Source organism: Shinella lacus (assembly GCF_010994755.1).
In the GTDB taxonomy this organism is placed as follows: Bacteria; Pseudomonadota; Alphaproteobacteria; order Rhizobiales; family Rhizobiaceae; genus Shinella; species Shinella lacus.
The window spans coordinates 1-57,671 of record NZ_WHSB02000003.1; the positions used below are offsets into that span (position 1 = coordinate 1).

Sequence of the window (57,671 nt, forward strand, 5' to 3'; positions counted from 1 at the left end):
TGAACATCAGCTTGAACTGTTCGAGTTCCTTCGCCAGCACCTTGGCCATCGGCCGGTGCACGCGGCCGTGGAAATCGACGCCGATGCCGATATAGGGGCCGACCGCCTCGCGGATCGTCGCGATGGTCTCGACCGCCTTTTCGACCTTGTCCCAGGTATCGACGATCTGCATCTCCTCGCAGCCATTAAGCTTGATGGCCTTGAAGCCGCGGGCGACCACCTCGCGGGCATTGTTGGCGACGTCGGCAGGACGATCGCCGCCGATCCACGAATAGACCTTGATCTTGTCGCGCACCTGGCCGCCGAGCAGGGCATGGATCGGCTGGCCATAGGCCTTGCCCTTGATGTCCCAGAGCGCCTGGTCGATGCCGGCGAGGGCCGACATGTGGACCGCACCGCCGCGATAGAAGCCGCCGCGGTACATGACCTGCCAATGGTCCTCGATCAGCAGCGGGTCCTTGCCGATAAGATAGTCCGACAGTTCTTCCACGGCCGCCTGCACGGTCAGCGCGCGGCCTTCCACCACCGGCTCACCCCAGCCGACGATGCCCTCGTCCGTCTCCACCTTCAGGAACAGCCACCGCGGCGGCACGATATAGGTCGTCAGCTTCGTGATCTTCATCATGATACTCGTCTTGGAAGGGTAAAGGGCGCGGTCATTCGCCGGCGGGCGGATGTTTCCGGATGGCGAGCGCCAGGTCGCGTGCGGCAAGGTCGAGCATGCGGTGGGAGCAGTCGCGCGCCGCCGCCTTGTCGCGCATGCGCAGCGCCTCGACGAGCTGCTTATGGATCTCGACGGCTTCGCCGCGTGCATCCACCGCCTCGTTGGAGGCGTAAAGCGAGAATTCCAGCGCCGCGCGGATGATGCTCGCAAGCTGCATGAAGACCTGGTTGTGGCTGGCCTTCAGCAGGCCGGCGTGGAAGGCGACGTCGGCCTCCGTGAAGCGCGCAACATCGCCCTCGGCGTCGCGCATCTGTTCCCAAGCCCGCTCGATCTCGGCCACTTCCTGAACCGTCGCGCGCTCGGCGGCGAATTCGGCAGCGAAGGGTTCGATGGCACGGCGTGCGTCGAGCACGCATTTCAACAGGTCGAGTTCGAAGATGCGCGGCCCGATCCATTCCAGCACCTGCTGGTCGAGGATGTTCCACTCTTCCTTGGCGCAAACCACGGTGCCCACCCGCGAACGCCCGCGCACCAAGCCCTTGGATTCGAGGATCTTCAGCGATTCGCGGATGACCGTGCGGCTGACGCCGTAGCGCAGGCACAGTTCGTTTTCCGTCGGCAGGAAGCCGCCGACCGGAAAGACGTCGGCGCAGATATCCGAGGCGATCGCCCGCGTAATGTTTTTCTGCACGCGCGGGCGGCGCACGATCGCCTCGCCTTCGGGCGCGCTCACGCGTTCATCCTGTTCCTGCACAGCCATTCTCCACCCCATTCCGTCCGCGATGCATATCCCGTTTCCCGCCCGAAGGCGACGACCGGATTCGCGTCATCCCGATACTACTATCATACACTGATATTTAATTCATCATACAAACGCAATTGACGAATATGATGAAAGACATTACACCAAAGCCCACTGCAAGCGCAGTTAATTTGGGAGAGAGACAATGGGCTTTATCAAAGCAGCCATCCTGGCTGGCACCGTCGCCGTGTTCACCGCGACCTCCGCCTTCGCCGCCGACGTAAAGATCGGCTTCATCGTGAAGCAGCCGGAAGAGCCGTGGTTCCAGGACGAATGGAAGTTCGCCGACGAGGCCGCCAAGGAGAAGGGTTTCACCCTCGTCAAGATCGGCGCGGAAGACGGCGAGAAGGTTCAGTCGGCCATCGACAATCTCGGCGCACAGGGCGCACAGGGCTTCATCGTCTGCACGCCGGATGTGAAGCTCGGCCCCGGCATCATCGCCAAGGCCGCCGCCAACGACCTCAAGCTGATGACTGTCGACGACCGCCTGGTCAATGCCGATGGCAGCCCGATCGAGGACGTGCCGCATATGGGCATCTCGGCCACCAAGATCGGCGAGGCCGTCGGCCAGACGATCGTCGAGGAAATCAAGAAGCGCGGCTGGGACATGAAGGACGTCGGCGCGATCCGCGTTTCCTACGACCAGCTGCCGACCGCCGTCGACCGCGTCGATGGTGCGCTCTCCGTGCTGAAGGCCGCCGGCTTCCCGGAAGCCAATATCTTCGACGCCCCGCAGGCGAAGACCGATACGGAAGCGGCGCTCAACGCCTCGACCGTCGTTCTCAACAAGAATGCCGGCATCAAGCATTGGGTCGCCGTCGGCCTCAATGACGAAGCCGTGCTCGGCGCGGTGCGCGCGACCGAAAGCGTCGGCATTGCCGCCGACAGCATGATCGGCGTGGGCATCGGCGGTGCGGATTCGGCGATCAACGAGTTCAAGAAGCCTTCTGCCACCGGCTTCTTCGGCACCGTGATCATCTCGCCGAAGCGTCACGGCTATGAGACCGCGCTCAACATGTATGAGTGGATCGCCAACGGCAAGGAGCCGGAAACGCTGATCCTGACCGCCGGCCAGGTCGCGCTGCGCGACAATTACGAGACGGTTCGCAAGGACCTCGGCATCGAATAATCATCCTCCCAAGGTGATGTCATCCCGGCGGCGTGCTGCCGCCGGGCCTCTTTGTGGGGTGGAGAGATGCAGGACTTTCTCGAATTCAAGGCGATATCCAAGGGATATCCCGGCGTGCAGGCGCTCGCCGACGTTTCCTTCTCGGTGAAGAAGGGCGCGGTGCACGGCCTGATGGGCGAAAACGGCGCGGGCAAATCGACCCTCATCCGCGTGCTCTCGGGCGATCAATCCGCCGATACCGGCGAGATCCGGATCGACGGCCAGTTGCAGCACTATCGTTCGGTGCGCGATGCCTTCGATGCGGGCGTCATCGTGATCCACCAGGAACTCCAGCTCGTGCCCGAGCTGACGGTCGCCGAAAACCTCTGGCTCGGCCGTTTCCCCGGCAAGGCCGGCGTGATCGACCGTTCGCGCCTCGTCGGCGTGGTGAAGGAGAAGCTTGCGGAGATCGGCATCGACATCGATCCGACCGCCAAGGTAGCATCGCTTTCGATCGGCGAGCGCCAGATGGTCGAGATCGCCAAGGCCGTGATGGCCGATGCGCGCGTCATCGCGCTCGACGAGCCGACCTCCTCGCTCTCGTCCCGCGAAAGCGAAATCCTCTTCACGCTGATCGATCGCCTGCGCGCGCAGGGCAAGGTCATCCTCTACGTCTCCCACCGTCTCGACGAGATCTTTCGCCTCTGCGACAGCCTCACCGTGCTGCGTGACGGCAAGCTTGCAGCGCATCACCCGGAGATCGCGCAGATCACGCGCGAGCAGATCATCGCCGAAATGGTCGGTCGCGAGATTTCCAACATCTGGGGTTTTCGCCCGCGCGAACGCGGTGCCGTGCGGCTGGAGGTCAAGGATCTCGCCGGCCGCAAGCTGCGCACGCCGATCAGCTTTTCCGTGCGCCAGGGTGAAATCCTCGGCTTCTTCGGTCTGATCGGCGCCGGGCGCAGCGAGATGGCGCGCCTGGTCTATGGCGCCGACAGCCGCTCGCAGGGCACCGTCAGCGTCGATGGCGCAACCGTCACGCCCGACAGCCCGCCGCACTCCATCCGTTCCGGCATCGTGCTCTGCCCGGAAGACAGAAAATTCGACGGCATCGTGCAGGGCCGCAATATCGAGGAGAACATGGCAATCTCCTCGCGCCGCCATTTTTCGCCCTTCGGCATTCTCCAGCCGAAGAAGGAGGCGGAGCTGGCAGACCGTTTCATCGCGAAACTGCGCGTCCGCACGCCCTCGCGCAAACAGGAGATCGTCAACCTCTCTGGCGGCAACCAGCAGAAGGTCATCCTCGGGCGCTGGCTTTCCGAGCAGGGCGTGAAAGTCCTCATCATCGACGAGCCGACGCGCGGCATCGACGTCGGCGCCAAGTCGGAAATCTATGAGATCCTTTACGAGCTCGCCGGCCAGGGCATGGCGATCGTCGTCATCTCCAGCGAACTGCCGGAGGTGATGGGCATCACCGACCGCATCATGGTCATGTGCCAGGGCCGGGTCGCCGCCGATATCGAGCGCGCCGATTTCGACGAGCGCCGCATCCTCGCCGCCGCCCTTCCCGACGTGGCGAATGCCAGCGAACTTCCCAACCAGCAGGTCCAGTCACGATGACGTCTCTGAAAAAACTTCTCCTCGGCGAACAGGGTCTGGTCGTCATCTTCGCCATTGCCTTCGCCATCGTGGCGCTGACGGTTCCGAACTTCCTGACCGAGCGCAACATGCTCGGCCTCTTACAATCGGTCGTCACCATCGGCATCGTTGCCTGCACGATGATGTTCTGCCTCGCCTCGCGCGATTTCGACCTCTCGGTCGGCTCCACCGTCGCCTTTTCCGGCATGGTCGCCGTCATGGCCTCGAACGCCTCGGGTTCGATCATCATCGGCCTCCTCGCGGCGCTGCTGTGCGGCGGCGCCGTCGGCCTCGTCAATGGCGTGGTGATCGCCCGCTTCCGCATCAATGCGCTGATCACGACGCTCGCCACCATGCAGATTGTGCGCGGCCTAGCGCTGATCGCGTCTGACGGCCGGGCCGTCGGCATCAACGATCCGGGTTTCTACCAGCTCGCCTTGTCGAAATTCCTTGGCATCCCGACGCCGATCTGCGTGATGGCCGTGTTCTTCATCATCTTCGGCTTCGTGCTGAACCGCACCGTCTTCGGCAAGAACACGCTGGCGATCGGTGGCAATCCGGAAGCGTCGCGCCTCGCCGGCGTCAATGTCTCCAACATGCGCATCTGGATCTTCGCGCTTCAGGGCCTCGTCTGCGCCGTGGCCGGCGTGCTGCTCGCCTCGCGCATCACCTCGGGCCAGCCGAATGCCGCGACGGGCCTCGAACTCTCGGTCATCTCGGCCTGTGTGCTCGGCGGCGTGTCGCTGGCCGGCGGGCGGGCGGCGATGACGGGCGTCATCGTCGGCGTGCTGATCATGGGCATCGCCGAAAACGTCATGAACCTGCTCAACATTCAGGCCTTCTACCAATATGTCGTGCGCGGCCTGATCCTGCTACTCGCCGTGCTGCTCGACAACCTGCGCTCGGCCGCTGCCGGCCGGCGGACCTAGCCTAGGAGCGGAAAACTGCCGGGAAAGGCCTCGCGCAGCAGCGTCATGGCCGTCTTTTGCAGGGCGTCGGAGCGGACCTGGTCGGGATTGAACGTGTCCCAGTACCAGGCGCCCTGCACGAGATAGTTGAGGCCTTCGGCAAGCGTCTCCGTATCGACGCCCGCATGGCCGCCCTCGCGGGCGACCTCGGCAAGCAGCGCGCGGGTTTCGGCGAGATAGGCGCGGTCGTTGGGCAGGCTGATCTGGCGGTCGAGCTGTAGGGTCTGCCGGTCGCTGCCGAACAGCACCCAGACGGACACCCAATCCGGATGCCGGCTGCGAAAATGCCGCGCGCAATCGAGCGCCGCGACGATGCGCCCCGCCGCCGAAAGATCCGGCTGGCGCACGGTCTCCTGCCAGAGGCGGGCGAACTGGTCGTTGAGATATTCCAGAACGGCCCGAAAAAGCTTCTCCTTCGTGCCGAAATGGAAGACGACCAGCGCATTGGACGAGCCGATCTCGCCGGCGATGCGCTGCATGGTGACCGCTGCCATCCCGTCCTCCGCGATCAGGCGGATGGTCGTGTCGATGATGCGCTGGGCGCTCGCCTGCCCGCGCAGGTGACGGCGATCGGCCTTGCCGGCCTTGGTGATCGGCGCATCGTCGCTGGGGGCGGCTTTCGGTGTCTTCACTGCAAGGGTCTCGGATTGCCGGACGGTCCGTCGCCTTATCGGACGACGGACCGCCTGGGTCAACGTTACAAGGCCGGGCGGCCCGCCGCATCGCGATACCAGCCGCCCTGCGCTTCTTCGAAAGCGATCCCGGCGCGAAAAACGTCGGCGTCGCAATAGGTGCGGCCGACGATCTGGATGCCGGTCGGCACGCCGTTGCCGGCATGGCCGGTGGGCACGGACAGAACGGGGCAGCGGCTCATCATGTTGAAGGGCGTCGTCATCGCCCAGCCGAGCATGGGATGCACCACCTTGCCATTGATCTCGACCGTATCCTTGGACTGGTCGAAATCGGCCGGTACGGCGGGCAGCGCATTGGTCGGGCAGACGAGCACGTCGTAGCGCTCCAGCAGCGGCCCCAGCGTCTGGTACATCTCGCCGATCACCTCCAGGGTCGCGACGAAATCCGTCGATCTGGAAACCCGGCCCCGTTCGGCGAACTGCCGCGCATAGGTCGTCATCTCGTCGCCATGCGCGTCGAGCAGTTTCGAGACGTAGCCTCCAAAGAGATGTTGCAGGTAGCCGATGCCGGCATCGAGCACGTTCTGCTTCCAGCCGAGGTCGACCTCTTCGACCGTCGCGCCGAGCGAACGGAAGACGTCGAGGGCGGCCAGCGTGTTCTTCTGCACATCGGGATCGACCTCGAAGAAACCGAGATCCATGGAGAAGGCGATCTTCCAGCCCTTGATCGGCTTGTATTCCAGCGGCAGGCGCAGTTTCGGACGAAGCGTCGTGATATCGTGCGGGCTCGGGCCGGTCATGACGTTCTGCAGCAGGATTGCGTCCTTGACCGTGCGGGCCATCGGGCCGGTGTGGCAGAAGAAATCCAGGTTGAACGGCGGGTCGTCCGGGTTGCGGCCATAGGGAGGCTTGTAGCCGACGACGCCGCAGGCGGCGGCCGGAATGCGGATCGAGCCGCCGATATCGGAGCCGGTCGCCAGCGAAGACGTGCCCGCCGCAAGCGACGCGCCGGCGCCGCCGGAAGAGCCGCCGCAGGTGAAATCCGGGTTCCAGGGATTGCGCGTGACGCCCCACAGCCGCGACCAGGTGGCGCCGGAGCAGCAGAATTCCGGCGTCGCCGTGCGCGCATGCACGATGCCGCCCGCCGCCAGGATGCGCGCATTCATCGTCGAGGTGCGCGTGCTGACATGGTCCTTGTGGATCAGCGAGCCCATGGAGCTCGGCTTGCCCTCGATCTCGCTCTCGTCCTTGATGCCGACCGGCAGCCCCTCCAGTGCGCCGGTGCGCGCGCCGCGGGCATATTTTGCCTCCGCCTTGCGGGCGAGATCCATCGCCTCGTCGAAATGGGTGTAGGTCAGCGCATTGATCGGCGCCTTCACGGCTTCCGCTCGGCGGATCGTCGCCGCCATCAGGTCGACGGGGGAAAGCTCGCGGCTCTTGAAACGGCGGAGCGCTTCGTGGGCGGGCAGGTAGCATAGATCGAGATCGCTCATGGGTCCTCCGGTGTGAAATCCTGTCGGCCGCGCGGCTCCTCTCCGGCGACCGATGGGGCAAAATAGAAAACAAACTGAATACTCAGTCAAATAGTTTTTGCGCGACGACCGGCCTTTCTCCAACCTCAAAATCCCGCGCAGGCGCCCTGGCCATGTCGGCCATATGAAACTTCAGAGAAAACAAGGACCCCACCCCGTTTTGGGCAATCCGGATATTGACTTTACTTGGCAGGTCGCATTCCATGAAGATCAGCTAAACCTGAGTGGGGCAGGGTCATGACCAAATTTGTTGCCGCAAAATGGACTTCACTCGCGGCCATGTTGTCAGCGTCTCTCTTCTTGAGCGGCTGCGAAACAACCGCTGGCAAGCCGACGGTCACGACCGTCAAGTGCAAACAAGGCCCCTGTAAAGTCGTGAAGAAAAAGCCCAATCGCGAATTGGCAACGACGACCCGCGGCCGTAGCAATTATTGATCCTTTCTCTCGATCCGGCGCGAATCCGGCTATCGGCGCGGTCTTCCAGTACCGGTAGACGATACGCTGCGGCTGTTCTACAGGCTGCCAGCGATATCCAGACTGCTCCTTTACTTGAGCTTGAACGGGAAGACGGGCGGGACGTCATCCTTCCGACCAGCCGCAAGCTGATCGACCGTGTCGCGACGCTGGCCATCGCCGATTGCCTCACCGGCGGCAGCACGCATCGCAGACGGGCGATCCGCGAAGTTCTGAATGCCGCGGCGTTTCAGAGCTGGAATCCCGCCCATTTCCTCGACACTGCCGAAATGACGACGGGCGTGGCGCTCGGTCTTCTCTGGACCCGCCCCCTCCTCTCGCGCACCGAGCGCGACACGATGGCGACGGCAATCGTCGAAAAAGGGCTTTCCCCCGGCCTTGCGGCTGCCGCTGCCGGCGCGCCCTGGATGACGGCGGAAAACAACTGGAACATCGTGTGCTGCGCGGGAATGATCGCCGGTGCAGCTGCGCTGGAGGGCGCCGACAAGGAGGTCCGAGACGCCGCGCTCGGCTGCTTCGTGCCGGCCATCGACCACGGTTTGCGCGCTTTCGGGGCAGACGGCGGTTATACGGAAGGCCCGGACTATTGGGAATATGCCGTGCGCTACGCGGTGCTGGCCCAGGCATTCATGAAGGACCTGGGCATCGGCCCCGATGCACCGGCCGCACTCCTCAACACCTGGCGCTACGGACGCGGTCTCACCGGTCCGAGCGGACGGATGTTCAATTTCGGCGATGCGACGGAAGAGCCGCGCCGGTCGCCGGTGCTCGGCTGGCTCGCCAACCGCACGGGCGATCCGGACGCCATGGCCTGGCAACATGCCGCTCCCGGTGATCCGCATCCCTTCGATCTTCTCTGGTGCGCACCGGACCTTGAAACGGCGAGCGCGAGCGAAGGACCCGTTGCCTATGAACCGGCGGGCATCGCGGTGCTGCGCAACGGCACCACCTGGCTGGCGCTCAAGGGTGGGCGCAACGATGTCAACCACGCCCATCTGGACCTCGGCACTTTCGTGCTGGAAATGGCAGGCCAGCGTTTTGCCGGCGAACTCGGCCGCGAGAATTATGCCCTGCCCGGCTACTTCGATCGGGCGCGGCGGTTCGGCTATTTTCGCACACAGACCGCCGCCCATAATATACTGCTGATCGATGGGGCAGAGCAATCGTTCGACGCCTACGCAACTCTCCTCGGCACCGGACAGGAGGGCGAGAACCGCTTTGTGGCCTACCAGATTTTTGACGGGGAGCGGCGATCGGTCTGGCGTCGGGGCGCCGCGCTGGCGGATGGCGGCGCAGTTTTCATCGTCGACGAACTGGAGGCGGGCAACGGTCCCCTGCCGCGTGCGACATGGCAGGTCTATACGCAAGCGACGGTGACCCTCGATGGTGCACGCGCCAAACTCGCCTTGGGGGATGTGATGGCGGAGGCGGAAATCCTGGAACCGGCAGGGCTCGTCTGGTCGTTTGAAAGGGCTCCTTCCCCCGCGGGCGAGAGCAGCAACGCGGCCTTCGGACGCTTGTTCTTTGACGTGCCGGCGTCAAGGGAGGCGCAATCCATTACCGTCAGGTTCTCCCTCGCCGGTGACACCGGGACGTGGAAACCAGCCGCGATCGACGGCTGGCCGCTTGGCACCTGAGCGCCGTCTCACCCCGCTATTTCCACCCGCATCGTGCAGACTTCGTTTGACTCCGCCAAATCCCGGCAATAGCCTTGATTCATCGGCGCTTTCCGGCCTGTCCGGGGGATCGAGGAGGAGGCGGAATGGGGATTTTCGGCTGGTTGCCGCGGCGCGGCCCAAAGCCTGCAACACCGGAGGCCGAGCCGGAGCCGACCCTCGCAATCTATGCCTCCCAGCCCGCGCTCACCGCAATTATCGTCACCCTCATCGGCGTCGATGCCGCGCAGGTCGATGAGATCATCGATGTGACGAACCAGCGCTTCGGCAGCCGGCACAAGATCGTCTATCTCACCGACAGCCTCGACTTCATGCATTTCCGCAACCGGGGCGCAATCTTCGAATATCTCCCCTCGGCGCTCGAACAGAAACTGCATGCCGCCGAGATTTCGTGGAATGCCTATCTCGCCAAGCGCTGGCAACTGCTCGTTTCGAAATGGCAGCCGGTGCATGTCGTCAGCTACGGGCAGAACATCGATGCCTTCCTCGCCGCCGCTCCGCGCATGACGGCTCGGAACGAGCGATGAGTGCAACGCTCGACATCCTCTTCGTCGCCGACGCGCGCTTCGAGGGAGGGACATCGACCGCGCTCGCCGTCGAGATCCGGGCGGCGGCGCGGGCGGGTCTCCGGACGGGGCTTCTCGCCATCAAAGGCCCCCTGCTCGGCCTGCCCTTTCCCATGCATCCCGACTTGCGAAAACTGATCGACGACGGGCTGACGGAGCGCATCGATCCCGACATGCGGCTCACGGCCCGCCTGACGCTGATCCACCACCCGACGATCGTCGAAAATCGCCCCACGCGACGGCTGTCGATCACCACCGACAAGCTGCTGATCGTGCTGCACCACCCGATGTATGACGGCAACGGCCGCCGGCAATACGACCTGGATCGCGTCATCGCGCATGCCAGCGATGCCTTCGGCGCCGATGTGCATCTCGCCCCCGTCAGCGCCGTCGTGCGCGACAGCCTGCCACGCCTGCTGCCGCCCTATGCGCATATGCTGGAGGAGGACTGGGGCAACCTCGTAGAGCTTGATGACTGGCCGGCAAAACCGGTCCGCCCGCCCGCCTACCCCGTCGTGATCGGCCGCCATTCACGTCCCGACCCCCTGAAATGGCCGACCGCGGAAGATGCACACCTCGCCTATCCGGCCGACGGCAGCCGATTTCGCGTGCGAGCGCTCGGCGCAGATGCGTATCTTGCGGAAAAATATGGCACGCTCCCCACCAATTGGGAGCTGATCCCCTTCGCCTGGGATGGCGTTCCGGATTTCCTCGGCACGCTCGATTTCTACGTCTATTTTCATGATCCCGCGTGGTCGGAGGCTTTTGGACGCACGATCCTAGAGGCGCTGGCGACCGGCCTCGTCGTGATCCTCCCCCCGCATTTCGCGGTACTCTTCGCAAAAGCCGCCGTCTATGCGGAACCAGCAGAGGTCGAAAGCGTCATCGCGCGTTTCGTGGCCGATCCGGTGCTTTACCGGTCCCAATGCGAGCAGGCCCGCCGTTTTGTCGAAAACAATTACGATGCGGCGATCTATAGTGATCGCGTCGCCCGCATCATCGGCGATGAAACAACATCGCCGGCCGGCGACGGGCTTTTCCCGCCGCTTCCGCAGCGCAACGTGCTCTTCGCCTCCAGCAACGGCATCGGCGTCGGCCATCTCACGCAGCAGCTGGCGATCGCCCAGCGCCTGCCGCCGGATTTGACGCCGGTCTTCGCGACCATGTCCTATTCGATGAAGGCCGCCGTGCAGCATGGCTACCAAGCGCATTTCCTGCCGCATCACCGCATTCTTGAAGCGGATCCGGAGGACTGGAACACCTGCCTCGCCGAAGAACTGTTCGAACTCGTCGCCCATCTGCGCCCGACGGTCTTCGCCTATGATGCCACGGCAGTCTTCGAGGGTGTGACGCGGGCGCTCGACATGTTTCCGGATATTTTCAAGATCTGGGTGCGTCGCCCGCTCTGGCAGGAATCGCACCGCGTCTTCCTCGAATTCTCCGACAGTTTCGACGCCGTCATCGAGCCGGGCGAACTGGCGGAGACCTTCGACCACGGCCCGACGGCCGCCTGCCGCAAGGAGGTTTTCCTCGTGCCGCCGGTTCTGCATCTCGATCCTTCGGAGCGCATGTCGCGCGAAAGTGCCCGCGCCGCGCTCGGCATCCCGGACGGCATGACGGTCGTGGCGTTCCAGCTCGGGGCGGGGGCCAATTTCGACGTCAAGGACCTGCGCGCAGCGCTTCTCGCCGAGGTGCTCAGGCGTCCCGATACGATCGCGCTGGAAATCCAGTCGCCCATCACGCCGAATGCCGCGGGCCTCGAAATTCTCGGCGAGCGGCACCGCACGGTCGAACTCTTCCCGAGCTTCCGCTTCAGCCGGGCCTTCGACGCGGCGATCTCGGCGGCGGGCTACAACACGTTCCACGAACAGGTACTGGGCTCAATTCCAACGCTCTTCGTGCCCAACGAGGGCGACGAGATGGACCTTCAGGCAAGTCGCGCCCGCTGGGCAGAGCTCACCGGCCGCGGCTGGATGATGCGCCGCGACTACGATCTCGGCTTCGCCGCCCAGCATGTCGAGCGCCTGCTGGACCCGCTGGAACGCGCGGCCGTCATTCGCCGTTGCCAGTCGATCGTGTGGAAGAACGGCGCGGTGGACATCGCCCGCTATGTGGAGGATCACGCGCGCATGCTGCGCACCGATTGGGACATAACGAAGCTCGGCAGCACGTGAGGATGTGGTGACCCCACCAGCCTGCAACATCTGTGGCAGTTCGGCCTTCGGGGATACCTATGGCAAGGCGGGCAGTGCCTTCATCCGCAAGAACGTGCGGTGCGAGGGCTGCGGCTCGCTGGAGCGCCACCGGCTGATCTTCGAAGTGCTGCGCATGCGCGGCCTGCTGTCCGGAAACCGTCGTGTCCTGCATCTGGCACCCGAAGAATGCCTCGCCACCATCCTGCGCAACCGCTTCGGCGGCAACTATCTCTGTGGTGATCTCGATCCGGGCCAGTTCTCCTTCCCCGTCACGCGTATCGACCTGTGCAGCGATCTCGACCGCTTCGCCCCCGCCTCCTTCGACATCGTGCTGCACAATCATGTGCTGGAGCATGTGGCCTGCGATTATAAGGCAGTGGCCGCGCGCCTGGACGGCCTGCTGAAGCCCGGCGGCCTGCACATCTTCAGTGTCCCCTTCCTCGAAGGCGGCTTTCGCGAGGCGCTGGACGAGCGGACCGACGATTATCGCACCGACCATTTCGGCCAGTGGGATCATATGCGGATCTTCTCGCCGGAGGATTTTTTGCAAACTCTGGGATCGGCGCTGCCGGTGCCGGAGGAGTATGACGCGACCCGCCTCGTTCCGGCCGAACGGCTCTTCGCCATCAACGTGCCGGAAGACGCCTGGCGCGGCTTCAACAACAATTCCGTGTTCCTGCTTGAAAAGCGGCAGCCCGAGGATGCCTTTGCGGTCTCCCCGGCTACGCACCTCGCCTCCGCGCGCCCTCCCCATCGGCCGGATGCAGTGCTGTTCGTCTCGGCCAACGGCATCGGCCAGGGCCATCTCACGCGCCAGCTCGCGGTCGCCCGACGCCTGAAACACCGCCCGGCCGCCTTCCTGACGATGAGCTACAGCGCGGGGATCGTGCGGGACATGGGGTTTCCGGTGCATTTCGTTCCGCACCACGCGCTTTCGGGCGAAGAGCCCGGTGCCTGGAACGCCCGGCTCGCCACGGAAATCGAGCTGCTGCTCGACGCCTACCATGTCACGACCCTGATCTACGACGTCAACTTCGTCTTCGACGGCATCATAGAGGTGCTGCGCAACCATGCGAAGCTCCAGGCTGTCTGGATCCGCCGCGCCATGTGGCCGAGCCACCATGCCAGCTATATCGGCGCGGGCGTGCATTTCCCCATCATCATCGAGCCGGACGACTATGCCGCCGCCCTCGATGCGGGGCCGACCACGACCGACCGGGCGAAGACCACGCTCGTGCCGCCGATGTTGCTGATCGATCCCTCGGAGCGGCTGGAACGTGGCGCCGCCCGCCAGTCGCTCGGCCTGCCGCAGGAGGGTTTCGTCGTCCTCGTCGATCTCTCTCGCTCCTCCAATCCGGATCTCACGCATCTGCATGGACGGCTGCTCGACGATCTGCTGGCGAGGCCGGACATTCACATCGTGGAGCTGAAATCGCCGCTCACCGGAAACGTCGCCCCGCGCCACCCGACGCGTCACCGCCTGGTCACCCTCCACCCCGCCTATGCCCATAGCCGCGCCTTCGACGCCGCGATCGTGCGGGCGGGATACAACACCTTCCACGAGCACATCGCCGGCGGCATTCCCACGCTTTTCGTGCCGGACGAAAGCCCTGACATGGACCGCCAGGTCGATCGCGCCCGCTGGGCGCAAGAGCGTGGCGCCGCCTTGATGCACCGTTTGGGCGATGGCGAAGCCGGGCTTTCCGCCGCTATCGACAGACTGCTGTCGGCCGACGCGCGGGCCGCGCTGACGGCCGCCTGTGCCGCCATCACCGGCGCGCGCTGGCAAAACGGCGCGGACGTGCTGGCCGGCATGCTGGAAGGCCGCTTCGATGGCGAGGACACAGAATAATGCGCCGAGGCATCCCGTCTTGCTCAATATCAGGCTGCGGGACTATGCTGTGATGGCTGGTCGGATTTTCATGGGATGCCGATGCACATGCAACGTTTCTTTCTGCTTCTCGCGTTCCTTCTCTGCACGGCGACGGCGACGCTCGCCGCCAAGGAAAACCGTGTCGCGCTGGTGATCGGCAACGGCAAATACAGTGCGCTCCCGCATCTGCCCAATGCGGAGAGTGATGCGCGACTGATGGAAAAGGCGCTTTCGGCGGCGGGTTTCAAGACTTTCCCGGTCATCGACGGCAACCGCCAGCAGATGGTGCGCGCGATGCGCAGCTTTGCCGATGCGCTGACGCCTGAAACCAATGCCGTCATCTATTATGCCGGCCACGGCATCCAGTTTGCCGACGAGAACTACCTGATCCCGACGGACAGCCAGCTCACGAGCTCGTCCGACCTGCCGCTCGAGGCTTTCAGCCTGAAGATGGTGACGGAGCAGATCGAACGGGTGCGGCCCCGCATCGCCGTGTTCATCGTGGACGCCTGCCGCAACAATCCGCTGGAGACCAACCGCTCGGCGGGCGCCGCGGCCAATGACGGTGCGACGCGCGGGCTTGCGCGCGCCACCGGGCCGCTCGGCACCTTCATCGCCTTTGCCACGGCACCGGGCAAGGTCGCGACCGATGGCACGAAGGGCAACAGCCCCTTCACGAAGGCGCTGGCCGAGCTCATCACCGCGCCGGGCCTGCCGATCGAGCAGGTCTTCAAGCGCGTGCGCGAACGGGTGGTCGACGAGACTGGCGGCGAGCAGGTGCCGTGGGACAATTCCTCGCTGACCAAGGATTTCTTCTTCACCGAAGCGCTGCCGGAAGAGCCGAAATTCTCGGCCGAAGCGACGCAGGATGCGGAGGCCTGGCAGGCCGCGGCGGACGAGGACAATGCCGCAAGCTACAAGTCCTATCTCGCCACCTTCCCGCAGGGACTTTTCGCCGACATAGCCGAGATGCGGGTGGAGGTGCTGGAAGAGGCGAAGAAGCCCAAGGAAGAGGAAGTCGCGACCCTTGCCGTCGACCGCAGCATCAATGCCGCCGAAGACCTGTTGATGTGGAACGACATCCAGGCCGCTGGCACTGCCGAGCAATACCGCATCTACCTGGAAAAGTTCCCCGAGGGCGTCTTCGCCAAGCTCGCACGCCTGCGGCTGGAGGACGCCACAAAGGGCTCCGACGAGACGGTGCCGGCGATTTCCGGGCGCGTCACGGCGAATTACGAGGAGTTCTCGGAAAACCCGCTCTATCCGGAAATCACCGACTGCGACCGCGAGGCCGGCCATGTGCAGGAGATCGCAGACCCCGCCGTCGGCGTCTATTTCAAGCAGATCAAGCCGGAGACTGCCGTTCCCGCCTGCATGGCGGCACTCAAACAATATCCGGACAGCTTTCGCATTCTCATGAATTACGGCCGGGCGATCGACGCCGCGGGCCGCAACGCCGAGGCGCGCGAGATCTATCGCACGGGCGCCGCCGCCGGCTTCCCGATTGCCTATCGCTCGCTCGGCGACGTCTATCGCGACGGCCGCGGCATCGAGAAGAACCTGAACGAAGCCCGTTACTGGTATGTGCTGGGGGCTGCGAAGAAGAACGTCTTCGCCGAGTTCAACCTCGCGCTCATCTACGAAAACGGCCTTGGCGTGAGCGCCGACCCCCAGAAGGCGGCCTATTGGCTCTGGCGGGCCGCAAAACAGGGTTTTGCCCCGGCCATGGAGAAGCTTTCGGCCTATTACCTCGACGGCAAGGCGGTGCCGAAGGATGTCGCGCAGGCCGAGATCCTGCTGACGGGGGCCGCCGAGATGGGGCATATCTACGCCGAACTGCGGCTCGGCGACCTCTATATCGACGGCAGCGCCCTGAAGCAGAACCCGGCGGCCGGCGCGGAATGGATCCGCAGGGCTGCGCGTCAAGGCTATAACGAGGCGCAGTTCCGGCTCGCCACGCTTTATCTTGACGGCATCGGCCTGAAGAAGGACCCCGCCGAGGCGCTCGCCTGGTTCACGCTCGCCAAGGCCAACGGCGTCGAGCGGGCGCAGGAGAATGTGGCGACGCTCAGCGAAAAACTCGGCAACAAGGCCGTCAAGAAAGCCGAAAAATTCGCCTCAAGCTTCCAGCCAATAGCCGTGAAATAAACCGCTTTAACGAATGATTACGCGGTCGCGGCCGGATTTCTTGGCGTCGTAGAGGGCGTTGTCCGCGCGGGAAATGACCGAGCCGACGCTTTCGCCGGTCTCGCATATCGCGCCGCCGGCACTGACCGAGACTTTGAAGGGTTCGAGGCCGACGGCGAAAAGGTCTGCGCCGATTGCGCTGCGAATTTTCTCGGCCACCGTGTAGACGGTTTCCCGCGTGCCCGCGCCCAGAACCACGGCGAATTCCTCGCCACCCATCCGGCCGAAGCAATCGCCGGGATGCAGCACCTCGCGGCAGCGCCGGGTGAACTCGATGAGCACCAGATCGCCGACGCCGTGGCCGTATCTGTCGTTGATGGATTTGAAGTGATCGATGTCCAGCATCAGGAAGGCGATCGGCGTGCCGCGCCGCTGGCTGTCGGCATGGATGCGATCGGCCTCCTCGAAGAAGCGCCGCCGGTTCATCGCGCCGGTCAGCGGATCGGTATCCGCCAGAACCTTGAGCTCTTCGGCATAGGCCCGCTCGCGCGTCACGTCGATATAGAGGTTGACGTTGAAATTGCCGATGGTGCGGTGGCGGAACTGGATGGTGCGCCTGGCGCCGCTGGCCGTCATCACATCCAGGTCGAAGGGCGTCATCTCGCGGTCCTCGGCGCGCGCCGCGGCGATCGACGAATGCCACTGCGTGCGGGCGAATTCGCGATATTCGGGGTCCGGATAGGCAAGCCGCCACCAGTCCTCGATATTGGCGATGTCGTCCATCGTGTAGCCGAACAGCTCTTTGAAGGTCGAATTGGCGAACTGGATCTGGTCCTCGGAGCTGGCGATCTCGAAGCCGAATGGCAGCCAGTTCAGCAGCGAGATGACGTTTTCCTGCCAGCCGGCAAGCGTCACCGAGCCCTGCGGCGGCGCGTCGACGAAGCTGAAAAGGCGCAGGATCTCGTCTTCGACCGCAAGCTTGGTGACCTGCACCATGAGCGTGCGCTCCTGGCCCTGGACGAGCGCACGGACGAGAAAGGGTTCCCCTGGAACGCCGACCGGCGCCACGCTCCAGATCTGGCCCAGCATGAGTGCTGCTTCCGGGCCGACCAGCTCGTCGACCGGGCAGGCGCCGAACGGCTCCAGGCCGAGGCCGAAGAGGATAGCGGCATTGCGGTTGGCATAACGCACCGTCAGCGCCTGTTTCTCCATGAGAACCAGCGGCGCGCCGACGCAATCCATCCAGAAATCCACCTCCTGGCGCGATCGTGCGCGAGCCGGATCGCCTGCCACCCCATCATGGGGTGAAAGGGCGCTCGTCTTTGCAGCTTCATGCATGCTCATGCGCTCGATACTCGCTACGGATAAGGCGTGACCATCCAGGGTCCGAGGAGATTAGTGCGTCGGTGTAAGGATTTGGTTTACGTGGGGCACAAACGTTATTCGGCTGCGGATAAGCTCGCCGCCGGCACGCCGTCCCGTACAACGATGCGGCCACGGCGGATGACGGTGCGCTTTTGCGGCGTCAGTGCGACGGCCTCGGCGAGCGTGCGGGCCGGCACCAGCACGAGGTCGCCGAAATCGCCGTCCGCGAAACCGTAGCCGGCAAGACCGATGCTCTCGGCGCCGCCGAAGGTGCAGATGCGGGCGGTCTCGGCAAGGTCGGCATCGTTGGTCATGCCGTTGCGCTGTGCGAGATATTTTGCCCGCTCCAGCATGTCGCCATTGCCCCAGGGCTCCCAGGTGCCCTGGATGCCGTCCGAACCGGAGGCGACGATGAGACCGCTTTGCCGCATCAGGCGCAGCGGCAGGGCGGGGGCGGCGGGACTGCCGACCGTCATCACGGCGATCCGCTCGGCCGCAAGCGCCTCTATGAGTGCGCGCTGGCGGGTCGGCTCCAGCATGCCGAGGCAATAGGCATGGCTCACCATCACGCGGCCCTGCAAGGCGAGCGCGCGGGTGCGCTCGATGATGAGTTCCAGGCAGAAGGCGCCGAGCTCGCCGAGTTCGTGCAGGTGGATGTCGACGGGTTTTGTGTAGCGGTCGGCGAGCGCGAAGATCGCGTCGAGATGGCGCACCGGATCGCGCTCGATCGTGGCGGGATCGATGCCGCCGATGATATCGGCGCCCGCCCGCATCGCCGCATCCATCAGTTCCAGCGTGCCCGCGCGCGGCAGCATGCCGCTTTGCGGAAAGGCGACGACCTGCACGTCGACAAGATCCCGCAGCGCTTCGCGGGTTTCGAGCACGCCCTCGATATTGGCGATTCCGATTTCGGTGTCGACATCGACATGGCTGCGGATGTGGAGAACGCCGTGTTGCAGCGTCTGGAGAATCTGGCGGGCGGATTGCCGGCGCGCATCGATGGCGAGCTCCCGCTTGGCCTTGCGGTCTGCAAGGATGCGCTCGTTTCGGGTCGGGCCGATGCGGTTTTCGAACCAGTCCGTGCCGATCAGCGTCTTGTCGAGATGGGTATGCGCCTCGACGAGCCCGGGCAGCGCGATATGGCCGGAGGCGTCGATCTCCTGTGCGGGAGGGTCGCCGGCCGTGCTGAAATGGCCGTCGCGGATGACGAGGTCCACCGGCTCGCCGCCCATGGGGCGGGCGTTGCGGATGAGAATGTCTGCAGTCATGTCCGGTCCTCCTCCCTCAGTCCAGCCCGGCGCGTTTCATCGCCACCCGGAATGCCGCTTCCGCGTGGTCGAGGATCGCGCCTTCGTCCTGGTTCAGCAGCTTGCGCCCGCGCATCAGCACGCGGCCGTCGACGATGGTCGTGTCGACATCCGCACCGTTGGCGAAGCGGGCGAGGCGCTGCACCGGATCGACCGGCGGCCAGAGATGCGGCTGGCGCATGTTGATCAGCAGGATATCGGCGCGCTTGCCGACCTCCAGCGAGCCGATCTCGTCCTCCATCGAAAGCGCGCGCGCGCCCTTGATCGTCGCCATTTCGAGAAGCTGGAGCGGCGGCAGCACGGTGTCGTCGCAGAAATAGCGGGCGTGATAGCGGTGCGCTTGGAACATGTTGCGGAACATGTCGAAGGAGCGGTCGGGCGCCGCCGCATCGGTGCCGAGCGAGACGGTCACACCGTCCGCCATCAGCTCCGGCGCCGGGCAGCGGGCGTAAACGGACATCAGCGCGCTCGGGTTGTGCGCCACCTTGGCGCCGGTGCGCTTCAGCACTTCCCGATCAGCATCGGTGAGGTCGACGCAATGGGCGAGCAGCGAGTTGGCGTCGAAGAGGTCGAGGCGGGCGTCGTTTGCGGCAATCGAGCCGTCGCGGTGGCCGTCCTGCACCAGCAGCACGCCCTTTTCCCGTGCCAGCGCCCGGGCTTTGCGGCAAAGCGCGAAAACGGCCTCGTCTTCCAGCTCCTGCGCGGTGAACACCGGCAGCGAGACCGCAAGCTGCAACCGGTCATTGCGGCCAGCCCAGGCATCGATCAGGGCCACTGTGACCGCGAGTTGTGTATCTGTGGATACGACAATCTCATTATACAATTCACCGTGGTAATTTCTGTATACACTGGCTGCGGATGGCCGGTTCGGGCCAATAGCGAGCACCTCGCGCACGCCCATTTCGGCGATGGCGGCAAGGTGAGCCTCGGCGGCTTCCGGGGCTTCGCTGCGCATGATATCCGGCCCGCCGCCGAACAGCAGCGCGGCGGTGGTGGTGCCGCATTTGATGCGCTCGGCTGCGGAAAGCGCGGCTTCGGCCGCCCAGAAGTCCGGGTCGGTCGCCTCCGCGTAGATCCGGCCGGTCACCGTCATCCATTCCTCGGAATCGCTGCCCAATCCCTTGGTCAGCATGTGCCCGGCATGGGCGTGCGTGTCGATCAGCCCCGGCATCACCACCATACCCGCCGCATCGATGCGCTCCGTTTCCGGCGCGACGGCGGGTGCGTCAACGCAGATCGCGGTGATACGGCCGTCTTCCACCAGCACATAACCGCGCTCCAGGACGCGCCGGTCGGCATCCATGGTGACGATCACGCTATTCTCGATCAACAGGGATTTGGTCATCGAATCTTTCTCCCAACAAGGATCGCATACATCTTTTACAGATTATGTACGCAAAATCTAATTCTGCCATCTTGATATTGTGCGCGTATTATGTACAGTCATATTGAGAATTATCGTATGCAAATTTTTTGGGAACCTGCATACAAATTGGGAGAACCCTCGTGAAATCCACTGTAAAAGCCCTTCTGGCGGGGCTGGCCATCCTGGTGCCGCTTTCCGCCCCCGCCTTTGCCGAGACGCTGCGCTGGTCGGCCTCCGGCGACGTCATTTCCTATGATCCGAACGCCCAGGTCGACAGCTTTACCCAGAGCGTGCAGCACATGGTGTTCGACCCGCTCGTTCGCCGCAACAAGGAACTGGTGCTGGAACCGGCGCTTGCCACCTCCTGGGAAATCATCGAGCCGACCCGCTGGCGCTTCAAGCTGCGCCAGGGCGTGAAATTCCATGAGGGCCAGGCCTTCAATGCCGACGACGTGGTCGCGACGATAGAGCGCCAGATCGATCCCGGCGCCCGCAACCGCGAAAACCTCTCCGCCGTTACCGGCGTCGAGAAGGTGGACGACTATACGGTCGACCTCATCCTGCGCGGTCCCTATCCGCTGCTCCTCAACGACCTTGCCGCCATCTACATCATGAGCAAGCCGTGGATGGCCAAGCACGATGCGCTGAAGCCGGGCAACACGGCGACCGGCGTCGTCACCTATGCCAGCAACCACGCCAACGGCACCGGCCCCTTCAAGCTGAAGAGCTACGAGCCGGATTCGCGTTCGATCTTCGAGGTGAACAAGGAGTGGTGGGACAAGCCGCAGCATAACCTGACCGAGGTGGAGTTCCGCCCGATCGCCTCCGACGCCACCCGCGTCGCCGCCCTCCTGTCCGGCGAAGTCGACATGGTCGTGCCGGTTCCGTTGCAGGATGTCGATCGCATCGCTTCCACCGAGGGCCTGAAGGTCGTCGAGAACCCGTCGCTGCGCACCATCATGCTGGCGCTGAACTTCAAGAAGGAGCTGCACGCCGCGCCGGGCGTCGCCAACCCGATGCTGAACGTCAAGGTGCGCCAGGCGCTCTGGCACGCCATCGACCTCAACACGATCCAGAAGCGCCTGATGCGCGGCAAGTCGCGCGTCGCCGCCATGCTCGTCGCCCCCGCCGTCACCGGCCACGACGATGCGATCGACGTGCCGCTGGACTACGATATCGACAAGGCGAAGGCCCTGCTCACGGAGGCCGGCTACCCGGATGGCTTCAAGACGGGCCTTTCCTGCTCGAACGACCGTTACATCGCCGACGAGCAGATCTGCCTGGCGATCTCCTCCATGTGGGCAAAGATCGGCGTGCAGGTGGATCTCAGCGTCGAGAGCAAGACGACCTATTTCCCGCGCATGGATAATGGCGAACTCGACGTCTACATGCTCGGCTGGGCATCGCTTCCGCCGATGGACGGCTTCAGCGTGCTCCAGGCGCTGCTCGCCACCAATGACGGCACCTATGGCGGCTCGAACCCGAACGGCCTGTCCGATCCGCGCATCGATGCGCTCGCCCGCTCGGCTGCGGTCGAACTCGACGAGACAAAGCGCGTCGACATGCTGAAGGAAGCCTTCCGCATCACCCATGACGAGGCGCTGTTCATTCCGCTGCACCAGCAGCCGGTCGCCTGGGCCATGAGCAACAAGGTCGATATTCCGCAGTTCCCGGATGAATATGTTCGTCCGTGGTTCGCGCAGGTCAAGCAGTAACGGGTTTCTCCCGAGACGCGATCCCGGCAGGCGAAAGCTTGCCGGGATCGCTTGGCAACCGGCCCGACCCCTCCTGAAGCCGCTGGCGTGGAGGGAATAGAGCGAAACGGCCCGGTTTTTCGCTCACTTTGTTTCGACGCAGTTCCGGACGCAAAACCGCGTTCCGCACTTTTGCTGGAACTGCTTCTGGGGCCTGATCGCTCGCAAGGACTATTCCGATGTTCAGACTTTTCTCGATGAGGCTGCTTCAGGCCATCCTTGTGATGATCGCCGTGACGGCCATCGCCTTCGTCATGTTCCGCTTCGTCGGCGATCCGATCTCCTCCATGGTGCGCGAAGGCGCCACCCAGGCGGAAAAGGATGCGCTGCGCATGGCGCTCGGCCTCGACAAGCCGATCCTCACGCAGTTCTTCGATTTCGTCGGCCAGGTGCTGACCGGCGATCTCGGCACGAGTTTCCGCTACCAGCAACCCGTGGTGAGCCTGTTGATGAGTCGTCTGCCCGCCACGCTGGAACTCGTGATCGTCGCCACGTTCCTGGCGCTCGCGGTCGGCATTCCGCTCGGCGTGCTCTGCGCGCTGAAGCCGCATTCCTTCCTGTCGCGGCTCACCCAGGCGACGACGCTGGTCGGCATTTCCATGCCCACCTTCGTCACCGGGCTGCTCTTGATCCTGGTCTTCGCCGTGACCCTGCGCTGGCTGCCATCCTCCGGGCGCGGCGATCTCGTCGATCTCGGTCTTTGGAAGACCGGCTTCCTGACGCTTTCGGGGCTGAAATCGCTGATCCTGCCGTCGATCACGCTGGCGCTGTTCCAGCTCACGCTGATCATGCGGCTGGTGCGCTCGGAGATGATCGACGTGCTGTCGTCCGACTATATCCGCTTCGCCTTCGCCCGCGGCCTGCCGCGCGCCTATATCTACGGACGTCTCGCGCTGCGCAACGCGCTGATGCCGGTGGTCACCGTCACCGGCCTGCAGATCGGCCAGCTCATCGCCTTCGCCATCGTCACCGAGACGGTGTTCCAGTGGCCGGGCATGGGCCTGCTCTTCACCAATGCCGTCGGTTATCCCGATGTGCCGGTGCTTGCCGCCTACCTGCTCTTCGTCGGCTTCCTGTTCGTCATGATCAACATGATCGTCGACATTCTCTACACCTTCATCGATCCGCGCCTGAGGACACGATAATGGCCACGCAAACCCTGATGCGCCGGCTGCCGCCGGTTTCCGTGATGATCGCCGGCCTGGTGCTCGCCATCATGCTCGTGCTCGTCGTCTTCGCGCCGCTGATCGCGCCGATGGACCCGCGCGACGTCTCCTCCTACTCGCTGATCGACATGGAAATCCCACCGTCCTTCATGGATGGCGGCGATCCGCGCTTCCTGCTCGGTACGGACAACCAGGGGCGAGACCTCGTCTCGGTCATCCTGTTCGGCCTGCGCATCTCCGTCGTCATCGGCCTCGGTGCGGTGCTGTTTGCCGCCGCGCTCGGCGTCGTGCTCGGCCTCGTCGCCGGCTTCTTCGGCGGCTTCGTCGACAGCATCGTCATGCGCATTGCCGACGTGCTCGTCAGCTTCCCGACCATCCTCGTCGCGCTGCTGATCAGCGGCATCGCCCGCGCCCAGCTCAGCGCGGACACGATGCTCACCTGGGCGCCGCTCGTGCTGATCTTCTCGATCGCCGTCAACGAGTGGGTGCAATATGCCCGCACCGTGCGCGCCTCCACCATGGTGGAAGTCGCCCGCGACTATGTGCGCGCCGCCAAGGTCATCGGCCTGCCGGCGGGCCGCATCATGGGTCGCCACATCCTGCCGAACGTCATGAGCTCGGTCATGGTCATCGCCACGATCAACCTTGCCGGCGCGATCCTGACGGAGGCGACGCTGTCCTTCCTCGGCGCCGGCATGCCGCCGACCTATCCCTCGCTCGGCACGCTGATCCGCATCGGCAACCAGTTCCTGTTTTCCGGCCTCTGGTGGATCGCCGTGATGCCGGCGGCGGTGCTGGTCATCCTCGTGCTCGCCGTCAATGTGATCGGCGACTATCTGCGCGATCGCTTCAACCCGAAACTGATGGCCCGCTGATATGACCGACACGAAAACCCCTGTCCTCGACATCCAAAAACTCCGCGTCGAATATCCGCTGGCGAGCGGCGACACGCTCGTCGCCGTCAAGGATATCGACCTTCTCATCCGCCCCGGCGAAATCCACGCCCTCGTCGGCGAATCCGGCGCGGGCAAGACCACCGTCGGCAATGCGCTGATGGGCCTGTTGCAGGCCCCCGGCAAAATCGTCTCCGGCTCCATCGAGATCGCCGGCAAGCCGATCGATCTTTGCACCGGCCGCACCGAGGGCATCGTGCCCGGCCGCGATGTCGGCGCGATCTTCCAGGACCCGATGACGAGCCTCAACCCGCTATTCACCGTGGAAAGCCAGCTTTGCGAAGGCATGCTCGCCCACCTGAAACTCTCCAGGGCCGAGGCAAAGGCCCGGGCGCTGGAGCTGATGAAGGCCGTCGGCATTCCCGAACCGGAACGCCGGCTCGGTTCCTATCCGCACCAGCTTTCCGGCGGCCAGCGCCAGCGTGTTGTCATCGCGACGGCGCTTGCCTGTAGCCCGCAGCTCATCGTCGCGGACGAGCCGACCACGGCGCTCGACGTTTCGGTGCAGGCGCAGATCCTCAAGCTCATCCGCGATCTGGCGGACCAGCGCGGCGTCGGCGTGCTGCTCGTCACGCACAATATGGGCGTCGTCGCCGAGATCGCCGACCGCGTCACCATCATGCAGAACGGCGCGGTGGTGGAAAGCGGCCTGGCGCGCGAGGTGCTGACCGCCCCGAAGGCTACCTATGCCCGCACGCTGATCGCCGCCGTGCCGCCGATCGAAATTCGGCTCGACCGACTGCCGGTGCCGAGCGAAGAAACCCAGGTGACGCTCGACGCCCGCGCTTCCGTGCGCAGCAAGAGCACGAAAAGCGAGACGGGCAGCCGCGACGACGTGGTGCTCTCCGTGCGCGCGCTTGCGGTGGAATATGGCGGGCGCTCGCTGATCCCCGGCCGCAAGGCTTCGGTGTTCAAGGCGGTCAAGGGCGTGTCCTTCGATGTCCGCCGCGGCGAGATCTTTGGCCTCGTCGGCGAATCCGGCTGCGGCAAGACCACCGTCGCCAACACCATTGCCGGCCTCGTCATCCAGAGTTCCGGCACCATCGATTTCCAGGGCACGGCGCTCGGCGCAAAACGCGAAAAGTCCGTGCGCAAGTCGCTGCAAATGGTGTTCCAGGACCCGTATTCGGCCCTCAACCCGCGCCTGCGTATCAACTCGGCCATCGCCGAGCCGATCCTGTTCTACAAGCTCGCCTCCAATGCGGAGGAAGCCCGGCAGGACGCGAGGACGCTGCTGGAAGCGGTCGGATTGCCGGCGGATGCGGGCAGCCGTTTCTCGCACGCCTTTTCCGGCGGCCAGCGCCAGCGCATCGCCATCGCCCGCGCGCTCGGTCCGCGCCCGTCGCTGCTGATTTGCGACGAGCCGACCTCGGCGCTCGACGTGTCGGTGCAGGCGCAGCTCCTCAATCTCCTCAAGGATCTGCGGGACCTCGCCGGCCTCTCCATGCTGTTCATCAGCCACGATCTCGCTGTGATCCGCCAGATGTGCGACCGCATCGCGGTGATGAAGTCGGGCGAGATCGTCGAGCTGGCGGAGACCGAGACGCTGTTCATCGCGCCGAAGCATGACTACACCAAGGAACTGCTGCGCCTCGCGCCCTCGCTCGACCGTATCCTGTCGCGGCAGGCCGCGGAGTAAATCGGAGACCTCGCCATGGCCGACATCCTCATCAAGAACGGCACCGTCATCGCCATCGACCCGGACCGCCGCATCATCGCCGATGGGGCGGTCGCGATCACCGGCGACCGCATCGTCGCCGTGGGGCCGACCGCTGAGGTGGAGGCCGCGCATCCGGCCCGCGAGGTCATCGATGCGCGCGGCATGGCAATCATGCCGGGCTTCGTCGATGCGCACGCCCATGCCGGCCACGGCCTGATCAAGACGCTCGGCGGCGGCAAGAGCGATCCGTGGTATCAGGCCTGCCGGGGCGCCTACACGGTCGGTTCGACGCCGGAATTCTGGTTTGCCGAAGCACAGCTTGCCGCTCTGGAACGCCTGCGCTTCGGCGTCACGACCGGCGTCTCGCTGCTCGGCGGCGGCGATTCCGTCATGCGGACGGACGAGCCGGTCTATGGCGATGCCCATATGGAAGGCGTGCTCGGCATCGGCACGCGTTCCGTGGTGGCTGTCGGCACGACGCGCCCGCCGCATCCGCTGACCTATGCGCGCTGGGAGGGCGAGACGCGCATCGACTATCCCGTTTCCTTCGACCAGCAGTTCGCCACCTGCAAGACGCTCATCGACCGCTGGCACGGCAGCCATGACGGCCGCCTGCACCTCGCTCTGCTGACACCGACGCTCCATCGCGGGTATCAGGAGACTGCCGGTGCCGAAGAGGCCGTCGCCCAGTCGCGTATGGTCAAGCAATTCGCCGAGGACTACGGCCTCGTCTTCACGCAGGACGGCCACACCAAGGACAGCGTGCGCATCGCCAAAGACGTCGGCATTCTCGGCCCGCGCACTCTCTTGTCGCATGCGACGGGCCTCGACGAGGAAGAGATCGCGATCTGCGCCGAGACGGGCACGACCATCGTGCACAATCCGAGCGCCGTCGCCGCCATTCTAGCGCGCTGCCCGGTGACGGAGCTGCTGGATGCGGGCGTCACCGTCGTCATCGGCTCGGACGCGACGGCCCCCGACCGCTCGGCCGACATGTTCCGCCACATGCAGCAATGCATGCACTACCACCGCACCCATTTCCACGATCCGAGCTGGCTGCCGCCGGGCAAGGCCTTGGAAATGTGCACGATCGACGCCGCCCGCGTGCTCGGCCTTGACGCCGAGATCGGCTCGCTGGAGCCGGGCAAGAAGGCGGACGTCATCCTCGTCGACCTGCGCCGCCCGCACCTCTACCCGGCCCACATGCCGGAATTCCGCGTCACCTATTTCGCCAATGGCAATGACGTGCACACCGTGCTTGTCGGCGGCAAGGTGCTGCTGCGCGATCGCGTCGCCATCCATGTCGATGAGGATGCCGTGCTTGACGCCGCCCAGCGCGAAGCCGAGCTGATGATCGACCGGCTCGGTCTGCGCTATGCGCTCGAAACGCCGCGCATGTTCTGGGGCCACAGCCGCGACACGGACGTGCTTGACTAGGCGGTCACGGTGATGCGGGTTTCCACGGCCAGCGTCTCGCTCGGCACCAGGATTTTCAGGCCGTGATCTTCGGCGCTGCCGGGAAGGTTGAAGGCGTCGACGGGGTGCGTGACGGGCTCGAAGCAGAAGAAATCCGCATCCGCCGCGGGAGAGAAGACGACATATTGGCGTAGCGCCTGGCTCGCGGTGACCTCCGCGGCAAGGCCGCGCGCGGGCCATTCGATGCGGGCCTTGCCATCCCAGCCGTCGAACCAATTGTTGATCCAGCGCGCGGGTAAGGGCCGCGGCTGGTTGAAATCCATGTCCGGATGCGAGGCCACCGGTTCGTAGGCCTTCGGAAGATGGTCGGGCTGCTCCAGCCAGACGCCGCCGGCCGGCGCTGATAAAGTCGTATCCGCATCGCGCACGAACCAGGGGTGGAAGCCCGCGCCATATGGCAGGCGGATTTTCGCGCGGTTGACCACGCTCAACGCCATGACGAGGCTTGCACCTTCGAGCCGGTAGTACATCGTCGCCTCGTAGCGGAAAGGCCCCGGCCCGTCGGAGGAGAGGCTGAGCGTGATGGCATCCGCGCTCTGCGAGATCACATCCCAGTTCGCCGAAAAACCGTTGCCGTGCAGCGGATATTTTTCCGCCTCCACGTTGCGCGGTAGAGCGTGAAAAGTCCCGTCGAACGAAAAACCACCACCAGACACCCGCCCGGAAAAGGGCACGAGCAGGATGTTGGAGAGGGCGAACGGATTCGCGGTCGCCGGATCGACCCTGCGCAAGATCGCTTGCCAGCCGCCGCCCTGCCGCACATCGAAGGCCGTCAGGCCGGCGCCGAGATCGGGGCGCACGACGATACGGGCCGCGCTATTATTGAGTTCGATCGCAGTCATCACCAGCCGCCGTCAATTGCAAAGTTCTGGCCGGATCATATCGGAGGTCGGCGAGACAAGGAAATGTTCGCGTTCGGCCACGTCGACCCGCCGGAGGCGGGCCTTAGCGACTGGTTTTCGAGGATTGCTCGGCGATGACGTGCGCTTCCGTCTCTGAGACTACTGCGCTTTTCGCCCACTCATCCCCTGCTAATGCGAACCTGACGGCACCGAAATCCGCAGGTAATTTTACAAATGACAGACATAGATCATCTTTTGTCATTTCGATGTATTGACATATGTCGACGTAAGGGTGTTATTTGTCAGTACGCGATGGGAGTGTCGCGGGAATGCCGGGAGGGAAGCATGCAGCCGCTCTTGAAGGTGGAAGGGCTAAAGAAGTCGTTTGGCGGCGTTGCGGCCCTGCGCGACGGCCGTTTCGAGCTAGCAGCCGGCTCGGTGCATGCGCTTTGCGGCGGCAACGGCGCCGGCAAGTCGACGTTTCTTTCGATCCTCATGGGCATCCACAAGCGCGATGGCGGCACGATCCTGCATCGCGGCAAGCCGGTGGAATTCGGCAGTCCGGCCGAGGCTCTGCGCTCCGGCATCGCCATTATCGAGCAGGAACTAAGCCCGGTTCCGCACATGACGGTGGCGGAAAACATCTATCTCGGCCGTGAACCCTCGGCCCGCTTTGGCGGCATCGATTTCAAGACGATGAACCGCAATGCGCAGGCGCTGCTGGACCGTCTCGAATTCAGCATTTCCGCACGCGAATATATGATGAACCTCTCGGTCGCGCAGATGCAGCTCGTCGAGATCGCCAAGGCGCTGAGCCATGAGGCGGACGTCATCTTCATGGACGAGCCGACCTCGGCGATCGGCGAGAAGGAAGCCCAGCATCTCTTTTCGGCGATCCAGCGCCTGAAGGCAGACGGCAAGGGCATCGTCTATGTCTCGCACCGGCTGTCGGAAATCTTCCAGATCGCTGACAGCTACACGGTCTTCCGCGACGGCGGCTTCGTTGGTGCCGGAAACCTGGCCGATATCGACCGGCGCGGCCTCATCCGCATGATCGTCGGCCGCGAACTGGGCGAGGAATATATCAAGACGAACACGCCGACCGAGATCGCCGGCCTCGAAGTCGCTGGGCTCTCGGCTCCTGGCAAGATCGAGGATATTTCGTTCACCGCCCATAAGGGTGAGATCTTCGGCATCTATGGCCTGATGGGCTCCGGCCGCACGGAAATCTTCAATTGCCTCTTCGGCATGGACCGCCCGTCCGCCGGCGAAATCCGCCTCGACGGCCGTGCCGTGACCATCCGCCAGCCCGCCGACGCCATGGCCGAGGGCATCGCCTTCGTCACCGAGGACCGCAAGGTCACCGGCCTCAACCTCATCGACAGCGTGCGCAACAACATCTGCCTCGCCAGCCTGCCGGACATGAGCCCCAGCTTCGTCATGCAGAAGAGCCGCGAACAGGCGGCGAGCGCCGAGATGATCGAGCGTTTCGCCATCAAGGCCGCGCGCGACACCATGCCGGTCTCCGGCCTTTCGGGCGGCAACCAGCAGAAGGTGGTGCTCGGAAAATGGTTCCTGCGCCAGCCGCGCGTGCTGCTGCTCGACGAGCCGACTCGCGGCGTCGATGTCGGCGCCAAGCGCGAGATCTACCGCATCATCTGCGACTTCGCGGCTGCCGGCGGCACGGTCGTGATGATCTCATCCGAAATCGACGAAATCCTGGGCATGTCCGACCGCATCCTCGTCATGCGGCAGGGACGCTCCGCCGGCATTCATGACCGGCAGGACACGGATGCCCAATCGCTCGTGCACCTGTCGACCTGAAGAGAGCTCGACGACGCCGCACGCATTGAACCCGCATGGCAAGAGGTGACACCCGTGTCCAGCATTGAGAACAAGTCGTCCAGCTCCTGGCTGAATTCCGATCGCCGCCGGCTGATCCTGCAGGAATACGGCATCTTCCTCGCCTTCCTGCTGCTCGTCGGCATCCTGGCGCTCTCGAACGAATTCTTCCTGACGCCGGGCAACATTTCCAACGTGCTGCTCCAGACGTCGATCAACGGCGTGCTCGCCATTGGCATGACCTTCGTGATCCTGACGCGTGGTATCGACCTGTCGGTCGGCTCGGTCGTGGCGCTGGCCGGCATGGTGAGTGCCAGCTTCGTCACCAGTTCGGCGACGGCCGGCATCGCCGGGGCGCCCTACCCGATGGTGGTGGCGCTGGCGGCCGGCATCCTCGTCGGCGTCTGCTGCGGCGCGCTGGTCGGCTTCATCGTTTCTCGCTTTTCCGTGCCGGCCTTCGTGGCGACGCTCGGCATGCTGTCAGCCGCCCGCGGCGCCACCCTCATCTATGGCGGCGGCAAGCCGGTGCCGGCGCTGTCGCCGGACTTCCGCTGGATCGGCACCGGCAACATCCTCGGCATTCCGATGCCGGTCATCCTGCTCGCTGTCGTGTTCGCCGGCTCCTGGTGGGTGCTGACCCGCACGCGCTTCGGACGATACATCTACGCCGTCGGCGGCAACCCGCATGCAGCCAAGACCTCCGGCCTCAACGTCACGCGCATCCGCTTCCTCGTCTATGTCATCTCGGGTGCGCTGTCCGGCCTTGCCGGCATGATCCTCTCGGCGCGTACCGGCTCCGCCCTGCCGCAGGCCGGCATCGCCTACGAACTCGATGCGATCGCGGCGGTCGTCATCGGCGGCACCTCGCTTTCAGGCGGCGTCGGCCGGGTGACGGGCACGCTGATCGGCGCCCTCATCATCGGCGTCATGAACAACGGCCTCGATCTGATGGGTATCCAATCCTACTACCAGCAGGTCCTCAAGGGCGCCCTCATCGTCGGCGCCGTCATGCTCGACCAGAAGCGAAACCAGGGCGGCTAGCCCCCGAAATACGGGCGTCCTGCGCCCGTCATCGAAACGGTTTGCCAGACGGCAGCCGGAATCTCAAAGGAGGAGAATGTCATGAAGAAACTGATGATTGCCCTTGCGTCCGCGACGGTGCTTTTCGCCTCGTCCGCGATCGCCCAGGAGAAGCTGAAGATCGGCGCGGCGCCCTATGGCCTCAACGCGGAATTCATGCAGATCTGGTCCGCTGCGCTGGAAGAGCACCCGGCCGTGAAAAGCGGCGAAGTCGAGCTCACCGTTTTCGACGGCCGCTATGATGCGCTGGTCCAGCAGGAACAGTTCAACACGATGATCACTCAGAAGTTCAACGCGATCATCTTCGTGCCGATCGACATCGAAGCCGGCGCTACCGCCGTGCAGGCGGCCGCCGATGCCGGCATTCCGGTCGTCGGCTCCAACACCCGCGTGAACTCCGACCTGCTCGCCGCCTATGTCGGTTCCGACGACACGATCTCCGGCTACATGGAAGCCAAGGCCGTGCTCGACAAGATCGGCTGCAAGGGCAACGTGGTCATCATCGAAGGCCCGATTGGCCAGTCGGCGCAGATCTCGCGCCTCGAAGGCAACCAGAAGGCGCTCGCCGAGTGCCCGGACGTGAAGGTGCTGGAACAGCAGACCGCCAACTGGTCGCGCGCTGAAGCCCAGACGCTGATGGAGAACTGGCTGACGTCCCATCCGGGCCAGATCAACGGCGTCATCGGCCAGAACGACGAGATGGCGCTCGGCGCGGTCGAGGCGATCAAGTCCGCCGGCCTGAAGACGAGCGACTTCGCCATTGCCGGCATCGATGGCATCACGGATGCGCTGACCGCCGTCAAGGAAGGCACGATCACCTCGATCCTGCAGGATGCCCGCGCCCAGGCGCAGGGCGCCCTGGACCTCGCGATCCTTCATGCCAGGAAGGGCGACTACAAGCCGCAATCCGACATCTGGGCGCAGTATCCGGACATGCCGTTCAACGACGGCAAGGACAAGGAGTACAATGTTCCGTGGACACCGGTCACGGCCGACAATGTCGATAAGCTCCTGGAAATGCGCAAGTAATACATGATCCGCGGGGCGGCCCTGCCGCCCCGTTTCTCCCGAACACGAAGGCTGGACCGATGACCGATACCCCTCCCAAGATCGACCTCAACTTCCCGCTCGACGGCAAGGTCGCGCTCGTCACCGGCGGCGCCTCCGGCATCGGCGCGGCCATTGCCTCGGCTTTTGCGTCCAAAGGTGCAAAGGTTGCCGTGCTCGATATCAATGCCGATATCGCGACGGCGAAGGCGGAAGAGCTTGGCGGCGCGGCAAAGCCCTTCGTCTGCGACGTGGCGGATGCCGCCTCCGTTCAGAAAGCCGTCGACGATGTGGTCGCGGCCTTTGGCGGCATCGACATCGCGGTCAACAGCGCTGGCATCGTGGCGCTTGCCCCGGCGGAAGACCTGACGCTCGCCCAGTGGGACAAGACGATCGACATCAATTTGAAGGGCAGCTTCCTCGTCACGCAGGCGGTCGGCCGCCGCATGATCGCGGTCGGCAAGGGCGGCAAGATTGTCAATCTCGCCTCGCAGGCGGGCTCCGTCGCGATCGAGGAACACGTTGCCTATTGCGCCTCGAAGTTCGGCGTCATCGGCATGTCGAAGACGTTTGCCGCCGAATGGGGCAAACACGGCATCACCGTCAACACCATTTCGCCCACCATCGTGCTGACTGAACTCGGCAAGAAGGCCTGGGCCGGCGAGAAGGGCGAGGCCGCCAAGAAGCGCATCCCGACCGGCCGCTTCGCCTTCCCGGAAGAGATCGCCGCCGCCGCCGTGTTCCTGGCCTCGCCGGGCGCCGACATGATCAACGGCGCCGATCTCGTCATCGACGGCGGCTACACCATTCTGTGAGAGGACTTACCATGCAGCGTTTCATCAATGATCCGGATCTGGTGGTCGAGGATACGGTCAAGGGTTTCGTCAAGGCCCATTCGGATATCGTGCGGCTGGCGGAAAACCCGCGCGTCGTGGTCGCAAAGGACGCCCCGTTTGCAGGCAAGGTGGGCGTGGTGACGGGAGGCGGCTCGGGCCATGAGCCGGCCTTCATCGGCTATACCGGCAAGAACATGCTCGATGCGGTCGCTGTCGGCGAGCTGTTCTCCTCGCCCACGGCCAAGAGCTTTCACGATGCCATCCGTGCGGCGGATGGCGGCAAGGGCGTTGTCGTTCTCTACGGCAACTATGCCGGCGACAATATGAACGTGAAGATGGCGACCAAGCTAGCTGCCAAGGACGGCATCGAGATCGCGACAGTCGTCGCCAATGACGACGTCTGCTCCGCACCGCTCGCCGAGCGCGAAAAACGCCGCGGCGTGGCGGGCGAAATCTTCATGTGGAAGATGGGCGGCGCCAAGGCCGCGACGGGCGCCAGCCTTGAGGAGGTGCGCGCCACCGCCCAGAAGGCGATCGACAATTGCCGCTCGATCGGTGTCGGCCTCGGCCCCTGCACGCTGCCGGCCGTCGGCCATCCGAATTTCCAGATCGAGCCCGGCACGATGGAGGTCGGCATCGGCCATCACGGCGAACCGGGCGTGCGCGTCGAAAAGCTGAAGACGGCCGAAGAGGTAGCCAAGGACATGGTGAAGATCGTGCTCGACGATCACAACCTGCCCGAGGGCACCGAGGTTGCGGTCCTCGTCTCCGGCCTTGGCGCGACGCCGCTCAACGAACTCTACATCCTCAACGACACGATCGAGAGCGAGATTTCGGCTCGTGGCCTGAAAATCCGCAAGACCTGGATCGGCAACTATTTCACCTCGCTGGAAATGGTCGGCGCGACGCTGACCGTGATGGCGCTCGACGACGACCTGAAAACGCTGCTCGATGTCGAGACGCGTTGCACGATGATCCTGTGACGGGAGGACACCTCATGCAGACCTTCGACAATGCATCCTCTGGCGCCATCGTGCTGTCCATGGCCGAACGGATCGTGGAAAACCGCGCCTATCTCAGCGAGATCGACGGCAAGATCGGCGATGGCGACCACGGCGTCAACATGGCCAAGGGTTTCGGCATGGCCGCCGAGCGGCTGAAGGGCAAGGACGTGGCGCTCGCCGAATCGCTCGACACACTTGGCACCGTGCTGATGACGGAAATCGGCGGCTCGATGGGTCCGCTCTACGGCGTCATGTTCACAGAGTTCGCCGAGACGATCCAGGGCACAGAAAAGATCGACGCCGCGGCCTACAGCAAGATGCTGCATGCCGGTCTCGCCGGCATCCAGGCGATCGGCTTCGCCAAGGTCGGCGACAAGACGCTGATCGACACCTTCGTGCCGGCCATCGAGGCCTTCGACAAGACAACAGCAGAGGGCAAATCCTTCGGCGAGGCGCTGGAGGCCCTGGTCGTCGCAGCGGAAACCGGCCGCGACTCGACGATAAACCTGGTTGCCAAGATCGGCCGCGCCAGCCGCCTTGGCGAGCGTTCGCTCGGCGTGCTCGATGCGGGAGCCACCTCCTGCGCGATCATCCTGAAGGAACTGTCCGACGGCGCGCGCGCGCGTCTCGCCTGAGCAAAGGGTCCTCCCAGGATGCGCGGCCCGTTTCCTCCCGGGCGGGCCGCGCGCCGCCTTTTTTCGATTCCGGTTGCAAACCGGCGGCGTTGCTCCCATGTTCGCCGCCAAAAGGGGGACCGGCGAAACCGATGGCATTGAAGACTTCCTCGCCGCGCAAGGGCGGCATCGGCCGGGTGAACGGGCCGGAAGGCGTGGATTCGATCCCGCTGCGCTACGGCGACGACCCCTATGTCTGGGCCTGCTGGCTCTATTATGAAGACGGCATGACGCAGGGCGAGATTGCCGAGGCGATGGGCGTGTCGCGCGCCACCGTCAACAGCTACCTCGCCGACGCCCGCGAAAAGGGCATCGTCAACATCTCGATCGAGCCCGCCCGGCTCGCCTCCCTCACCATCGCGCAGGAGCTCAAGCGCCATTTCGGCCTTTCCGACTGCCTCGTCGTGCCGAACGACGACGATTCTCGTCCGCTGATCGGCAGGCTGGGAGCGGCCGGTGCGCAGGCGCTCGCCAAGATGATCAAGTCCGGCGACACGCTCGCCGTCGCCTGGGGCCGCACCATCCTGTCGGTCGGCGAACATCTGGAGATGGGGCCTTTGCAGGACGTTACCGTCGTACAGGCGACGGGCGGTACGACTGCAAGCTTCGCCTATACGCCGGAACTCACCACGGCCGCCGTCGCCCGCGCGATTGCGGCGCGCTGCGTCAACATCACGGCGCCCGCCGTCGTCGCCTCGGGCGAAATGCACCGCATGCTGCTCGCCGAGCCGCTGATCCGCGAACAGTTCGACACGCTCGCCCGCGCCAACCGCATCGTCTTCGGCATCTCGTCGCTGCGCCCCAACTCGACGATCCACACCAGCGGCTTCTTCGAATCCGTGCCCCTGCAGCACTATCTCGCCAAGGGTGCCGCGGGCGTTCTCGCCGGGCGCTTCATCGACGAACGCGGCCGCCCCGTCGCCGGCCCCCTCGATGATCGTACGATCGGCATCTCGCTGGAAATGCTGCGTGGCATCGGCACCCGCGTCGCCGTCGCCGGCGGGTTCGACAAGGTGCCGGCCCTGCTCGCGGCCCTTCGCGGTGGTTACGTCAACGTGCTGGTGACGGACGCCGCCACGGGCGCTGGCATCCTGCGCGCCGATGGCGTGACGAGCCTCGACGGAAAACTCTCGCAACGCCAGAAGAGCGTACCGGTCGCCAACAGCTACCGCAGTCACGTCAAGAAATTTCTCAACAATCCCAACGATGTGGTCGAGGAAATGCTGGACGGCCTGATCGCCGCGCACAAGCCCTATCTGGAACCGGTCGCCGGCTCGCGCCGGGCGCTCGTCGCCCGCGACGGCCCGCGCCCCGGCAAGGTCGGCCTCGTCATCGGCGGCGGCGCGGGCCACGAACCCTGCTTTGTCGGCTATGTCGGTAAGGGTCTCGCCGACGCGGTGGCGATCGGAAACATCTTCTCCTCGCCGCCGCCCGACCCGATCGTCAAATGCGCGGTCGCGGCCTCCGGTGGTGCCGGCGTGCTCTTCGTCTACGGCAACTATGCCGGCGATGTGATGAATTTCGAGATGGCCGCGGAGCTTGCCGAGGAACAAGGCATTCCCATCCGCACGGTTCTGACGACCGACGATATCGCCTCTTCGCCGGTCGAGGACAAGGAGGGACGCCGCGGCGTCGCCGGCAATTTCTTCGTCTTCAAGGTGGCGGGTGCGGCCTGCGACCGCGGCTTGACGCTCGACGAATGCGAGGCCGTCACCCGCAAGGCCAACGACCGCACCTTCACGGTGGGCGTAGCGCTCGAATCCTGCTCCATGCCGCAGACGCGGCGGCACAATTTCGAGATCGGCCCGGACGACATGGAGCTCGGCATGGGCATCCATGGCGAGCCAGGCGTCTCGCGCGAGCGCATCCGCACGGCGGACGAGATCGTCGACACAATCATGGACAACATCTTCAAGGAGATGAAGGCCGAGTCTGGCGACCGCGTGGCGGTGCTGGTCAATTCCTTCGGTGCCACGCCGCTGATGGAACTCTACATCCTGTTTCGCCGGGTGGAGCAGCGGCTTTCCGCCAAGAACATCACGATCGAGGCGAGCTGGGTGGGGCACTATTGCACCTCGCTCGACATGGTCGGCGCCTCCATCTCGATCCTGCATCTCGACCGGCAGCTGACTGATCTCATGCACCACCCATGCCGGTCGTCGATCTTGACCGTCAACACGCCCTGAAATGCCTTAGTGGAGGAAGACATGTCGGAAAGCGCGGCGCGGGCTCTCGCCAGGATGTTCGGGCGCATGGCCGAGGCGATCGAGGCGGAGAAGGATCATCTTTCCGAGCTGGACGGTGCGATCGGCGACGGCGACCACGGTATCACCATGTCGCTCGGCTTCAAGGCGGTGAACAAGGCGCTCGCCGCGCTCGATCTCGACACGGCGAGCCCGTCCGAGGTGATGCAGACGGCCGCGACCGGTTTCCTCGATGCCGTCGGTGCCTCCACCGGCCCGCTCTACGCCACCGGTTTGCGCCGCGCCGCGCAAGCGCTCGCCGGCCGCAAGGAACTCGACCTTGCCGCCTGCCGCGACATGCTGGCCGCCTTCTCCGAAGGCATCCGCGATCGCGGCAAGGCGCAGCGCGGCGACAAGACCATGCTCGACGTCTGGCTGCCCGCGGCGGAGGCTGCTGCGACCGCGGTCGCCGATGGCCGGTCGAAACAGGATTTCTGGAAAGCGGTGACGATCGCTGCCGACAATGGCGCGGCCGCGACTGCCACCATGGTCGCCACCAAGGGCCGCGCCGCCCGCGTGCGCGAGCGCTCGCTCGGTCATCTCGATCCTGGCGCCGCCTCCGCAGCCGCCCTCGTGCGGGCCATGGCAGAAACGCTTTAGCGCGCAAAACTTGGGGCTTGACCTTCCCATGGGGGAAGGCGGCATCCTGCTGGCCAAACATCAGGAGATACCCATGGACAACAGCACCACCCTCGCCTTCACCGTCCCGGACATGACCTGCGGCCATTGCGCAAAGACCATCACCGGCGCGGTTATCGCCGCCTATCCGGGTGCCAAGGTCGATATCGACCTCGCCAGCAAGCGCGTTTCGATCGAAAATGCCGGTGACCGGGCCGCCGTCGCCTCCGTGATCGCGGCAGAAGGCTATTCGCCGGCCTGAGTGGCAAAAAGCCGCTTGACCTTGACATGATGGGAAGGTGCACGATCTATCCGAAACAGGATGAAAGGTGCACCATGCTCACCACCACACCGCCGGCAGACCGCCGGACCGTAAAACTCTCCATCTCCGACATGACCTGCGCGTCCTGTGTGCGCCGCGTCGAGAAGGCCATCGAAACGGTGCCGGGCGTCGCCGGCGCCGCCGTCAACCTCGCGACGGAAAAAGCCGACGTGACCTTCGACGGTGTGCCCGACGTGGCGGCCGTGGCGGAAGCGGTGCGCAAGGCGGGTTACGGCGTTACGGAAGAGGTCATTGAGTTCCCCGTCGACGGCATGACCTGTGCCTCCTGCATCGGCCGGGTCGAAAAGGCGCTGAAAGCCGTGCCAGGCGTGATCGAGGCGACCGCCAACCTCGCGCAGGAACGTGCCCGCGTCCGCCTCGTCAAGGGTGCCGCAAGTTTCGAGGATCTTTCCGCTGCGATCGAACGCACCGGCTACAAGGCCATCCGCGAGACCGCCGCGACACCCGCCGAGGACGACCGCCGCGCGGCCGAGGCAAAAATCCTGCGGCGCGATCTGGTGATCGCCGCGCTGCTGACGGCGCCGCTTTTCGTGATGGAAATGGGCGCGCATGCCTTCCCGTCCTTCGGGCACTACATCCACGAGACGCTCGGCATGCAGACGAGCCGGATCATCCAGTTCATGCTGGCGACGCTGGTGCTGGCCGGTCCCGGCCTGCGCTTCTTCCGCAAGGGCATTCCGGCGCTCGCGCGGCTGGCGCCGGACATGAATTCTCTCGTCGTCATCGGCACGCTCGCCGCCTGGAGTTTCTCCACCGTCGCGACCTTCGCGCCGGGCCTGCTTCCGGGCGGCACGGCGAACGTCTATTTCGAGGCCGCCGCCGTCATCGTGACGCTCATCCTCGCCGGGCGCTACCTGGAGGCGCGCGCCAAGGGCCGCACCGGCGAAGCGATCCGCCATCTTGCCGGCCTGCGCGCCAAATCCGCCCGCGTGCTGCGCGCTGGAAAAGCGGAGGACGTGGCTCTCGAAAGCGTCGTGCCGGGCGATATCGTTTTGGTGCGTCCCGGCGAAAAGGTGCCGGTCGATGGTGAGGTGACGGAGGGCAGTTCCTATATCGACGAGTCGATGATCACGGGTGAGCCGATGCCCGTCGCGCGCCAGGCCGGCGACCTCGTCACCGGCGGCACGGTCAACACGACCGGCTCGCTGACCTTCCGCGCCACCCGCGTCGGCGCAGACACGGTGCTCTCGCAGATTATCCGTATGGTGGAGGATGCGCAGGCGGCAAAGCTGCCGATCCAGGCGCTGGTGGATCGCGTCACGCAATGGTTCGTGCCGGCCGTCATCGCCGTCGCCCTCGTAACCTTCGGTCTCTGGCTGGTGTTCGGCCCGAGCCCGGCGCTCGCCCACGCCCTGGTCAATGCCGTCGCCGTGCTCATCATCGCCTGCCCCTGCGCCATGGGACTTGCGACGCCCACTTCCATCATTACCGGGACGGGCCGCGCGGCGGAACTCGGCGTTCTCTTCCGCCAGGGCACCGCGCTTCAGACGCTGGAAGGCACCGACATCGTCGCCGTCGACAAGACCGGCACGCTGACGCTCGGCCATCCGACGCTGACGGAGATCGTGCCGGCGGATGGCTTTGCGCGCGACGAGGTGCTGTCGCTGGTCGCTGCGGCGGAAGTGCATTCCGAGCACCCGATCGCCGCTGCCATCCATGAAGCGGCGGTCGCGGAGGGCATCGACTTACCGGCGGCAACCGGCTTCGTGGCGAGCTCCGGCCAGGGCATTTCGGCGGAGGTTTCCGGCCGCAGGGTGGAGGCAGGCTCCGTCGGCTTCATGCAGGCGCGCGGCCTCGATGTCTCGCCCTTCGCACGCCACGCCGACCGGCTCGCCGCCGAGGGTGCCTCGCCGCTCTATGCCGCCATCGACGGCCGGCTGGCGGCGCTCTTTGCGGTCACCGATCCGGTGAAGCCGACAACGAAGGAGGCGATTGCCGCGCTGAAGGCGCTCGGGATTGAAGTGGCGATGATCACCGGCGATAACCGCCGGACCGCCGAGGCCGTGGCGGAAAAGCTCGGTATCGACCGGGTGCTGGCGGAAGTGCTGCCGGATGGCAAGGTCGCGGCGGTGCGCGCGCTTTCGGCGGGCGGCGCGAAGAAGGTCGCCTTCGTCGGCGACGGCATCAACGACGCGCCGGCGCTTGCCGCGGCCGATACCGGTATCGCCATCGGCACGGGCACGGATGTCGCCATCGAGAGCGCCGACGTGGTGCTGATGGCGGGCGACATGCGGGGCGTCGCCGTCGGCATCGCGCTGTCGCGGGCGACGATGCGCAATATCCGCCAGAACCTGTTCTGGGCCTTCGGCTACAATGTCGCGCTGGTCCCGGTCGCTGCCGGCCTGCTCTATCCGGCCTTCGGCATCCAGCTTTCACCGGCGCTCGCGGCCGGCGCCATGGCGCTTTCCAGCGTGTTCGTGGTGTCGAACGCGCTGCGGCTCAAGCGTTTCCGTCTCGCATTCCGCAAGGGAGACCAGGCATGAATATCGGCGAAGCGGCGGAGGCGACGGGCGTCTCCGCCAAGATGATCCGGCACTACGAATCGATCGGCCTTATCCGTGAGGCCGGGCGTACCGGCGCCGGCTACCGCACCTATGGGCCGAAGGACCTTTCGACGCTCTCCTTCATTCGGCGGGCGCGCGACCTCGGCTTTTCCATCGCCCAGATCCGCGACCTGCTGGCGCTCTGGCAGGACCGCGCGCGCGCCTCCGGCGACGTGAAGCGCATCGCCAACCAGCATGTCGACGAGATGAAGGAAAAGATGCGCTTGCTGCAGGAGATGGTGCACACGCTGGAACACCTTTCGGCCCATTGCCACGGCGACGACCGGCCGGACTGTCCGATCCTCGAACAGTTGGCGAGCGGCAAGGCCGAGGAGGCGTGCTGCTAGATCAGGCGGCGGCGGAAAGATGCTCGTGCACGGCGAGCCAGCGGCCGGCGGGATCGCGCGAAAAGACAATCGTCTCGCGCTCGTTGTTCGTCACGGTTTCGCCGCCCACCGAAACGTCGGTCTCAACGGCATGGGTGAAGATCGCCACGTCGCCGACGAGCCGGACTTTGCGGTCCGTCGAACGGCAGCCGAGCACGCGAAAGCCGTCGCGCGTTTCCCACAGCGCCCATTCCGCTTCATAGGCGGCGCGGTCGTCGAGCGTGCGGTCGAGATTGTAGAACAGGAAGGTCGCCTCCGGCGCGAAGGCAGCAAAATAGGCCGCGCGGTCATGCCGGGCGAAGGCGCTCACCAGGGTATCGGCGGCGGTGAGGACGGCGGATTCCGTGTCGGTCATGGCATTTACCTGCGGCTCAGACGATCTTGATGCTGCTGATGAGGGCGGCGATGGGCTCGTGCTGGGCGTTCACGCGCGCCTTCAGCTCTTCAAGCGGCATGGCATCGACCTTGCAGAACTCGATGAACATCATGTTGAGATTGTTGAAGAAAACTTCGCCCATGGCCTTGGCGTCGACGCCGGCCTGAATCACGCCGCGCGCCTTCAGCGTCTCGACGAGTCGCACGACCTGGGCGCAAAGTTGTCCGTCCAGCTCGGTATAGCGCCGCGACAGCGGTGTTTCCGGCTGCTGGATGGAGATCGCCATGGCGGTGCGCCACATCTCCTTGGAGAGGTAATAGAGCGAGTGGTCGTAATATTGGTCGATCAGCGTGCGCAGCGCTTCCGCGACGTTCAGCGGCGGATTGGCGACGATGCGCGCACCGCCCTCCAGCACCTCCGTCACTTCCATCGCGACGGTGGCGACGAGGATGTCGCCCTTGTTCTGGTAGTAGTTGTAGAGCGTGCCGACGGAGACCTCCGCCATCTCGGCAATGTCCTCGATGCGGGCGCTGTCATACCCCTGCTCGCGGAACAGCGTGGTCGCGGCTTCAAGGATGCGGCGGGTCTTGTCCGCCTTCTGTTTTGCACGCAATCCAGCCATGGAATCCTCCGTTGGAATCTCCTCAAAAATGAGATTGACTTAAAAAATGAATTCGTTCAATCTTTTTCTCAAGGCACCGGAATGAGTGCCATTCGCCTGGGCCAAAAGCCTTCAGCCAGAGGGAAAGATGATGACGAAAACCGTTTCCAGCGGGTTCTCCCGCCGCATGCTTCTTGCCACCGCAGCCGTGTTGGTTCTCGCTCCCGCCGGCGCGCAGGCGCAGGACGAGCTGAACGCGCTCGTCTGGTGCGACCACACCGATCCGGCACTGGTCGAGCCCTTCGAAAAGGCCAACAACGTCAAGGTCAACCTCAAGGAATATGAGGGCACGGGTGCCGCGATCTCGATCATCGAGCAGTCCCGCCCCGGTGACTGGGACGTGCTGGTGATCGACGCCGTCGACGTGCCGCGCGCCATCGACATGGACATTCTTAGCGAAATGCCGGCCGACAAGCTGCCGCTCGGCGATCTCTTCCCGGAAGTGCGCATGGAAGAGACGACGACCAAGGACGGCAAGGTCTACGCCGTTACCGAAAAATTCGGCTACAACACCATTTCCTTCGACAAGACGAAGGTCGATCCCGCCGACATGGACGACCTCTCCGTCATCTGGTCGGACAAGTACAAGGGCCGCATCGCGCTCTATGATTATTACCTGCCGATGGTCGGCCTGACCGGTGTCGGCATCGGCAAGAAGACCGCCGATCTCAAGCAGGAAGACCTGCCGGCGATCAAGGAAAAGCTCTTCGAGATGAAGAAGGTCGCCCGCCAGGTGAGCGACGTCGTCGCCTCGCAGACGGCCCTTGCGACCGGCGAAGTGGACATCGTCGTCGGTGGCGGCGAGTGGCTGACGGCCGGTCTTTCCGGCGAAAAGCCGAATCTCGACTGGACGATCCCCAAGCAGGGGGCGCTGCGCTGGGCGCAGTCGATCGGCGTCTTCAAGGACTCCGAAAAGCAGGATCTCGCGCTGAAATTCGTGCAGTACATCGTCAGCCCCGAGGGCCAGGCGCGACTTGCCACCTCGTCCTGCTACTGGGCGATGCCGGCCAATGCCAAGGCGGGCGAGCATCTCACCGACCCGCAGAAGGCGGCGCTGCGCTGGGACAAGCAGCCGGAGTATTTGAAGAACTCGCAGCTTTATCCGGTCGCCGACGCCGACATGGATGCGGCGATGCAGGATGTCTGGACGGAGATGTTGCAGCAGTAAGGTTTTGGGGGATGCGTGGATCCTCGGGTCAAGCCCGAGGATGACGGTGGGGAGGGTGTGAGCCTGCCCTATCGAACGGCTCGGCATGCGATGCCGTTTCTGCGTCGCCCCACTTCTCTTCTTTCGTCATCCTCGGGCTTGACCCGAGGATCCAAGCTCCAAGCACTGACGAGGACCGACCCCATGACCGCCACTGCCTATGAGCGCGCGGAACGCCGCAAGGCCTGGGCCTTTGCCCTTCCGGCGCTGCTCTGGACGGGGTTCTTCTTTCTCGTGCCCTTCGCCTATATGGCGGCGATCAGTTTCTGGACGCGGCAGGGGCGCGAGATCGTCGCGACGTGGACGCTCGACAATTATGTCGCCTTCTTCGAGAAGGCCCATCTCTTCAAGGGCTTGGTGGTCTCGCTGGAGATTACCGCGGCCGTCACCGTCATCTCCATCCTGCTTGCCTATCCGCTCGCCTGGATCATCGCCGAGCGCGTGCCGAAGAAGTGGCAGCGTTTCGCCCTCATCATGGCGATCCTGCCCTTCTGGACCTCCTATGTCGTGCGCTCCTATTCCTGGCTGCTGGTGCTCTCCAAGGGCGGCGTCGTCAACCAGGCGCTGCTCTGGCTCGGCGTCATCGCCGAACCGCTGGAGCTCTCCGCCAACCGCATCGGCACGATCATCGGCTTCGTGCACTTTTTCGTCATGCTGCTGACGCTGACGATCTACGCCAATCTCATCCAGCTTTCGCCGAACTATCGCCGTGCCGCAGCCGATCTCGGCGCAAACGCCTTCCAGACCTTCTGGTTCGTCGTTCTGCCGCTGACGCTGCCCGGCATCATGGTCGGCGCGTTCTTGACCTTCGTGCTCTGCATCGGCGATTACATCACGCCGCAGATCCTCGGCGGCAACAACGAACTGGTGCTGCCGCAGGTCATCATGCTGCAGCTCGGGAGGCGGGCGGATTTTCCGATGGCGGCCGCGCTCTCGCTGGTGCTGATGGTCGTCGTCACGCTCGCCTATATCGCCTGTGCCCGCTGGCTGAAGATGGAGAGGACGTAACATGCGCCACCTCACCACCGCCCTTGCCGCGCTCTATGCCGGCCTCATCTACCTCTTCATCTTCCTGCCCGTCGTCGTGCTGGTGCTCTTCTCCTTCCAGGACGGCACCCTACCGGTGCCACCGCTGAACGGGCTGACGCTGCGCTGGTACGAGGCGATCTTTTCCGATGGCAAGCTGATGGCCGCGCTCGGCAATTCGCTGATCGTCGCGATCGTTTCATCGGCCGTCGCCTGCGTGCTCGGCTTCCTCGCCGCCTATGCCTTCGCGCGTTACACGCTGCCCGCCTCCGGTCTCCTGCGCGGCCTCATCGTCGCGCCGATGACGGTCAGCACGCTGATCATCGGCCTCGGCCTGCTCTCGGTGCTGAATCTCACCGGCCTCAGGCTCTCGCTCGTCACCGTCGGCATCGGCCATGTGGTGATCAACCTGCCGCTCTGCTTCGCGATCATCTATGCCTCGATGGGTGGGCATCAGGTGAATATCGAGCGGGCGGCGCGCGATCTTGGCGCCAAGGACTGGCAGGTCATGCTGCTGATCACCGCGCCCATGTTGCTGCCGTCGATCCTCGCTGCCTTCTTCCTCTCCGTCACCTTCAGCTGGGACGAGTTCATCGTCGCCTTCTTGCTGTCGCGCTTCGACGTGACGCTGCCCGTCGAGATATGGAGCATGCTGCGCTCCGGCCTCGACCCCCGGACAAACGCCATCGGCAGCGTCGTCTTCCTCGTCTCGGTCGCGTTCCTCGTCGTCATGGAACTCACCGTCTTCAGAAAGAAAGCCTCATGACCGCCGACGTTTCCATTCGCAACGCCACCAAGGTCTTCGGCGCATTCCGGGCACTCGACGACGTGTCGCTCGATATTGCTGCCGGCGAGTTCATCGTGCTGCTCGGCCCCTCCGGCTGCGGCAAGACCACCTTGCTCTCTATCCTCGGCGGCTTCATCGAACCGACTTCCGGCACGGTTTCGATCGGCGGGCACGACATGACCCATGTTTCGCCGGCAAAGCGCCCGACCACCACCATGTTCCAGGACTATGCGCTCTTCCCGCATATGTGCCTGCGCGACAATGTCGGCTTCGGGCTGCGCATGCGCGGCATGGGCAAGGCGGAGCGATACGAGAAGGCGTTCTCCCTGCTCGATCTCGTCGGGCTCAGGGCCTCCTCCGCCAAGAAGCCGCACGAGCTTTCCGGCGGCCAGCGGCAGCGCGTGGCGCTCGCCCGCGCGCTGGCGGTCGATCCGGACGTGCTGCTGCTCGACGAGCCGCTTGGCGCGCTCGACTTGAAACTGCGCCGCCAGATGCAGGATGAATTGAAGGCGATCCAGAAGCGTGTCGGCACCACCTTCGTGCATGTCACGCACGACCAGGAGGAGGCAATGGCGATTGCCGACCGCATCGTCGTGATGAACAAGGGCCGCATCGAGGATGTCGGCACGCCGGCCTCGATCTACATGCGTCCGCGCTCGCTGTTTTCCGCCGGCTTCATGGGCGAGGCGAATTTTTTGCCGGCAAAGGTGCGCGGCACGGCGGCAAACGAGGCGGAAGTGGAAACCGCCCTCGGCCGCGTTGCCCTGCCCGCTTCCGCCTTCGTTGCCGGCCTGGCGGCAACGGGCCGCGATGTCACGCTCTGCATCCGCCCGGAGCATTTTCGCAACGGGAACACGGATGTGCCGACCGTCTCGCTCGGCCGCGGCCGCATCACTGGCAGTGCCTTCTTCGGCACGCACCACCGCTGCCATGTGGCGGCGGATGGCACGTCGTTGACCGCCCATCTTCCCCAGACCGACAATCCGCAAATCGGCGCCGAGCTTGACCTTCGGCTAAAGGCGGATAGCATCGTCGTGCTTCAGGACGGAGCGGGAGTCGTAGAGTAAATGCAGCGCATCCGCCCGGAGGATTGGTACAGCGTTCGTCGCCTCGACGACGATGTCACCTATATTTCCGAGCCTTACATCCAGGAATTCTACCGCTGCAACATCTGGCACATACGCGGGCGCGACCGCGACATGCTGGTGGATAGCGGCATGGGCGTTGTTTCGCTACGCGAATGGGTGCCCGTTGTCACGGAGCGCGAGCTGATCGCGGTGGCGAGCCACACTCATTTCGACCATATCGGCTGCCACCACGAATTCGAGTGCCGCGCCGTGCATTCCGCCGAGGCCGATCTGCTCGCCAATCCGACGCGGGAAAACACGCTCGCCGACCCTTACGTAACGGATGACATCTTCGACGCCCTGCCGCCGGAGCCCTATTGCTCGAAATGTTACGCGGTGAAGCGGGCGCCCGCGACGCGCATCTTGGAGGACGGCGACGTGATCGACCTCGGCGACCGGCAGTTCGAGGTCATTCACACGCCTGGACACTCCCCAGGGGGTATTGCGCTCTACGAAAAGGCAACCGAAATTCTCTTCTCGGGCGACATCGTCTACGATGGCCCGCTGATCGAGGACACCTACCATTCCGACTTGGGGGATTACATCGCCTCGATGGAACGGCTCCTGACCCTGCCCGTGCGGCTGGTGCATGGCGGCCATTTTCCAAGTTTCGGCGGAGACCGCTACCGCCAGCTCATCAAGGGCTGGCTTGATGAAAAACAGAAGTGACGGGAGAAAAACATGCTCGACAAGCGCAAATTCTACATCGACGGCCAGTGGGTCGATCCGCTGAAGCCCAATGACCTTTCGGTGATCAACCCGGCGACGGAAAAGCCGATCGCGGTCATCTCCATGGGCACCGCCGCCGATATCGACCGCGCCGTCGCTGCCGCCAAGAAGGCCTTTGCGACCTACAGCCAGACCAACGTGGAAGAGCGCCTTGCGCTGCTTGAAAAGCTGCTCGACATTTACAAGCGCCGCTATGAGGAGATGGCACACACCATCACGCTCGAACTCGGCGCGCCGATCACCATGAGCACCGAACAGCAGGCGGATGTCGGCGTCGGCCACCTCCAGGGCTTCATCGAAGGCCTGAAGCGCCTGAAGGGCCGCGAAGTGCTGCCGAACGGCGACGTCGTGCGCCGTGAGCCAATCGGCGTCGCCGGCCTCATCACGCCGTGGAACTGGCCGATCAACCAGATCGCGCTCAAGGTCGTCCCCGCGCTTGCGACCGGCAGCACCTGCGTGCTGAAGCCGTCCGAATTCACGCCGCTCAACGCGCTGCTCTATGCGGAGATGGTGCATGAGGCCGGCTTCCCGGCGGGCACGTTCAACCTCGTCAACGGCGATGGCCTCGAATGCGGCGCGGCGCTTTCCAAGCACAAGGACGTCGATATGATGTCCTTCACCGGCTCCACCCGCGCCGGCATCGCCGTCAGCAAGGATGCGGCCGAGACGGTCAAGCGCGTGACGCTGGAACTCGGCGGCAAGTCGCCGAACATCGTCTTCGCCGATGCGGACCTCGAAGATCGCGTCGCCGGCAGCGTGCGCGAATGCTTCAACAATTCCGGCCAGTCCTGCGACGCGCCGACCCGCATGCTCGTCGAGCGTTCGGTCTATGACAAGGTCGTCGAGATCGCCGAGCGAACCGGCAAGGAAGCCAAGGTCGGCAATCCGGAGGAAGCAGGCGAACACATCGGTCCGCTCGTCTCGCACATCCAGTTCGGCCGCGTGCAGGCGCTGATCGAGGCGGGTGTCGCCGAAGGCGCACGCGTTCTGGTTGGCGGCCCCGGCAAGCCGGAGGGTTTCGAGACCGGCTATTTCGTCAAGCCGACGATCTTTGCCGACGTCAACAACGAGATGCGCATCGCCCGCGAAGAGGTGTTCGGCCCGGTCCTGTCGATCATTCCCTTCGACACCGAAGAGGAAGCGATCGCGATTGCCAACGACACGGCCTACGGCCTTGCCGCCTATCTCCAGACCGGCAACCCGGACCGCGCCGAGCGCGTCGCGTCGCGGCTTCGCGCCGGCATGGTGCACATCAACGGCGGCCCGCACCGCTACGGCAGCCCCTTCGGCGGCTACAAGCAGTCCGGCAACGGCCGCGAAGGCGGCATCTTCGGCCTTGAGGATTTTCTTGAGGTGAAGACGGTTCACCGGCCGGATGCAGCGTAATCCAGCCAGATAAATCCGAAGGCGGCGCTCGAAAGGGCGCCGCTTTTTCATGGACGCAAAGTTTTCCGCTAAATTAGCGGCGCCCGTCTGGTTCAACCCGGTGCAGTCTGATAGCTCGCTGGCATCCTGATGCCCGGACCACCGCCTTGTCCTCGATTGCCGTCTCCACCCATCGCCGCCTCGCGCTTGCAGCCCTTCTGATCGGGGGCGCTGCCATCGGCGGCTCGCCGATTTTCGTCCGCCTCTCGGAAGTCGGACCTCTGGCAACGGCATTCTGGCGGGTCTCTCTGGCGCTGCTGCCGTTCTTCCTGATCTCGCGCATCGCCAGGGAAGCGGATGAAGAGCCGGCCGGACTGCGCGACTATGTCGTGCTTCTGCTGCCCGGCATCTTCTTGGCCATCGATCTCGTGGCCTGGCATCTGTCGCTGCACATGACCTCCGTCGCCAATGCGACGCTGCTGGCCAATCTGGCGCCCGTCTTCGTGACACTCGGCTCCTGGCTGATCTTTCGCACGCGCATTACGCCGATCTTCCTGGCGGGGCTTGCGCTGGCGCTGGTCGGCGTCATCGTGCTGAAGGGTGGGCCGGCGGCAATCGGCGGCGGGCAGCTTGCGGGCGATGCGACCGCCATCGTCGCCGCCATCTTCTACGCCTGCTACATGCTGGCGCTCGGCCATGTCCGCTCGCGTTTCTCGACGCTGCGCATCATGGTCTGGACGACGTTTTCGGCTGCCGTCTGCATGTTGCCGATCGCCTTCTTCTTCGAGGGCAGCATGTTGCCAATCACCCTCTTCGGCTGGGCGATGGTTGTCGGCCTTGCCTTCATCAGCCATGTCGGCGGGCAGGGTCTCGTGACCTACGCGCTCGCCTATCTACCGACGGCCTTCTCGTCGCTGACGCTGCTCCTGCAGCCAGTGGTCGCCGCCATCCTCGCATGGTTCCTGCTCGCCGAGCCCGTCGGCATCATGCAGGCGGTGGGCGGCGTCATCGTGCTAGCCGGGATTCTGGTCGCCCGGCGGGGTTGAAGTCTGGCCTTCCGCCTGTTTTGCCTGCATGACGGCCCGTATGCCGGAAAACAGGATCAGGCCGTTGATGGCGATCCCGAACAGGAAGCGGCCCGGCGCGAGGCCGAAGCTCAACGGTGCGTCGGGATTGTAGCCGAGGCTCGCAAGGCCGCCCATGTCGTTCATCAGCAGGCCGGAAGCCAGCCACCAGGCGCCGGCGACGATCATCACCCAGCCCCATACCTTGCCGTTCTTCATGCTGCACCTCCATTGACGTGGCCATGCTCCTTCAAAGAAGACGGCTGGATGCCGCGCAATATTCCGCCGGGCTGATCAGTGGTTATGCCGCGGCGGCGTTTTGGCGATTTCGCGGAAATCGGCGGCCCCCTCGATGACCGCACCGTCCGAAAGCTGGGTGACCGTCTTGCGGTAGAGCCGTTGCCACGGCGTCGCGTCTGCAGGCACCGGCGGAATGCCATCAGCCTTGCGGCGCTCGATTTCCGACGCCTCCACCAACATGTCGCAGCGCCCGTTTTCGAGATCGATGCGGATCACGTCCCCGGTGCGAAGCCACGCAAGCCCGCCGCCGGCCGCACTTTCCGGTGAGGCGTTGAGGATCGACGGGCTGTCGGCGGTGCCGGACTGGCGCCCGTCGCCGATCGTCGGCAGGCTGGTGATGCCGCGTTTCAGCAGATGATCCGGCGGCTGCATGTTGACGACCTCGGCCGAGCCCGGCCAGCCGAGCGGCCCCGCACCGCGGATGACGAGGATGGTGCGCTCGTCGATGCCCAGCGCAGGATCGTTGATGCGCCTGTGGTAATCCTCCGAACCGTCGAAGACGACGGCCTTACCCTCGAACGTGCCTTCCCGACCCGGCTCGCTCAGATAACGCGCGCGGAACTCCGGCGAGATCACCGAGGTCTTCATGATGGCGAAATCGAACAGGTTGCCCTTGAGAACGAGGAAGCCCGCCCGCTCTTTAAGCGGTTCGCCATAGGGCCGGATGACCTCGCGGTCACTTGCCGCACGCCCTTCCAGATTTTCCGCAACAGTGCGCCCCGTGACGGTGGGACAGCCTCCATGGAGCTTCCCGGCATCCAGCAACTCGCTCATGATCGCCGGCACGCCGCCTGCCCGGTGAAAGCGCTCGCCGAGGAAACGCCCGGCCGGCTGCACGTCGGCGAGCAGCGGGATGTCGTAGCCGTGCACCTGCCAGTCCTCCGGCTTCAGCTCGACGCCTGCATGTTTCGCCATCGCCATCAGATGCGGCTGCGCATTGGTCGAGCCGCCGATTGCCGAATTGACGCGGATCGCGTTGAGGAAAGCTTCGCGCGAGAGAATGTGCGAGGGGCGGATGTCCTCCAGCACGAGCTCCACCGCACGACGGCCGGTGCGATAGGCCATCTGGCCGCGCTCGCGATAGGCGGCGGGAATGGCGGCGCAGCCCGTCAGCGACATGCCGAGCGCTTCGGCCAGCGCATTCATCGTCGAGGCGGTGCCCATCGTGTTGCAATGGCCGATGGAGGGCGCGGAATCCATCGCGGCCTGCAAGAACTCCTCCTCGTCCATCGTGCCGGCTGCAAGCTTGCGGCGCGAGCGCCAGATGACGGTGCCGGAGCCGGCGAGGTCACCCTCATGCCAGCCGTCGAGCATCGGCCCGCCGGAGAGCACGATCGCCGGAATATCGACTGTCGAGGCTGCCATCAGCGCAGACGGCGTGGTCTTGTCGCAGCCGGTGGTCAGCACGACGCCGTCGAGCGGATAGCCGTAGAGGATTTCGACGAGGCCGAGATAGGCAAGGTTGCGGTCGAGCGCCGCGGTCGGCCGCTTGCAATTCTCGAAGATCGGATGCGTCGGGAATTCGATGGGGATGCCACCCGCATCGCGGATGCCGTCGCGCACTCGCTTGGCGAGGTCGACGTGATGGCGGTTGCACGGCGTCAGGTCGCTGCCGCTCTGCGCAATGCCGATCACCGGCTTGCCGGAGCGCAGCTCTTCCGGCGTGATGCCGTAGTTCATGAAGCGTTCGAGGTAGATGGCGGCCATATCGATATGGTCGCGGTTGTCGAACCAGTCCTGCGATCGCAGCCGGCGCTTGCCTGTCTTTTCGTCCGTCATGAAATGACCCTTGTAAACAATATCCACCCGCACTGTTCCATCCCTCTCGTTCGGGATCAACAGATGCTTGATGCAGCTATCAAAATTGCTGACTGGATCGGCCCCGTGGAATGTGTCACAGCCCTCCCATCCCGAGATCCGAGTTTCCGCCATGACCGATATCACCGCTTCCTCGCCCGCCTCCGGCACCGCCCGCCTTGGCGTGATGCTGATGCTGCTCGGCATGGCCATGTTTTCGCTGAACGACGTGCTGGGCAAATGGCTGGTGGCCACCTATTCCGTCAGCCAGCTCATGCTGATCCGCAGCGCCGCCGCAATGCTGGTGCTGACGCCCTTCCTGTGGCGCACGGGATGGCGACAGCTGATCGATGTCGACCGCCCGAAACTGCATTTCCTGCGCTCTGCGCTCTATGCGTTCGAGGCATCCGCCTTCTACTTCGCCGTCGCCTACATGCCGCTCGCGGATGCCATGACCTACTGGCTTGCCGCGCCGATCTACGTGGCGGCGCTGTCGCCTCTCCTGCTTCGCGAAAAGGTCGGCTGGCGGCGCTGGACGGCCATCATCATCGGCTTCGTCGGCGTGGTCATCGCGCTGGAGCCGTCGAAGGACACGTTTACGCTGCCCGCCCTTATCGCGCTTGCCGGCAGCCTTGCCTTCAGCGTGGCCATGGTGCTCGGCCGGTCGCTGCGCGCCGCGCCCGATACAACGCTCGTCTTCTGGCAGATGGGGGCGGCGGTGATCTTCGCGGGCGTCTGGTGTCTCGCCGATCCGTCCGGCTGGGCGCCGGTCAGCGGCGCCGGCCTCGGCCTGTTGAGCCTGCTCGGCATCGTCGCGATGAGCGCGCACATGCTGGTCAACCGCTCGCTGAAGCTGGCGGATGCCGCGACCGTCGTGCCGCTGCAATATACGCTGCTGCTCTGGGCCGTCATCTTCGGATGGATTTTCTTCGGCGATCTGCCCCGCCCGGCCATGCTGATCGGCGCCGGCTTCATCGTCGCTTCCGGCCTCTTCATCTTCTTCCGCGAGCAGCAGCTCAAGCGCCGCGCTCGCGGCTGAGACCGTCAAAGCGGCAGTTCGGTGGTGTATTTCACGCTCTTCAGCGCGAAATGCGAAGACGAGTTCGCGACCGCCTCGTGGGTCAGGATCGCCTGCATGAGAAGCTGCTCGTAATCCCGGACGTCCTTGACGACGACGCGGATCAGGTAATCCCATTCGCCGGACATGGAATAACATTCCAGCACCTCCTCATGCGTCTGCACGAAGCGCTCGAAATCCCGCCGCGCGATGGGGTCATGCGACTTCATGCGCACCTGGCAGAAGACGTTGAGGCCACGGCCGATGCGGTCCGGATCGAGCAGGCGGACGGTGGGGCCGAGAACGCCCGCCTCCTCCAGCGCCTTGATCCGCCGCCAGCAGGAGGCGCTTGAGGCACCCACTTCCTCGGCGAGCGCCGCATGGCTGATATCGCCGCGTCGCTGCAGGACCTTCAGGATTCTCCTGTCGATGGCGTCAAGTTGAATGGAATTCATCGTAAAACCCAGAAATAAGATACGGACGTTTCATTTGTACCGCAAACTGCGCGCTGTTTGAAACGCTTTTTCGCCCGCCGCGGCCTACACTTTCCATCCATGCACATGCGGGAGGAAATCATGGCACAGGCCGCTCTCAAACCCATCGCCCGAAACGCGCCGGATGAAACCGTCGACTGGAAACGCATTACCTATCTGATGCACCTGTCGCGCGCGCTTGACGAGATGGAGGAAACCCGCCTCGTGCCGGAGAAGAAGGTACTCTACCAGTTCTCCGCCCGCGGCCACGACATGGCGCAGATCATGCTCGGCAGCCACCTGACCGACCGGCACGATGTGACCTGCGGCTATTATCGCTCGCGGCCGCTGCTGCTCTCGCTCGGCGTCGATCCCCTAGATGCGCTGGGCTCCGCGATGGGGCGCGCGGGCGGCTATTCCGATGGGCGCGACATCGGCGTCGTCTTCAACTATCCGAACCTCGATGGCGCGTCGGCGCTCCCCATGTGCGGCGGCGTCGGCGCGCAATATACGCCGACGGCCGGCTGGGCGCAGGCAGTCAAATATTATGCCGACGTGCTGGGCAAGGCGGAGTACCGCGAGAGCATCGCCGTGGTGCTCGGCGGCGATGGCTCGGTCGCCTCGAACGGGTTCTGGTCGGCGCTGACGATTGCTACGACCCAGACCCTGCCGATGCTCTTCTACATCGAGGACAACGGCTACGGCATCTCGGTCCCCTCTACCATCCAGACACCCGGCGGCAACATCGCCGCCAACCTTTCCGGCTGGAAGAACCTGACGATTTTCGAAGGCGACGGCACCGATCCCGCGGCCGCCGCGCGCCTCACCGGCGATGCGGTGGAGCATGTGCGCCGCAGCCGTGGCCCTGTCCTGCTGCGTCTCACCGTGCCGCGCCTGCAAGGCCACAGTTTCCAGGATACCCAGGCGTACAAGAACGAGGAGACGGTGCGCAGCGAATGGGCGCGCGATCCGCTGCCGCGCCTGAAGGGCTATATCGTGCCCGCCGTGCTGAGCGAGGCGGAGTGGAATGCCGCGGACGAGGATGCACGGCAGGCGGCGGAGACGGCGCGCATCGCAGCCGAAGCGCGCCCGACCGCCGTCCCCGAGACGGTGACCCGGCACGTCTTCTTCGATGGCGAGGTGCAGGTGATGGGCGGGCAGATCCGCCACGGCTATAGGGCGCCGGAGACAGTCGCCACGGTGCAGGCGGACGGCCAGCGCATCAACATGGTCACCGCCATCCGCCGCACGCTCGACCATGAACTGTCGATCAACGAGCGCGTCGTGCTGTTCGGTGAGGATATCGGGCCGAAGGGCGGCGTGCATGCTGTGACCCTCGGGCTTCAGGAAAAGTTCGGCAGCGAGCGGGTGTTCGATACCTCGCTTTCGGAGGAAGGCATTGTCGGCCGGGCTGTCGGCATGGCGCTTGCCGGCCTGATGCCTGTGCCGGAAATCCAGTTCCGCAAATATGCCGAGCCCGCCACCGAGCAGATCAACGATTGCGGCACGATCCGCTGGCGCACCAACAACCGATTTGCGGCACCCATGGTGCTGCGCATGCCGGGCGGTTATTTCAAATGCGGCGACCCCTGGCACAGCCAGACGAACGAGGTCGCCTTCGTGCACCAGCCCGGCTGGAAAGTCGCGGTGCCGTCCAATGCGGCCGATGCCGTCGGCCTGCTGCGCACCAGCCTTCGCGGCAACGATCCGGTGATCTTCTTCGAACACCGCGCCATGCTGGACCACGCCTGGGCACGCCGTCCCTATCCCGGTGACGATTATTCCCTGCCTTTCGGCAAGGCGAGCCTCACGCGCCGGGGCGACAGGATCACGCTCGTCACCTGGGGCGCGATGGTGCATCGCTGCGAGGAGGCCGCGGATGGCATTTCGGCCGATGTCATCGACCTGCGCACGCTGATGCCCTGGGACAGGGAGGCGGTTCTATCCTCCGTGCGCCGCACCCGGCGCTGCCTCATCGTGCACGAGGATCTCGGCACCGCCGGTTTTGGCGCGGAAATCTCGGCCGTGGTGGCCGACGAGGCCTTCATGGACCTCGACGCGCCGGTCTCGCGGCTCACCATGCCGGACATACCGAGCCCTCACAATCCGGTGCTGCTCGACTGGGCGGTGCCCTCGGTCGGGAAAATCCGCGCCAAGATCGACGCGCTGCTGGAGTTCTGAGTATGGCCGATCTGATTGATGTTCTTGCCCCTGAGGAACAGGAAGGCACCAAGGCGGTCGTGCGCAACTGGCTCAAGGCCGTGGGCGAGACGGTGGCGCTCGACGATCCGCTCGTCGAGCTCGAAACCGACAAGGTGACCCAAGAAATTCCCGCGCCCATCACCGGCATCCTGCACGAAATCCTCATGCAGACCGGCGAAAAGACGGAGCCCGGTGCGGTGCTCGGCCGGATCAAGCTTGCGGGTTCCGCGGAGGCGCGCTTGGCGGCTGCACCAGCCGCCACGCAGGAGACCGCGCCGGCAGTGTCGGAAGCGGTGCACCATTCTCCGGCGGTGCGGCGCGCGGCCGAGGAATACGGCATCGACCCCGCGACAGTGACGGGCTCCGGCAAGGGCGGGCGCGTGACGCGCGCCGACATGGATGCCGCGCATGAGGCGGCCCTTGCGACGCCTGCGCTGCAACCCGCCAGAACGCCAACGCCGCAGGCGGAAAAGCCGAGCGGCGACCTGCGCTCCCGCTCGATCAAACACTCGCCCATGCGGCTCGCCATTGCCGAGCACATGCAGATGTCCGTCTCAACGGCGCCGCATGTCACCGCGGTGTTCGAGGCTGATTTCAGCGCCGTGATGTGCCATCGCGAGAAGAACAAGGCCGCGTTTGCCGCTTCCGGCGTGGCGCTCTCCTACACGGCCTATATCGTCGCGGCCTGCGTTGCCGCGATGAAGGCCGTGCCGGCGGTCAACAGCCGCTGGTTCGACGATCGCCTGGAGGTTTTCGAGGATGTGAACATCGGCATCGGCACCGCGCTGGGTGACGACGGCCTCGTCGTGCCGGTCATCCGCGAGGCACAAAACCTCTCGCTCTCCGGCATCGCCACGCGCCTACAGGATCTCACCGCCCGCGCGCGGGCGAAAGCGCTGACGCCGGCCGACATGCGCGGCGGCACCTTCACCATCTCCAACCATGGCGTTTCGGGTTCGCTGGTCGCCACGCCGATCATTATCAACCAGCCGCAATCGGCGATCCTCGGCATCGGCAAGCTGGAAAAGCGGGTCGTGGTGCGGGAGGTGGACGGCGTCGACACGATCCAGATCCGCCCCATGGCCTATGTCTCGCTCACCATCGACCACCGTTCGCTTGACGGCCACCAGACCAACACCTGGCTGACCCGCTTCGTCGAAACGCTCGAAAGCTGGCCGCAATGACCGCTTCCCATGCCTATGATCTGCTGGTGATCGGCGGCGGTCCTGGCGGCTATGCCTGCGCCATCCGCGCCGCGCAACTCGGCCTGAAGACGGCCTGCGTCGAGGAGCGGCCGACGCTCGGCGGTACCTGCCTCAATGTCGGCTGCATCCCCTCGAAAACCTTGCTGCACGCCACACACCTGCTCGAAGCCGCCCGCGACGGCCACATGGCCGGCTTCGGCATCGACACAGGCCCTGTCTCCGTCGATCTCGCCAAACTGATGGCGCGCAAGGACACGACCGTCGCCTCGCTCACCAAGGGCATCGACTTCCTGTTCCGCAAGAACGGCGTGACCCGTCTTGCCGGCCGGGCGCGCTTTGCCGGACCGGGCCGCGTGGAGATCGCGAGCAAGACGGTCGGCGCAAAATCCATCGTGATCGCCACCGGCTCGCAACCGGCAACACTTGCCAGCGTGACGGTGGACAATGCGGCCGGCATCGTCGTCGATTCGACCGGCGCGCTGTCCCTCTCCCGCGTGCCGGAACGGCTCGTCGTCATCGGCGGCGGCGTCATCGGCCTCGAACTCGGCTCCGTTTGGCGCCGTCTCGGCGCCAAGGTTACGGTCGTCGAATATGCCGAGCGCATCCTGCCCGGCATGGATGAAGATATCCGCACGGCGATGACGAAGCTCCTGACCCGGCAGGGCATGACGATCCTCGCCTCGACCGCCGTCACCGGCGTTGACACCGGGAGCGACGGCGCGACCCTCGCCGTTCGGGCCGCCGATGGCGGCACGTCGGAATTGGCGGCGGATGTCGTGCTCATTGCCACCGGTCGCAAGCCGAACACCGGCGATCTCGGTCTGGAGTCCGTCGGAATCACCCCCGATGACGGCGGCTTCGTGCCGGTCGATCATCGCGGCTGGACGGGCGTCGAGGGCATCCACGCAATCGGCGACGTGACGCGTGGCCCCATGTTGGCGCACCGTGCGGAGGACGAGGGCATTGCGGTTGCCGAACGGCTCGCCGGCAAGCCCGGCATCGTCAACCACGCCATCATCCCGGCCGTGGTCTATACCGATCCGGAAGTTGCCGCCGTCGGCAAGACCGAACAGGCACTGAAGGCCGAGGGCATCGCCTACTGCGCCTCGACCTTCCCGATGCTCGCCAACAGCCGCGCCAAGGCAAATGGCAACACTGAGGGTTTCGTGAAACTGCTGGCCGAGGAGAAGACCGGCATCCTGCTCGGCGCCCATCTTATCGGCGCGGTGGCAGGCACGATGGTCGCGCAGATCGCGCAGGCGATGGAGTTCGGCGCAACGGCGGAGGACATCGCCTATACCTGCCACGCGCACCCGACGCACAGCGAGGCCATCAAGGAAGCCGCCCTCGCCTTTACCGGTGCCGCCATCCATATTTGAAATCGGGTGGTCTTCCATCGGATTTGAAAGCAAGGATCGGAGTGTGGCGGCCCCAGCCTGGCGGCATGGTGACCGCGATCCGTTCAGGAAGGCTAAGACGATGACCCGATCTGCATCCACGCAACCCCTGTCACCCGTGGCGGACGATCCGCGCTG

General features: G+C 64.7%; 50 protein-coding genes (1 of these 50 running past the window's edge). 37 read left to right on the top strand and 13 right to left on the bottom strand.

The window, feature by feature from the left end:
- Positions 1 to 622 (bottom strand): galactonate dehydratase (gene dgoD / locus GB927_RS08155; RefSeq protein ID WP_256116207.1); only part of this gene is annotated, 622 nt, incomplete at its 3' end.
- A 34-nt stretch (positions 623 to 656) separates the two neighbouring features.
- Complete coding sequence (locus tag GB927_RS08160) at positions 657 to 1,424, bottom strand: FadR/GntR family transcriptional regulator (RefSeq protein ID WP_256116208.1); 768 nt, start codon at positions 1,422 to 1,424, stop codon at positions 657 to 659.
- Between the two features lie 187 nt (positions 1,425 to 1,611).
- On the opposite strand from GB927_RS08160, the gene GB927_RS08165 reads away from it, so the two are divergent.
- The 3 genes from GB927_RS08165 to araH all read left to right on the top strand — a co-directional run bounded on the left by GB927_RS08165 (position 1,612) and on the right by araH (position 5,141).
- Complete coding sequence (locus tag GB927_RS08165; RefSeq protein ID WP_256116209.1) at positions 1,612 to 2,595, top strand: arabinose ABC transporter substrate-binding protein; 984 nt, start codon at positions 1,612 to 1,614, stop codon at positions 2,593 to 2,595.
- Positions 2,596 to 2,661: 66 nt separating this feature from the next.
- Complete coding sequence (gene araG / locus GB927_RS08170; RefSeq protein WP_256116210.1) at positions 2,662 to 4,194, top strand: L-arabinose ABC transporter ATP-binding protein AraG; 1,533 nt, start codon at positions 2,662 to 2,664, stop codon at positions 4,192 to 4,194.
- The gene (gene araH, locus GB927_RS08175) at positions 4,191 to 5,141 is read left to right on the top strand and encodes an L-arabinose ABC transporter permease AraH (RefSeq protein WP_256116211.1); all 951 of its coding nucleotides are present in this window, start codon (positions 4,191 to 4,193) and stop codon (positions 5,139 to 5,141) included. Before araG ends, araH begins: the two co-directional genes overlap by 4 nt.
- On the opposite strand, the gene GB927_RS08180 is transcribed toward araH, so the two are convergent.
- Positions 5,138 to 5,812 (bottom strand): TetR/AcrR family transcriptional regulator, encoded by a 675-nt coding sequence (locus GB927_RS08180; protein WP_256116212.1) that lies wholly within the window; start codon positions 5,810 to 5,812, stop codon positions 5,138 to 5,140. The genes araH and GB927_RS08180 overlap by 4 nt on opposite strands.
- Positions 5,813 to 5,877: 65 nt before the next feature.
- Positions 5,878 to 7,305: an amidase gene (locus tag GB927_RS08185; RefSeq protein WP_256116213.1), complete on the bottom strand. Its 1,428-nt coding sequence runs from the start codon at positions 7,303 to 7,305 to the stop codon at positions 5,878 to 5,880.
- 276 nt (positions 7,306 to 7,581) lie between these two features.
- Between GB927_RS08185 and GB927_RS08190 the strand changes: the two genes are divergently transcribed.
- The 6 genes from GB927_RS08190 to GB927_RS08215 all read left to right on the top strand — a co-directional run bounded on the left by GB927_RS08190 (position 7,582) and on the right by GB927_RS08215 (position 16,276).
- Positions 7,582 to 7,779: a hypothetical protein gene (locus tag GB927_RS08190; protein WP_256116214.1), complete on the top strand. Its 198-nt coding sequence runs from the start codon at positions 7,582 to 7,584 to the stop codon at positions 7,777 to 7,779.
- The gene (locus GB927_RS08195; RefSeq protein WP_256116215.1) at positions 7,776 to 9,455 is read left to right on the top strand and encodes a heparinase II/III domain-containing protein; all 1,680 of its coding nucleotides are present in this window, start codon (positions 7,776 to 7,778) and stop codon (positions 9,453 to 9,455) included. Before GB927_RS08190 ends, GB927_RS08195 begins: the two co-directional genes overlap by 4 nt.
- Before the next feature lie 125 nt (positions 9,456 to 9,580).
- A complete protein-coding gene (locus GB927_RS08200) occupies positions 9,581 to 10,021 on the top strand; it encodes a hypothetical protein (RefSeq protein WP_256116217.1) in 441 nt (146 codons plus the stop codon).
- Positions 10,018 to 12,234: a glycosyltransferase family protein gene (locus tag GB927_RS08205; RefSeq protein ID WP_256116218.1), complete on the top strand. Its 2,217-nt coding sequence runs from the start codon at positions 10,018 to 10,020 to the stop codon at positions 12,232 to 12,234. The genes GB927_RS08200 and GB927_RS08205 overlap by 4 nt, the downstream gene beginning before the upstream one ends.
- Before the next feature lie 7 nt (positions 12,235 to 12,241).
- Positions 12,242 to 14,107 carry a methyltransferase domain-containing protein gene (locus GB927_RS08210; RefSeq protein WP_256116219.1) on the top strand — a complete coding sequence of 622 codons (1,866 nt, stop codon included), beginning with the start codon at positions 12,242 to 12,244 and terminating at the stop codon, positions 14,105 to 14,107.
- Between the two features lie 87 nt (positions 14,108 to 14,194).
- Entirely contained in the window at positions 14,195 to 16,276 is a 2,082-nt protein-coding gene (locus tag GB927_RS08215; protein WP_256116220.1) for a caspase family protein, read from the top strand.
- 6 nt (positions 16,277 to 16,282) lie between these two features.
- Here the strand turns inward: GB927_RS08215 and GB927_RS08220 are convergent, their stop codons facing one another.
- From GB927_RS08220 to GB927_RS08230, 3 genes are all read right to left on the bottom strand, one after another.
- A complete protein-coding gene (locus tag GB927_RS08220) occupies positions 16,283 to 17,599 on the bottom strand; it encodes a GGDEF domain-containing protein (RefSeq protein ID WP_256116221.1) in 1,317 nt (438 codons plus the stop codon).
- 95 nt (positions 17,600 to 17,694) lie between these two features.
- Positions 17,695 to 18,888, bottom strand: coding sequence for an amidohydrolase (locus GB927_RS08225; RefSeq protein ID WP_256116222.1), 1,194 nt, complete (start codon positions 18,886 to 18,888; stop codon positions 17,695 to 17,697).
- 16 nt (positions 18,889 to 18,904) lie between these two features.
- On the bottom strand, positions 18,905 to 20,272 hold the full coding sequence (locus GB927_RS08230) for an amidohydrolase family protein (protein ID WP_256116223.1): 1,368 nt from the start codon (positions 20,270 to 20,272) through the stop codon (positions 18,905 to 18,907).
- Positions 20,273 to 20,433: 161 nt separating this feature from the next.
- On the opposite strand from GB927_RS08230, the gene GB927_RS08235 reads away from it, so the two are divergent.
- From GB927_RS08235 to GB927_RS08255, 5 genes are all read left to right on the top strand, one after another.
- Entirely contained in the window at positions 20,434 to 22,008 is a 1,575-nt protein-coding gene (locus tag GB927_RS08235; protein WP_256116224.1) for an ABC transporter substrate-binding protein, read from the top strand.
- A gap of 218 nt (positions 22,009 to 22,226) precedes the next feature.
- Complete coding sequence (locus GB927_RS08240; protein WP_256116225.1) at positions 22,227 to 23,192, top strand: ABC transporter permease; 966 nt, start codon at positions 22,227 to 22,229, stop codon at positions 23,190 to 23,192.
- Entirely contained in the window at positions 23,192 to 24,088 is an 897-nt protein-coding gene (locus GB927_RS08245) for an ABC transporter permease (RefSeq protein ID WP_256116226.1), read from the top strand. The genes GB927_RS08240 and GB927_RS08245 overlap by 1 nt, the downstream gene beginning before the upstream one ends.
- A 1-nt stretch (position 24,089) precedes the next feature.
- The gene (locus tag GB927_RS08250; protein ID WP_256116227.1) at positions 24,090 to 25,805 is read left to right on the top strand and encodes a dipeptide ABC transporter ATP-binding protein; all 1,716 of its coding nucleotides are present in this window, start codon (positions 24,090 to 24,092) and stop codon (positions 25,803 to 25,805) included.
- Between the two features lie 15 nt (positions 25,806 to 25,820).
- Positions 25,821 to 27,263, top strand: a complete 1,443-nt coding sequence (locus GB927_RS08255) for an amidohydrolase family protein (RefSeq protein WP_256116229.1) — start codon at positions 25,821 to 25,823, stop codon at positions 27,261 to 27,263.
- On the opposite strand, the gene GB927_RS08260 is transcribed toward GB927_RS08255, so the two are convergent.
- Positions 27,260 to 28,144 carry an aldose 1-epimerase gene (locus GB927_RS08260; RefSeq protein ID WP_256116230.1) on the bottom strand — a complete coding sequence of 295 codons (885 nt, stop codon included), beginning with the start codon at positions 28,142 to 28,144 and terminating at the stop codon, positions 27,260 to 27,262. The genes GB927_RS08255 and GB927_RS08260 overlap by 4 nt on opposite strands.
- Positions 28,145 to 28,489: 345 nt before the next feature.
- Between GB927_RS08260 and GB927_RS08265 the strand changes: the two genes are divergently transcribed.
- From GB927_RS08265 to cueR, 11 genes are all read left to right on the top strand, one after another.
- Positions 28,490 to 29,968, top strand: a complete 1,479-nt coding sequence (locus tag GB927_RS08265) for a sugar ABC transporter ATP-binding protein (protein ID WP_256116232.1) — start codon at positions 28,490 to 28,492, stop codon at positions 29,966 to 29,968.
- Positions 29,969 to 30,022: 54 nt separating this feature from the next.
- Positions 30,023 to 31,027, top strand: coding sequence for an ABC transporter permease (locus GB927_RS08270; protein WP_256116233.1), 1,005 nt, complete (start codon positions 30,023 to 30,025; stop codon positions 31,025 to 31,027).
- Positions 31,028 to 31,108: 81 nt separating this feature from the next.
- The gene (locus GB927_RS08275) at positions 31,109 to 32,095 is read left to right on the top strand and encodes a substrate-binding domain-containing protein (protein ID WP_256116234.1); all 987 of its coding nucleotides are present in this window, start codon (positions 31,109 to 31,111) and stop codon (positions 32,093 to 32,095) included.
- Positions 32,096 to 32,154: 59 nt separating this feature from the next.
- Positions 32,155 to 32,928, top strand: a complete 774-nt coding sequence (locus GB927_RS08280) for an SDR family oxidoreductase (protein ID WP_256116235.1) — start codon at positions 32,155 to 32,157, stop codon at positions 32,926 to 32,928.
- A gap of 11 nt (positions 32,929 to 32,939) precedes the next feature.
- Positions 32,940 to 33,932 carry a dihydroxyacetone kinase subunit DhaK gene (locus GB927_RS08285; RefSeq protein WP_256116236.1) on the top strand — a complete coding sequence of 331 codons (993 nt, stop codon included), beginning with the start codon at positions 32,940 to 32,942 and terminating at the stop codon, positions 33,930 to 33,932.
- 14 nt (positions 33,933 to 33,946) lie between these two features.
- Positions 33,947 to 34,588 (top strand): dihydroxyacetone kinase subunit DhaL, encoded by a 642-nt coding sequence (gene dhaL, locus GB927_RS08290; RefSeq protein ID WP_256116238.1) that lies wholly within the window; start codon positions 33,947 to 33,949, stop codon positions 34,586 to 34,588.
- Positions 34,589 to 34,719: 131 nt separating this feature from the next.
- The gene (locus tag GB927_RS08295; RefSeq protein ID WP_256116239.1) at positions 34,720 to 36,813 is read left to right on the top strand and encodes a bifunctional sugar-binding transcriptional regulator/dihydroxyacetone kinase subunit DhaK; all 2,094 of its coding nucleotides are present in this window, start codon (positions 34,720 to 34,722) and stop codon (positions 36,811 to 36,813) included.
- 21 nt (positions 36,814 to 36,834) lie between these two features.
- Positions 36,835 to 37,470 (top strand): dihydroxyacetone kinase subunit DhaL, encoded by a 636-nt coding sequence (gene dhaL, locus GB927_RS08300; RefSeq protein WP_256116240.1) that lies wholly within the window; start codon positions 36,835 to 36,837, stop codon positions 37,468 to 37,470.
- Positions 37,471 to 37,543: 73 nt separating this feature from the next.
- Complete coding sequence (locus GB927_RS08305) at positions 37,544 to 37,750, top strand: heavy-metal-associated domain-containing protein (RefSeq protein ID WP_256116241.1); 207 nt, start codon at positions 37,544 to 37,546, stop codon at positions 37,748 to 37,750.
- A gap of 74 nt (positions 37,751 to 37,824) precedes the next feature.
- The gene (locus GB927_RS08310; RefSeq protein WP_256116242.1) at positions 37,825 to 40,314 is read left to right on the top strand and encodes a heavy metal translocating P-type ATPase; all 2,490 of its coding nucleotides are present in this window, start codon (positions 37,825 to 37,827) and stop codon (positions 40,312 to 40,314) included.
- A complete protein-coding gene (gene cueR, locus GB927_RS08315; RefSeq protein ID WP_256116243.1) occupies positions 40,311 to 40,721 on the top strand; it encodes a Cu(I)-responsive transcriptional regulator in 411 nt (136 codons plus the stop codon). The genes GB927_RS08310 and cueR overlap by 4 nt, the downstream gene beginning before the upstream one ends.
- A 1-nt stretch (position 40,722) precedes the next feature.
- Here the strand turns inward: cueR and GB927_RS08320 are convergent, their stop codons facing one another.
- Together GB927_RS08320 and GB927_RS08325 are read right to left on the bottom strand one after the other, a co-directional pair.
- Positions 40,723 to 41,115 carry a YybH family protein gene (locus tag GB927_RS08320; protein ID WP_256116244.1) on the bottom strand — a complete coding sequence of 131 codons (393 nt, stop codon included), beginning with the start codon at positions 41,113 to 41,115 and terminating at the stop codon, positions 40,723 to 40,725.
- A gap of 16 nt (positions 41,116 to 41,131) precedes the next feature.
- A complete protein-coding gene (locus GB927_RS08325) occupies positions 41,132 to 41,758 on the bottom strand; it encodes a TetR/AcrR family transcriptional regulator (RefSeq protein ID WP_256116245.1) in 627 nt (208 codons plus the stop codon).
- Between the two features lie 130 nt (positions 41,759 to 41,888).
- On the opposite strand from GB927_RS08325, the gene GB927_RS08330 reads away from it, so the two are divergent.
- The 7 genes from GB927_RS08330 to GB927_RS08365 all read left to right on the top strand — a co-directional run bounded on the left by GB927_RS08330 (position 41,889) and on the right by GB927_RS08365 (position 49,084).
- The gene (locus GB927_RS08330) at positions 41,889 to 42,965 is read left to right on the top strand and encodes an ABC transporter substrate-binding protein (RefSeq protein ID WP_256116246.1); all 1,077 of its coding nucleotides are present in this window, start codon (positions 41,889 to 41,891) and stop codon (positions 42,963 to 42,965) included.
- 183 nt (positions 42,966 to 43,148) lie between these two features.
- Entirely contained in the window at positions 43,149 to 44,012 is an 864-nt protein-coding gene (locus GB927_RS08335; RefSeq protein ID WP_256116247.1) for an ABC transporter permease, read from the top strand.
- A gap of 1 nt (position 44,013) precedes the next feature.
- On the top strand, positions 44,014 to 44,796 hold the full coding sequence (locus tag GB927_RS08340; protein WP_256116248.1) for an ABC transporter permease: 783 nt from the start codon (positions 44,014 to 44,016) through the stop codon (positions 44,794 to 44,796).
- On the top strand, positions 44,793 to 45,884 hold the full coding sequence (locus GB927_RS34380) for an ABC transporter ATP-binding protein (protein WP_369431631.1): 1,092 nt from the start codon (positions 44,793 to 44,795) through the stop codon (positions 45,882 to 45,884). The genes GB927_RS08340 and GB927_RS34380 overlap by 4 nt, the downstream gene beginning before the upstream one ends.
- Positions 45,885 to 46,613: an MBL fold metallo-hydrolase gene (locus tag GB927_RS08355; protein WP_256116250.1), complete on the top strand. Its 729-nt coding sequence runs from the start codon at positions 45,885 to 45,887 to the stop codon at positions 46,611 to 46,613.
- 12 nt (positions 46,614 to 46,625) lie between these two features.
- Positions 46,626 to 48,059 carry an aldehyde dehydrogenase family protein gene (locus GB927_RS08360; RefSeq protein ID WP_256116251.1) on the top strand — a complete coding sequence of 478 codons (1,434 nt, stop codon included), beginning with the start codon at positions 46,626 to 46,628 and terminating at the stop codon, positions 48,057 to 48,059.
- A 146-nt stretch (positions 48,060 to 48,205) separates the two neighbouring features.
- Complete coding sequence (locus GB927_RS08365) at positions 48,206 to 49,084, top strand: DMT family transporter (RefSeq protein WP_256116252.1); 879 nt, start codon at positions 48,206 to 48,208, stop codon at positions 49,082 to 49,084.
- On the opposite strand, the gene GB927_RS08370 is transcribed toward GB927_RS08365, so the two are convergent.
- Both GB927_RS08370 and GB927_RS08375 read right to left on the bottom strand, forming a co-directional pair.
- Positions 49,052 to 49,321: a hypothetical protein gene (locus tag GB927_RS08370; protein ID WP_256116253.1), complete on the bottom strand. Its 270-nt coding sequence runs from the start codon at positions 49,319 to 49,321 to the stop codon at positions 49,052 to 49,054. The two genes, GB927_RS08365 and GB927_RS08370, sit on opposite strands and share 33 nt — an antisense overlap.
- Before the next feature lie 75 nt (positions 49,322 to 49,396).
- Positions 49,397 to 51,181, bottom strand: a complete 1,785-nt coding sequence (locus GB927_RS08375; protein WP_256116255.1) for an IlvD/Edd family dehydratase — start codon at positions 51,179 to 51,181, stop codon at positions 49,397 to 49,399.
- 151 nt (positions 51,182 to 51,332) lie between these two features.
- Here GB927_RS08375 and GB927_RS08380 point away from each other — a divergent pair, with 151 nt between their 5' ends.
- Positions 51,333 to 52,238: a DMT family transporter gene (locus tag GB927_RS08380; protein ID WP_256116257.1), complete on the top strand. Its 906-nt coding sequence runs from the start codon at positions 51,333 to 51,335 to the stop codon at positions 52,236 to 52,238.
- A gap of 5 nt (positions 52,239 to 52,243) precedes the next feature.
- Here GB927_RS08380 and GB927_RS08385 read toward each other — a convergent pair whose 3' ends face one another.
- Positions 52,244 to 52,711 (bottom strand): Lrp/AsnC family transcriptional regulator, encoded by a 468-nt coding sequence (locus GB927_RS08385; protein WP_256116258.1) that lies wholly within the window; start codon positions 52,709 to 52,711, stop codon positions 52,244 to 52,246.
- Between the two features lie 120 nt (positions 52,712 to 52,831).
- On the opposite strand from GB927_RS08385, the gene GB927_RS08390 reads away from it, so the two are divergent.
- The 4 genes from GB927_RS08390 to ada all read left to right on the top strand — a co-directional run.
- Positions 52,832 to 54,910: an alpha-ketoacid dehydrogenase subunit alpha/beta gene (locus GB927_RS08390; RefSeq protein WP_256116259.1), complete on the top strand. Its 2,079-nt coding sequence runs from the start codon at positions 52,832 to 52,834 to the stop codon at positions 54,908 to 54,910.
- Between the two features lie 2 nt (positions 54,911 to 54,912).
- The gene (locus GB927_RS08395) at positions 54,913 to 56,115 is read left to right on the top strand and encodes a dihydrolipoamide acetyltransferase family protein (protein ID WP_256116260.1); all 1,203 of its coding nucleotides are present in this window, start codon (positions 54,913 to 54,915) and stop codon (positions 56,113 to 56,115) included.
- On the top strand, positions 56,112 to 57,515 hold the full coding sequence (gene lpdA, locus GB927_RS08400) for a dihydrolipoyl dehydrogenase (RefSeq protein WP_256116261.1): 1,404 nt from the start codon (positions 56,112 to 56,114) through the stop codon (positions 57,513 to 57,515). Before GB927_RS08395 ends, lpdA begins: the two co-directional genes overlap by 4 nt.
- 100 nt (positions 57,516 to 57,615) lie before the next feature.
- Positions 57,616 to 57,671, top strand: partial view of a bifunctional DNA-binding transcriptional regulator/O6-methylguanine-DNA methyltransferase Ada gene (ada, locus tag GB927_RS08405; RefSeq protein ID WP_256116262.1) — the beginning only. 1,027 nt of this gene lie beyond the right edge of the window; the window shows 56 of its 1,083 coding nt (coding positions 1-56); it begins with the start codon at positions 57,616 to 57,618; its stop codon lies beyond the right edge, outside the window.

Bases quoted from the DNA above. Each gene is read 5' to 3' on its own strand.
- GB927_RS08285 (WP_256116236.1), top strand. From the start codon at position 32,940: ATGCAGCGTTTCATCAATGATCCGGATCTGGTGGTCGAGGATACGGTC.
- GB927_RS08245 (WP_256116226.1), top strand. From the start codon at position 23,192: ATGGCCACGCAAACCCTGATGCGCCGGCTGCCGCCGGTTTCCGTGATG.
- GB927_RS08330 (WP_256116246.1), top strand. From the start codon at position 41,889: ATGACGAAAACCGTTTCCAGCGGGTTCTCCCGCCGCATGCTTCTTGCC.
- GB927_RS08325 (WP_256116245.1), bottom strand. From the start codon at position 41,758: ATGGCTGGATTGCGTGCAAAACAGAAGGCGGACAAGACCCGCCGCATC.
- GB927_RS08220 (WP_256116221.1), bottom strand. From the start codon at position 17,599: ATGAGCATGCATGAAGCTGCAAAGACGAGCGCCCTTTCACCCCATGAT.
- GB927_RS08165 (WP_256116209.1), top strand. From the start codon at position 1,612: ATGGGCTTTATCAAAGCAGCCATCCTGGCTGGCACCGTCGCCGTGTTC.
- GB927_RS08280 (WP_256116235.1), top strand. From the start codon at position 32,155: ATGACCGATACCCCTCCCAAGATCGACCTCAACTTCCCGCTCGACGGC.
- dhaL (WP_256116238.1), top strand. From the start codon at position 33,947: ATGCAGACCTTCGACAATGCATCCTCTGGCGCCATCGTGCTGTCCATG.
- GB927_RS08375 (WP_256116255.1), bottom strand. From the start codon at position 51,181: ATGACGGACGAAAAGACAGGCAAGCGCCGGCTGCGATCGCAGGACTGG.
- GB927_RS08335 (WP_256116247.1), top strand. From the start codon at position 43,149: ATGACCGCCACTGCCTATGAGCGCGCGGAACGCCGCAAGGCCTGGGCC.
- GB927_RS08205 (WP_256116218.1), top strand. From the start codon at position 10,018: ATGAGTGCAACGCTCGACATCCTCTTCGTCGCCGACGCGCGCTTCGAG.
- GB927_RS08240 (WP_256116225.1), top strand. From the start codon at position 22,227: ATGTTCAGACTTTTCTCGATGAGGCTGCTTCAGGCCATCCTTGTGATG.
- GB927_RS08360 (WP_256116251.1), top strand. From the start codon at position 46,626: ATGCTCGACAAGCGCAAATTCTACATCGACGGCCAGTGGGTCGATCCG.
- dhaL (WP_256116240.1), top strand. From the start codon at position 36,835: ATGTCGGAAAGCGCGGCGCGGGCTCTCGCCAGGATGTTCGGGCGCATG.
- GB927_RS08255 (WP_256116229.1), top strand. From the start codon at position 25,821: ATGGCCGACATCCTCATCAAGAACGGCACCGTCATCGCCATCGACCCG.
- GB927_RS08275 (WP_256116234.1), top strand. From the start codon at position 31,109: ATGAAGAAACTGATGATTGCCCTTGCGTCCGCGACGGTGCTTTTCGCC.
- GB927_RS08310 (WP_256116242.1), top strand. From the start codon at position 37,825: ATGCTCACCACCACACCGCCGGCAGACCGCCGGACCGTAAAACTCTCC.
- araH (WP_256116211.1), top strand. From the start codon at position 4,191: ATGACGTCTCTGAAAAAACTTCTCCTCGGCGAACAGGGTCTGGTCGTC.
- araG (WP_256116210.1), top strand. From the start codon at position 2,662: ATGCAGGACTTTCTCGAATTCAAGGCGATATCCAAGGGATATCCCGGC.
- GB927_RS08250 (WP_256116227.1), top strand. From the start codon at position 24,090: ATGACCGACACGAAAACCCCTGTCCTCGACATCCAAAAACTCCGCGTC.
- cueR (WP_256116243.1), top strand. From the start codon at position 40,311: ATGAATATCGGCGAAGCGGCGGAGGCGACGGGCGTCTCCGCCAAGATG.
- GB927_RS08395 (WP_256116260.1), top strand. From the start codon at position 54,913: ATGGCCGATCTGATTGATGTTCTTGCCCCTGAGGAACAGGAAGGCACC.
- GB927_RS08215 (WP_256116220.1), top strand. From the start codon at position 14,195: ATGCAACGTTTCTTTCTGCTTCTCGCGTTCCTTCTCTGCACGGCGACG.
- GB927_RS08380 (WP_256116257.1), top strand. From the start codon at position 51,333: ATGACCGATATCACCGCTTCCTCGCCCGCCTCCGGCACCGCCCGCCTT.
- lpdA (WP_256116261.1), top strand. From the start codon at position 56,112: ATGACCGCTTCCCATGCCTATGATCTGCTGGTGATCGGCGGCGGTCCT.
- GB927_RS08200 (WP_256116217.1), top strand. From the start codon at position 9,581: ATGGGGATTTTCGGCTGGTTGCCGCGGCGCGGCCCAAAGCCTGCAACA.
- GB927_RS08385 (WP_256116258.1), bottom strand. From the start codon at position 52,711: ATGAATTCCATTCAACTTGACGCCATCGACAGGAGAATCCTGAAGGTC.
- GB927_RS08185 (WP_256116213.1), bottom strand. From the start codon at position 7,305: ATGAGCGATCTCGATCTATGCTACCTGCCCGCCCACGAAGCGCTCCGC.
- GB927_RS08190 (WP_256116214.1), top strand. From the start codon at position 7,582: ATGACCAAATTTGTTGCCGCAAAATGGACTTCACTCGCGGCCATGTTG.
- GB927_RS08225 (WP_256116222.1), bottom strand. From the start codon at position 18,888: ATGACTGCAGACATTCTCATCCGCAACGCCCGCCCCATGGGCGGCGAG.
- GB927_RS08265 (WP_256116232.1), top strand. From the start codon at position 28,490: ATGCAGCCGCTCTTGAAGGTGGAAGGGCTAAAGAAGTCGTTTGGCGGC.
- GB927_RS08230 (WP_256116223.1), bottom strand. From the start codon at position 20,272: ATGACCAAATCCCTGTTGATCGAGAATAGCGTGATCGTCACCATGGAT.
- GB927_RS08160 (WP_256116208.1), bottom strand. From the start codon at position 1,424: ATGGCTGTGCAGGAACAGGATGAACGCGTGAGCGCGCCCGAAGGCGAG.
- GB927_RS08260 (WP_256116230.1), bottom strand. From the start codon at position 28,144: ATGACTGCGATCGAACTCAATAATAGCGCGGCCCGTATCGTCGTGCGC.
- GB927_RS08355 (WP_256116250.1), top strand. From the start codon at position 45,885: ATGCAGCGCATCCGCCCGGAGGATTGGTACAGCGTTCGTCGCCTCGAC.
- GB927_RS08305 (WP_256116241.1), top strand. From the start codon at position 37,544: ATGGACAACAGCACCACCCTCGCCTTCACCGTCCCGGACATGACCTGC.
- GB927_RS08390 (WP_256116259.1), top strand. From the start codon at position 52,832: ATGGCACAGGCCGCTCTCAAACCCATCGCCCGAAACGCGCCGGATGAA.
- GB927_RS08320 (WP_256116244.1), bottom strand. From the start codon at position 41,115: ATGACCGACACGGAATCCGCCGTCCTCACCGCCGCCGATACCCTGGTG.
- GB927_RS34380 (WP_369431631.1), top strand. From the start codon at position 44,793: ATGACCGCCGACGTTTCCATTCGCAACGCCACCAAGGTCTTCGGCGCA.
- GB927_RS08340 (WP_256116248.1), top strand. From the start codon at position 44,014: ATGCGCCACCTCACCACCGCCCTTGCCGCGCTCTATGCCGGCCTCATC.
- GB927_RS08295 (WP_256116239.1), top strand. From the start codon at position 34,720: ATGGCATTGAAGACTTCCTCGCCGCGCAAGGGCGGCATCGGCCGGGTG.
- GB927_RS08370 (WP_256116253.1), bottom strand. From the start codon at position 49,321: ATGAAGAACGGCAAGGTATGGGGCTGGGTGATGATCGTCGCCGGCGCC.